Annotated in this window: 60 protein-coding genes (2 of these 60 cut by a window edge); 31 read left to right on the top strand and 29 right to left on the bottom strand. The window is 42.8% G+C overall.

What is annotated here, in order from left to right; translation table 11 throughout:
- A protein-coding gene (glmM, locus tag LZF95_RS10500) for a phosphoglucosamine mutase (RefSeq protein ID WP_233754945.1) crosses the window boundary here: on the top strand, positions 1-949 show its 3' portion. The gene continues 446 nt to the left of window position 1, outside the view; 949 of the gene's 1,395 nt are visible here — the last part of the coding sequence; the start codon falls outside the window, past its left edge; the stop codon is at positions 947-949.
- Positions 950-988: 39 nt separating this feature from the next.
- The gene (locus LZF95_RS10495; protein ID WP_233754944.1) at positions 989-2,131 is read left to right on the top strand and encodes a cysteine desulfurase family protein; all 1,143 of its coding nucleotides are present in this window, start codon (positions 989-991) and stop codon (positions 2,129-2,131) included.
- Between the two features lie 143 nt (positions 2,132-2,274).
- On the opposite strand, the gene LZF95_RS10490 is transcribed toward LZF95_RS10495, so the two are convergent.
- Both LZF95_RS10490 and LZF95_RS10485 read right to left on the bottom strand, forming a co-directional pair.
- Entirely contained in the window at positions 2,275-2,787 is a 513-nt protein-coding gene (locus tag LZF95_RS10490; RefSeq protein ID WP_233754943.1) for a hypothetical protein, read from the bottom strand.
- A gap of 192 nt (positions 2,788-2,979) precedes the next feature.
- The gene (locus LZF95_RS10485) at positions 2,980-3,720 is read right to left on the bottom strand and encodes a hypothetical protein (protein WP_233754942.1); all 741 of its coding nucleotides are present in this window, start codon (positions 3,718-3,720) and stop codon (positions 2,980-2,982) included.
- 265 nt (positions 3,721-3,985) lie between these two features.
- Here LZF95_RS10485 and LZF95_RS10480 point away from each other — a divergent pair, with 265 nt between their 5' ends.
- A complete protein-coding gene (locus tag LZF95_RS10480) occupies positions 3,986-5,251 on the top strand; it encodes an APC family permease (protein WP_233754941.1) in 1,266 nt (421 codons plus the stop codon).
- Positions 5,252-5,481: 230 nt separating this feature from the next.
- On the top strand, positions 5,482-7,599 hold the full coding sequence (locus LZF95_RS10475) for a PQQ-binding-like beta-propeller repeat protein (RefSeq protein ID WP_233754940.1): 2,118 nt from the start codon (positions 5,482-5,484) through the stop codon (positions 7,597-7,599).
- Here the strand turns inward: LZF95_RS10475 and LZF95_RS10470 are convergent.
- The 10 genes from LZF95_RS10470 to LZF95_RS10425 form a co-directional block, all read right to left on the bottom strand.
- Entirely contained in the window at positions 7,596-8,006 is a 411-nt protein-coding gene (locus tag LZF95_RS10470) for a DoxX family protein (RefSeq protein ID WP_233754939.1), read from the bottom strand. The two genes, LZF95_RS10475 and LZF95_RS10470, sit on opposite strands and share 4 nt — an antisense overlap.
- Before the next feature lie 174 nt (positions 8,007-8,180).
- On the bottom strand, positions 8,181-8,900 hold the full coding sequence (locus tag LZF95_RS10465) for a sugar transferase (RefSeq protein ID WP_233754938.1): 720 nt from the start codon (positions 8,898-8,900) through the stop codon (positions 8,181-8,183).
- Positions 8,901-9,062: 162 nt separating this feature from the next.
- Positions 9,063-9,980 (bottom strand): glycosyltransferase family 2 protein, encoded by a 918-nt coding sequence (locus LZF95_RS10460; protein ID WP_233754937.1) that lies wholly within the window; start codon positions 9,978-9,980, stop codon positions 9,063-9,065.
- A gap of 10 nt (positions 9,981-9,990) precedes the next feature.
- Positions 9,991-11,691 carry a right-handed parallel beta-helix repeat-containing protein gene (locus LZF95_RS10455; protein WP_233754936.1) on the bottom strand — a complete coding sequence of 567 codons (1,701 nt, stop codon included), beginning with the start codon at positions 11,689-11,691 and terminating at the stop codon, positions 9,991-9,993.
- An 88-nt stretch (positions 11,692-11,779) separates the two neighbouring features.
- Complete coding sequence (locus LZF95_RS10450; protein ID WP_233754935.1) at positions 11,780-12,772, bottom strand: glycosyltransferase family 1 protein; 993 nt, start codon at positions 12,770-12,772, stop codon at positions 11,780-11,782.
- Positions 12,769-13,986, bottom strand: coding sequence for an O-antigen ligase (locus tag LZF95_RS10445; RefSeq protein ID WP_233754934.1), 1,218 nt, complete (start codon positions 13,984-13,986; stop codon positions 12,769-12,771). The genes LZF95_RS10450 and LZF95_RS10445 overlap by 4 nt, the downstream gene beginning before the upstream one ends.
- A complete protein-coding gene (locus tag LZF95_RS10440; protein ID WP_233754933.1) occupies positions 13,986-15,194 on the bottom strand; it encodes a glycosyltransferase family 4 protein in 1,209 nt (402 codons plus the stop codon). Before LZF95_RS10440 ends, LZF95_RS10445 begins: the two co-directional genes overlap by 1 nt.
- 27 nt (positions 15,195-15,221) lie before the next feature.
- Positions 15,222-16,292, bottom strand: coding sequence for a glycosyltransferase (locus LZF95_RS10435; RefSeq protein ID WP_233754932.1), 1,071 nt, complete (start codon positions 16,290-16,292; stop codon positions 15,222-15,224).
- Positions 16,293-16,295: 3 nt separating this feature from the next.
- The gene (locus LZF95_RS10430) at positions 16,296-17,240 is read right to left on the bottom strand and encodes a glycosyltransferase family 2 protein (RefSeq protein ID WP_233754931.1); all 945 of its coding nucleotides are present in this window, start codon (positions 17,238-17,240) and stop codon (positions 16,296-16,298) included.
- On the bottom strand, positions 17,227-18,774 hold the full coding sequence (locus LZF95_RS10425; RefSeq protein ID WP_233754930.1) for a lipopolysaccharide biosynthesis protein: 1,548 nt from the start codon (positions 18,772-18,774) through the stop codon (positions 17,227-17,229). Before LZF95_RS10425 ends, LZF95_RS10430 begins: the two co-directional genes overlap by 14 nt.
- 228 nt (positions 18,775-19,002) lie before the next feature.
- Between LZF95_RS10425 and LZF95_RS10420 the strand changes: the two genes are divergently transcribed.
- From LZF95_RS10420 to argJ, 6 genes are all read left to right on the top strand, one after another.
- The gene (locus LZF95_RS10420) at positions 19,003-20,208 is read left to right on the top strand and encodes a polysaccharide pyruvyl transferase family protein (protein WP_233754929.1); all 1,206 of its coding nucleotides are present in this window, start codon (positions 19,003-19,005) and stop codon (positions 20,206-20,208) included.
- A 112-nt stretch (positions 20,209-20,320) separates the two neighbouring features.
- Positions 20,321-20,608: a DUF4143 domain-containing protein gene (locus tag LZF95_RS10415; protein WP_233754928.1), complete on the top strand. Its 288-nt coding sequence runs from the start codon at positions 20,321-20,323 to the stop codon at positions 20,606-20,608.
- Positions 20,609-20,901: 293 nt separating this feature from the next.
- Complete coding sequence (argB, locus tag LZF95_RS10410) at positions 20,902-21,714, top strand: acetylglutamate kinase (RefSeq protein WP_233754927.1); 813 nt, start codon at positions 20,902-20,904, stop codon at positions 21,712-21,714.
- A 4-nt stretch (positions 21,715-21,718) separates the two neighbouring features.
- A complete protein-coding gene (locus LZF95_RS10405) occupies positions 21,719-22,912 on the top strand; it encodes an aspartate aminotransferase family protein (RefSeq protein WP_233754926.1) in 1,194 nt (397 codons plus the stop codon).
- Position 22,913: 1 nt separating this feature from the next.
- Complete coding sequence (gene argC / locus LZF95_RS10400) at positions 22,914-23,957, top strand: N-acetyl-gamma-glutamyl-phosphate reductase (protein WP_233754925.1); 1,044 nt, start codon at positions 22,914-22,916, stop codon at positions 23,955-23,957.
- Between the two features lie 119 nt (positions 23,958-24,076).
- Complete coding sequence (gene argJ / locus LZF95_RS10395; RefSeq protein ID WP_233754924.1) at positions 24,077-25,288, top strand: bifunctional glutamate N-acetyltransferase/amino-acid acetyltransferase ArgJ; 1,212 nt, start codon at positions 24,077-24,079, stop codon at positions 25,286-25,288.
- A 93-nt stretch (positions 25,289-25,381) separates the two neighbouring features.
- Here argJ and LZF95_RS10390 read toward each other — a convergent pair whose 3' ends face one another.
- From LZF95_RS10390 to LZF95_RS10370, 5 genes are all read right to left on the bottom strand, one after another.
- The gene (locus LZF95_RS10390; RefSeq protein ID WP_233754923.1) at positions 25,382-25,990 is read right to left on the bottom strand and encodes a Uma2 family endonuclease; all 609 of its coding nucleotides are present in this window, start codon (positions 25,988-25,990) and stop codon (positions 25,382-25,384) included.
- Between the two features lie 71 nt (positions 25,991-26,061).
- Positions 26,062-27,309, bottom strand: a complete 1,248-nt coding sequence (locus tag LZF95_RS10385; RefSeq protein ID WP_233754922.1) for an FAD-binding oxidoreductase — start codon at positions 27,307-27,309, stop codon at positions 26,062-26,064.
- 80 nt (positions 27,310-27,389) lie between these two features.
- Positions 27,390-28,394: a 4-hydroxyproline epimerase gene (locus LZF95_RS10380; RefSeq protein ID WP_233754921.1), complete on the bottom strand. Its 1,005-nt coding sequence runs from the start codon at positions 28,392-28,394 to the stop codon at positions 27,390-27,392.
- 164 nt (positions 28,395-28,558) lie between these two features.
- On the bottom strand, positions 28,559-30,010 hold the full coding sequence (locus tag LZF95_RS10375; protein WP_233754920.1) for an aldehyde dehydrogenase (NADP(+)): 1,452 nt from the start codon (positions 30,008-30,010) through the stop codon (positions 28,559-28,561).
- Between the two features lie 74 nt (positions 30,011-30,084).
- On the bottom strand, positions 30,085-30,975 hold the full coding sequence (locus LZF95_RS10370; protein WP_233755029.1) for a dihydrodipicolinate synthase family protein: 891 nt from the start codon (positions 30,973-30,975) through the stop codon (positions 30,085-30,087).
- Positions 30,976-31,106: 131 nt separating this feature from the next.
- On the opposite strand from LZF95_RS10370, the gene LZF95_RS10365 reads away from it, so the two are divergent.
- From LZF95_RS10365 to LZF95_RS10350, 4 genes are all read left to right on the top strand, one after another.
- Positions 31,107-31,973, top strand: a complete 867-nt coding sequence (locus tag LZF95_RS10365; RefSeq protein WP_233754919.1) for an AraC family transcriptional regulator — start codon at positions 31,107-31,109, stop codon at positions 31,971-31,973.
- A gap of 210 nt (positions 31,974-32,183) precedes the next feature.
- Positions 32,184-32,723, top strand: coding sequence for a hypothetical protein (locus LZF95_RS10360; protein WP_233754918.1), 540 nt, complete (start codon positions 32,184-32,186; stop codon positions 32,721-32,723).
- Positions 32,724-32,743: 20 nt separating this feature from the next.
- Positions 32,744-32,953 (top strand): hypothetical protein, encoded by a 210-nt coding sequence (locus LZF95_RS10355; protein ID WP_233754917.1) that lies wholly within the window; start codon positions 32,744-32,746, stop codon positions 32,951-32,953.
- A gap of 170 nt (positions 32,954-33,123) precedes the next feature.
- Positions 33,124-34,806, top strand: coding sequence for a DUF885 family protein (locus LZF95_RS10350; RefSeq protein ID WP_233754916.1), 1,683 nt, complete (start codon positions 33,124-33,126; stop codon positions 34,804-34,806).
- Positions 34,807-35,100: 294 nt separating this feature from the next.
- Here LZF95_RS10350 and LZF95_RS10345 read toward each other — a convergent pair whose 3' ends face one another.
- From LZF95_RS10345 to gltX, 6 genes are all read right to left on the bottom strand, one after another.
- A complete protein-coding gene (locus tag LZF95_RS10345) occupies positions 35,101-35,853 on the bottom strand; it encodes a Spy/CpxP family protein refolding chaperone (RefSeq protein WP_233754915.1) in 753 nt (250 codons plus the stop codon).
- A gap of 13 nt (positions 35,854-35,866) precedes the next feature.
- On the bottom strand, positions 35,867-36,178 hold the full coding sequence (locus LZF95_RS10340) for a hypothetical protein (protein WP_233754914.1): 312 nt from the start codon (positions 36,176-36,178) through the stop codon (positions 35,867-35,869).
- A complete protein-coding gene (locus LZF95_RS10335) occupies positions 36,168-36,662 on the bottom strand; it encodes an RNA polymerase sigma factor (protein ID WP_233754913.1) in 495 nt (164 codons plus the stop codon). Before LZF95_RS10335 ends, LZF95_RS10340 begins: the two co-directional genes overlap by 11 nt.
- A gap of 99 nt (positions 36,663-36,761) precedes the next feature.
- Complete coding sequence (locus LZF95_RS10330; RefSeq protein ID WP_233754912.1) at positions 36,762-37,436, bottom strand: outer membrane beta-barrel protein; 675 nt, start codon at positions 37,434-37,436, stop codon at positions 36,762-36,764.
- A 137-nt stretch (positions 37,437-37,573) separates the two neighbouring features.
- A complete protein-coding gene (locus LZF95_RS10325; RefSeq protein WP_233754911.1) occupies positions 37,574-37,777 on the bottom strand; it encodes a hypothetical protein in 204 nt (67 codons plus the stop codon).
- 11 nt (positions 37,778-37,788) lie between these two features.
- Positions 37,789-39,330 carry a glutamate--tRNA ligase gene (gene gltX / locus LZF95_RS10320; protein WP_233754910.1) on the bottom strand — a complete coding sequence of 514 codons (1,542 nt, stop codon included), beginning with the start codon at positions 39,328-39,330 and terminating at the stop codon, positions 37,789-37,791.
- Positions 39,331-39,658: 328 nt separating this feature from the next.
- Between gltX and LZF95_RS10315 the strand changes: the two genes are divergently transcribed.
- From LZF95_RS10315 to gldJ, 11 genes are all read left to right on the top strand, one after another.
- Complete coding sequence (locus tag LZF95_RS10315) at positions 39,659-40,612, top strand: hypothetical protein (protein ID WP_233754909.1); 954 nt, start codon at positions 39,659-39,661, stop codon at positions 40,610-40,612.
- Entirely contained in the window at positions 40,600-41,061 is a 462-nt protein-coding gene (locus LZF95_RS10310) for a hypothetical protein (RefSeq protein ID WP_233754908.1), read from the top strand. The genes LZF95_RS10315 and LZF95_RS10310 overlap by 13 nt, the downstream gene beginning before the upstream one ends.
- Positions 41,062-41,087: 26 nt before the next feature.
- Positions 41,088-41,510, top strand: a complete 423-nt coding sequence (locus LZF95_RS10305; RefSeq protein WP_233754907.1) for a hypothetical protein — start codon at positions 41,088-41,090, stop codon at positions 41,508-41,510.
- A 24-nt stretch (positions 41,511-41,534) separates the two neighbouring features.
- Positions 41,535-41,990 (top strand): hypothetical protein, encoded by a 456-nt coding sequence (locus tag LZF95_RS10300; RefSeq protein ID WP_233754906.1) that lies wholly within the window; start codon positions 41,535-41,537, stop codon positions 41,988-41,990.
- A gap of 31 nt (positions 41,991-42,021) precedes the next feature.
- On the top strand, positions 42,022-42,453 hold the full coding sequence (locus tag LZF95_RS10295) for a hypothetical protein (protein WP_233754905.1): 432 nt from the start codon (positions 42,022-42,024) through the stop codon (positions 42,451-42,453).
- Between the two features lie 15 nt (positions 42,454-42,468).
- On the top strand, positions 42,469-42,609 hold the full coding sequence (locus LZF95_RS10290; protein ID WP_233754904.1) for a hypothetical protein: 141 nt from the start codon (positions 42,469-42,471) through the stop codon (positions 42,607-42,609).
- 34 nt (positions 42,610-42,643) lie between these two features.
- Positions 42,644-42,901, top strand: a complete 258-nt coding sequence (locus LZF95_RS10285) for a hypothetical protein (protein WP_233754903.1) — start codon at positions 42,644-42,646, stop codon at positions 42,899-42,901.
- A 24-nt stretch (positions 42,902-42,925) separates the two neighbouring features.
- Positions 42,926-43,372: a hypothetical protein gene (locus LZF95_RS10280; protein ID WP_233754902.1), complete on the top strand. Its 447-nt coding sequence runs from the start codon at positions 42,926-42,928 to the stop codon at positions 43,370-43,372.
- Positions 43,373-43,391: 19 nt separating this feature from the next.
- Positions 43,392-43,943 carry a hypothetical protein gene (locus LZF95_RS10275; RefSeq protein WP_233754901.1) on the top strand — a complete coding sequence of 184 codons (552 nt, stop codon included), beginning with the start codon at positions 43,392-43,394 and terminating at the stop codon, positions 43,941-43,943.
- A 150-nt stretch (positions 43,944-44,093) separates the two neighbouring features.
- A complete protein-coding gene (mfd, locus tag LZF95_RS10270) occupies positions 44,094-47,447 on the top strand; it encodes a transcription-repair coupling factor (RefSeq protein WP_233754900.1) in 3,354 nt (1,117 codons plus the stop codon).
- Positions 47,448-47,624: 177 nt separating this feature from the next.
- Positions 47,625-48,851, top strand: a complete 1,227-nt coding sequence (gene gldJ / locus LZF95_RS10265) for a gliding motility lipoprotein GldJ (RefSeq protein ID WP_233754899.1) — start codon at positions 47,625-47,627, stop codon at positions 48,849-48,851.
- Between the two features lie 69 nt (positions 48,852-48,920).
- On the opposite strand, the gene LZF95_RS10260 is transcribed toward gldJ, so the two are convergent.
- Complete coding sequence (locus tag LZF95_RS10260) at positions 48,921-49,274, bottom strand: hypothetical protein (protein ID WP_233754898.1); 354 nt, start codon at positions 49,272-49,274, stop codon at positions 48,921-48,923.
- A gap of 40 nt (positions 49,275-49,314) precedes the next feature.
- Here LZF95_RS10260 and LZF95_RS10255 point away from each other — a divergent pair, with 40 nt between their 5' ends.
- Positions 49,315-49,506, top strand: a complete 192-nt coding sequence (locus tag LZF95_RS10255; RefSeq protein WP_233754897.1) for a hypothetical protein — start codon at positions 49,315-49,317, stop codon at positions 49,504-49,506.
- Positions 49,507-49,653: 147 nt separating this feature from the next.
- Positions 49,654-50,097 carry a DoxX family protein gene (locus tag LZF95_RS10250; RefSeq protein WP_233754896.1) on the top strand — a complete coding sequence of 148 codons (444 nt, stop codon included), beginning with the start codon at positions 49,654-49,656 and terminating at the stop codon, positions 50,095-50,097.
- A 104-nt stretch (positions 50,098-50,201) separates the two neighbouring features.
- Here LZF95_RS10250 and LZF95_RS10245 read toward each other — a convergent pair whose 3' ends face one another.
- On the bottom strand, positions 50,202-50,804 hold the full coding sequence (locus LZF95_RS10245) for a DUF1684 domain-containing protein (RefSeq protein WP_233754895.1): 603 nt from the start codon (positions 50,802-50,804) through the stop codon (positions 50,202-50,204).
- A 193-nt stretch (positions 50,805-50,997) separates the two neighbouring features.
- Here LZF95_RS10245 and LZF95_RS10240 point away from each other — a divergent pair, with 193 nt between their 5' ends.
- Both LZF95_RS10240 and LZF95_RS10235 read left to right on the top strand, forming a co-directional pair.
- The gene (locus tag LZF95_RS10240) at positions 50,998-51,987 is read left to right on the top strand and encodes an SH3 domain-containing protein (protein ID WP_233754894.1); all 990 of its coding nucleotides are present in this window, start codon (positions 50,998-51,000) and stop codon (positions 51,985-51,987) included.
- A gap of 67 nt (positions 51,988-52,054) precedes the next feature.
- On the top strand, positions 52,055-52,762 hold the full coding sequence (locus LZF95_RS10235; RefSeq protein ID WP_306422312.1) for a type 1 glutamine amidotransferase domain-containing protein: 708 nt from the start codon (positions 52,055-52,057) through the stop codon (positions 52,760-52,762).
- A gap of 14 nt (positions 52,763-52,776) precedes the next feature.
- On the opposite strand, the gene LZF95_RS10230 is transcribed toward LZF95_RS10235, so the two are convergent.
- A complete protein-coding gene (locus tag LZF95_RS10230) occupies positions 52,777-53,298 on the bottom strand; it encodes an undecaprenyl-diphosphate phosphatase (protein WP_233754893.1) in 522 nt (173 codons plus the stop codon).
- 227 nt (positions 53,299-53,525) lie between these two features.
- Here LZF95_RS10230 and LZF95_RS10225 point away from each other — a divergent pair, with 227 nt between their 5' ends.
- Both LZF95_RS10225 and LZF95_RS10220 read left to right on the top strand, forming a co-directional pair.
- A complete protein-coding gene (locus tag LZF95_RS10225) occupies positions 53,526-55,400 on the top strand; it encodes a mucoidy inhibitor MuiA family protein (protein WP_233754892.1) in 1,875 nt (624 codons plus the stop codon).
- 135 nt (positions 55,401-55,535) lie between these two features.
- Complete coding sequence (locus tag LZF95_RS10220) at positions 55,536-56,273, top strand: DUF4328 domain-containing protein (RefSeq protein WP_233754891.1); 738 nt, start codon at positions 55,536-55,538, stop codon at positions 56,271-56,273.
- Here the strand turns inward: LZF95_RS10220 and LZF95_RS10215 are convergent.
- The 3 genes in view from LZF95_RS10215 to LZF95_RS10205 are tightly spaced (at most 43 nt apart) and all read right to left on the bottom strand, a layout consistent with a single transcriptional unit that may run on beyond the window.
- Complete coding sequence (locus LZF95_RS10215) at positions 56,270-56,779, bottom strand: hypothetical protein (protein WP_233754890.1); 510 nt, start codon at positions 56,777-56,779, stop codon at positions 56,270-56,272. The two genes, LZF95_RS10220 and LZF95_RS10215, sit on opposite strands and share 4 nt — an antisense overlap.
- 43 nt (positions 56,780-56,822) lie before the next feature.
- On the bottom strand, positions 56,823-57,110 hold the full coding sequence (locus LZF95_RS10210) for a transcriptional regulator (RefSeq protein WP_233754889.1): 288 nt from the start codon (positions 57,108-57,110) through the stop codon (positions 56,823-56,825).
- Positions 57,097-57,671 carry the 3' portion of a hypothetical protein gene (locus LZF95_RS10205; RefSeq protein WP_233754888.1) on the bottom strand. The gene runs 1 nt beyond the window's last position, so the window shows 575 of its 576 coding nt (coding positions 2-576); its start codon straddles the right edge of the window (only 2 of its three bases are visible, at positions 57,670-57,671); it ends in the stop codon at positions 57,097-57,099. Before LZF95_RS10205 ends, LZF95_RS10210 begins: the two co-directional genes overlap by 14 nt.

Below are 57,671 nucleotides of genomic sequence, written 5' to 3'. Positions count from 1 at the left end.
TTCATATACCCAAGTTGACGATTACATTGATAGGCATATACAGCATGTGCTGGATCTGGAACTGGTGGATGTGGAAGCGATCAAAGCGAGAAATTTCAAAGTTGTGGTAGATGCGGTGAATTCTACCGGAGGTATCGCTGTTCCTAAACTTCTAAGAGCTCTGGGTGTGACAGAGATAGAGGAGATGTTCTGTACACCTGACGGCCATTTTCCACATAACCCTGAGCCACTTCCTGAGAATCTAAGGGACATCTCCAGTAAACTGGAGCGGGGAAGTTTTGATCTAGGCATAGTAGTGGATCCTGATGTGGATCGTTTGGCGTTTGTCAATGAGGACGGTTCAGCATTTGGAGAGGAATATACTTTGGTGGCAGTGGCGGATTATGTGCTTTCCAAAACTCCTGGTAATACCGTCTCTAACCTTAGTTCTACGCGTGCCCTCAGAGACGTGACGGAGAAAAGAGGTGGTTCTTACCATGCTTCGGCGGTGGGAGAAGTGAATGTAGTGAATCAGATGAAAGCTGTGGATGCAGTGATCGGCGGTGAAGGAAACGGAGGCGTTATTTATCCCGCATCTCATTATGGACGTGATGCCTTGGTTGGGATTGGATTGTTTTTGACACATTTGGCTAATTTCGGGAAGTCCATTTCGAGACTTAGAGCCTCTTACCCCAATTATCATATTTCCAAGAACAAGATCGAACTCACCCCTGAGATTGATGTTGACCGTATTTTGGATGAAATTAAGAGTAAATACAAAAACCATCCTATAAACGATATTGACGGAGTCAAAATCGAGTTTGAAAAGGAATGGGTGCATTTAAGAAAGTCTAACACGGAACCTATCATCCGGATTTATTCCGAATCTGAATCAGAGGCAACAGCTGAGCATTTGGCTAAAAAACTGATCGCAGACATCAAGGAGGTGGTCAATACCTCAATGATCTGACCCCGAGCTGTCCAGAATATATAACCCAATGAGAGTACAATGAAAGTTTATTTAGATAATGCCGCCACCACTGCGATGGATGATCGGGTGATTGATGCGATGATCCCTTTTATGAGGAATCATTATGGCAATCCTTCCTCAGTCCATAGTTTTGGTCGGGAAGTGAGAACTGCTATAGAGCGATCCCGTAAGAAAGTTGCCGAGTTATTAAATGCAACTCCCTCAGAAATATTCTTTACTTCAGGTGGTACTGAAGCAGATAATACAGCCATAGTATGCGGCATAGAGAGCCATGGGATTACCTATGCGATCACTTCTCCTCTAGAACACCATGCCGTTCTCCACACACTGGAGATGTGTGAGAAAAAAGGCCTCATCAAGCTGAGTATGTTGGATGTGGATGAAAAAGGTGTACTGGACCTGATCCAGCTCGAAGGATTGTTAAAAAACAATCCCAACAGCATGGTTTCCCTGATGCATGCAAATAATGAGATTGGTAATCTAAACGATTTAACCCGCATCGGTTCACTTACTAAAGAATACGGTGCATTTTTCCACTCGGATACGGTGCAGACCATGGGGCATTATGTACATGATCTTAAATCGCTTCCGGTTGATGCTGTAGTGGCTGGTGGACATAAATTCCACGGCCCTAAGGGTTCTGGATTTCTATATGTGAAAAAAGATAAAAAAATCCATCCTTTGATCCACGGAGGAGCCCAGGAGAGAAATATGCGTGGTGGAACCGAAAATGTGATTGGAATCATCGGCATTGCCAAAGCTTTGGAAATCGCCTATGAGGATATGGCAGGGCATCAGGCACATGTAGAAGCCATCAAAAAGCACTTCATCCAAAGCCTTACCCAAGAAATCCCTGGAGTTGGTTTTAATGGACTTTCGGCGGATATGGATAACAGTCTATATACTGTTTTGAGTGTGAGTTTGCCTCCATCGGAGGCGAATAGCGGGATGTTGCTGTTTAATCTTGATCTGGAAGGTATCTCTGCTTCAGGAGGATCGGCTTGCAGCTCGGGAGCAACGGTGGGTTCACATGTGTTGAGGGCGATCAACCATACTCCGGAAAGGGATGCGGTGAGGTTTTCCTTCAGCCGTTTTAATACCATTGAGGAAGTGGATTACACCGTTGGCAAATTGAAAGAATTATATGCTGTAGAAGCATAAGAAAATAAAAGGGAGCTTAAAAGGCTCCTTTTTTTTATTTAATCAGGCAAGAATAGAACTAGAGAAAAAAAGCCATTCCACATTGCGTGAAATAACATTGCTTTAAATAGTCCTTCATGAAATCGAATAAATAAAACTTAGGACTATTCCCCTATGAATTGCGAAAAGACCAATAGTGGAGTCCAATAGAAATCGATCCACCAATCTACTCCTATATAATTGGTAAGGTGGGCCAGGGCAAAAAACCCAGAGGTAAAATATACCATTAGGGGAATTGGAATGGCTTTCTTAGAGATTTTAAAGCCTAACAAGGCAAACAAGTAGGTAACGTATAGTATAAAAGAGTGAACCTTTATAGACACCAAAGCAGCTACTATTAACGTAAATATTATTGAGAAATATTTTCTGTTTTGATGATATCTGAAAAGCACTTCTTCTAAGATTGGAGCAAGGATAGCTACCGCAAATAGCAGTAGATAAGGCTTATCTTCAAGATCATCAAAAACCATCGAGTCAAATCTATCACCTGTAAAGAAGTCAACAAATAGCAATACAGGAACTATAAGTATGAAATTTGCAAACCCAAGGAGTAGGAAGTCCTTGAACGAAGATTTTTTTGCAGGTAGGTATAACTCTGGTTTTATGAAATCAAGCATGTCGCAGGCGACACACAGAGAGATGATTATCTACTATGCGAGATTCCATGTGACCTATAAAAATCAAAAATAAACACATGAAAAAGCGAATTACATCTGCTAGATACGGTGATTTTTCAGCAATTGAATTAGCCATTAAAAATTCTGTATTGAACTTTAGGAGATTTAGCAATTTAAAAGAAGTTGACAAAATCACTTTTTATACCCAATCGCATAAGGTGTCCAGATCTCATATATTGGATCTCCCTTGGAACTCAGGCCACTATGATGCCACTCCCCATCAATTACCTCATAATTGAAATCCAGACTGGCTCCTACACGGCTATCGTCACGGGAGAAGAAGGTAATGTTCTCTATGTATTTCCCTCCTTTTGCAGTGTAAGTTCCTCCTCCCGTCCCAGAGAATTCCTTTGTTTCGGAGTTAAACGCTATCCACTGGAATCTTCCCCCGCTGAGGATTTTGACAGTTCGACGGGCTCCTGGAGTGGATCGCGAGATTTCTTCACCTCTTTTTCTTCCTGTGATAACCCAGTTTCCGGTTAGATCATCTTTTGTGTCGGCTACTTTTTCCCAGATTTCTACCAGCGTTTTTCCATTGATTTCTGAAGAGATGACCATTTTTTCATTTGCCCAATCAAGCTCATATTTATGCGTTTTACCTACCTGAAGTGGATCAAGTGTGAAGAAGTCTAGTGTTTCAGTATATTTTCCATCCTTGTAAGAGTAGGGACCACCACCCGCACCTACAAAATGATTGTCATCTACCTGTTTTGCACCAAATGCGAAATAATCATCCTGATAGATTTTAATGTATTCCATATCTTTTACCTCCTTACCATCCTTATGGGTTAGTTTCCAGGATCCTTCCGGGTTTTGTGCATTCGTAGAGAGGATGAAAAACATCGCTAAGAAGAAAAATAAAGTAGTCTTCATGATTTTTTGGGTATTGATTATCCTATTAAATTCAGGAAGATTTGTCAGAAAACCAATGCTTTCTATATGTTATGTTGATCATTTTTTTGAACTGAGGGATTTTTGATTTAGTATAATAACTGACGGGAAGCAGATTGAAAATCAAATTTTTACTGATTTAGCAAGGTTTTACCAATTATCAAATTTTAGAATGTAAAATGGAGTTTGCATATTTTGGCGAAAATATTCTGCCTACTTTAAGCTTTTATTCACCCCAATCAACACTATGTTAAAGCGAGGAATACGTCGGTGGGATCTGGTTTTTCTGATTATCAATTCTGTCATTGGAGCTGGGATTTTTGGGCTTCCAGCAAAAGCCTTCGCTCTATCCGGAGCCTATTCTTTGCTGGCTTTTGGTGTGTGTGCAGCGGTGATGCTGGTGCTGATTTTGGTGTTTATGGAGGTGAGTTCGAGATTTGACAGGACGGGTGGTCCATATCTTTACATCAAGGAAGCTTTTGGTAATGTCCCCGCTTTTGCCGTAGGCTGGGTGCTGATGCTGACCCGGCTTTTTAGCTATGCTACATTGGTTAACTTACTGGTAATTTACATGTCCTTCTTCTCTCCTGTTTTTCAGGAGGAATGGATGAGAATTGTGATGATTGTGGGCATTACCGGAGTTCTGACAGGGATTAATCTGCTGGGAATTAAAGATTCCACACGCACGACAAATCTTCTGACCATATCCAAACTGGTTCCTCTTACACTTTTTATTGTAGTTGGGCTTTTCTTCCTTAATTCTGAAGCTTTTGATTTCAGTGTCCCTCCTCCCTTGCCTGAATTTGCCAATACTGCTTTGTTGCTGATTTTTGCTTTTGGGGGCTTTGAGGCAGGACTGGTGATTTCCGGTGAGGTAGAAAACCCTCGTAAAAACCTTCCCTTTGCTCTAATGACGGGAGCATTGATCATAGCTGTTTTCTATGTGTTGATCCAAGTGGTGGCAATAGGTACGCTTCCTGATCTGGCTACTTCGGACAAACCTTTAGCTGATGCCGCAACGCGGATTCTAGGTTTTGGAGGTGGGTTCTTTATTACCATTGGGGCAATTGTCTCGATTCTGGGTACGCTCAATGTTCAGATCCTCAGCGGTTCCAGATTGCCATTTGCACTCAGTGAATCCAAGCAGTTTCCTGAGATTTTTTCCTTTGTCCATCCTCGTTTTCGCACCCCAACTGTGTCGGTTTTATTCTTTTCTTTTTTGATTGTCATCGTGGCTATTGTCTGGGATTTTATGGGTTCTCTGGCTATTTCAGTTATTGCCCGACTGCTTATTTATTTGTTGGTTTGTGGAGCTTTGATCCGCTTGCGTAAAAGCCAACCCGGTGCTGATTATTATAAATTGAGGTTTGGAATCCCATTGGCAATAGCGGGAATGGCAGCGACGATTTGGCTTTTGAGTAGCACTCAATGGGAAGAGATCAAGGATATGGCACTATGGACTGCGTTAGGCTTTGTCATCTATGGCGTTCATAAGGTTTTTTCGAAGAGATAGGATTCACTTTTGTTAAGTGGCTACTCTATAAGCGGGCTCTATGGGTTTTGAGTCAAAATTATAGGGAAATCCCCCTTGTCTTCTTTGAATAGGAGAAGCAGTTGTAAATTGAGCCTTTGGAATTTGATGTTTTACCCATCGAAGATTAAGTGTCATTGGGAAGGTACGCTGGTTTTTTCCTTCGCCGTTAATTGCCGATATTTTGCTCTTAAACCCAATCCAGCCTATTTATGAAATCTCTTTGCCCTCTCACTATTTGTCTCATTTTTCTTTTTTCATCATGCCATACCAAGACCACAAATGTTGATTATACAGACTGGTCCCACTATGGTGGGCCATCGGATGGTTCCAGATATTCCTCATTGACACAGATAAACAAAGAGAATGTATCCCGACTGGAGGTGGCATGGAGGTATAATACCGGCGATGCCAGCGCAAATTCTCAGATCCAATGCCAGCCAATTGTTGTGGATGGTTTGCTTTACGGCTCCACCCCAACATTGAACGTGTTTGCGTTGAATGCAGCTACGGGAGAGGAAGTTTGGAGATTTGATCCGTTTCAGGTACTGGGAGGGGAAAATTCTTGGGCAGGCACAAACCGTGGAGTAAGTTATTGGGAGGATGGGGATGACAAGAGGATTTTATTTGGTGCCGGAAATTGGCTGATGGCAGTGCATGCTGAAACCGGAAAGCCGATTATGGATTTTGGTGAGGAGGGGAAAGTTGACCTGCGGAAGGGATTGGATACTGAACGAGAGGACTTTATGATAGTTGCCAATGCCCCCGGTGTGGTTTACGGTGATCTATTGATCATCGGTATGAGGCTTTCTGAAGGATTGGATGCCGCTCCCGGGCATATCCGTGCTTATAATATCCGAACTGGTAAAAGAGAGTGGATTTTTCATACCATCCCTCAAGAAGGAGAGCCAGGCTTTGAGACTTGGGATCCGGCCACTATCAAGCAGGTCGGCGGTGCAAATAACTGGGCGGGAATGACTGTGGATCAGGATCGCGGAATCGTCTTTGTACCCACAGGTTCTGCGACTTATGATTTTTGGGGTGGCTATCGCAAAGGGGATAATTTGTTTGCAAATTCACTGATAGCATTGAATGCCCAGACCGGTGAGCGGATATGGCATTTTCAGGCTGTTCACCATGATGTATGGGACAGGGACTTTCCTGCCAATCCCAATCTAGTCCGAATTCACAAGGACGGGAAGTGGATTGATGCGGTGGCCCAAATTTCCAAACAGGGACTGACATATGTCTTTGAGCGGATGACCGGTAAACCGATCTGGCCAATTGTGGAAACTGCCGTGACGCAGACCGGCATGCCAGGGGAATTTACTTCAGCAACGCAGCCCATTCCGAGTTTGCCGGAGCCTTTTATGAAAATGGTATTTGACGATAGTAGTATTTTAAACCTTCGCCCGGAATGGGAGGCAGATATCCGAAGTCAACTGGCCGGGGCTATCTATGGTGATACCTGGGCTCCACCGCATCCGGAAAAACCCATTGTGCTTTTCCCGGGCATGGATGGTGGAGGAGAATGGGGAGGAGCTTCCTTTGATCCGGAGACTCAGACCTTGTATGTGAATGCCAACCAGATTCCCTGGATGATCACTATGACTCCCAATGCCGACTTTGAAAATGTGGGTAAATCAGTTTTCACTAACTACTGTGGCAATTGCCATGGGATAGACCGAAAAGGCAACCCCCCCGCTATTCCGGGGTTACTCGATGTGAAAGAAAAATTTACCTATGATTCACTGGATCTTTTGCTCCGCAAAGGAAGGGGCGCGATGCCGGCTTTTGATCACCTTTCTACTGAGAATAGAAAGGTGATTTTGGAGTATCTACTGGATAAGTCAGAAGGTGAGGGGGATAAACAGGAATTGGAGGGTGGCACCCAGCAACTTTTTCCCCGCTATTATATGGATGGGTATAAAAAACTGACGACGAAGGAAGGTATTTATGGATCTAATCCTCCTTGGGGTCTGCTGACAGCTATTGATATGAATTCAGGTAAGAAAAAATGGCAGGTGACTCTGGGAGAGATAGATTCATTGAGTGTACAGGGTTTTGCCCAGACAGGCACTGAGAATTATGGTGGGCCGGTGGTTACAGCCGGGGGAGTATTGTTCATAGCGGCTACAAAAGACGAAAAAATCAGGGCATTTGATAAAGATACCGGCGCGGTTCTCTGGGAAGCTAAACTGGCGGCTTCAGGACATGCCACACCTGCAGTCTATGAAATAGGGGGCACGCAGTATATTGTTGTCGCGTGTGGTGGGGGAAAAGGGACAAAAAGTGGTGATGAGTACGTGGCTTTTGCCCTTCCAGATTAGCTTTTATAATAGGCTGATTTGTTGTTTTTCATTCCATCAATGGAAAATTTTCCGCCACCAAAAATGAGGATAGCTACAAAGATAACACAGTAAAGAAGAGGCAATTCTTTTCTTCCGAATGGGTCTGAGGCATGGGCCACAAATGCGGCCGTAAGCATGGTGACAATCAGGGGAACAGTGGCCAATCGGGTTTTAAATCCGATGATAACAAGTATTGCACACACGAATTCGGCAAAGACAGCCAGAGCCAAGGATACCGTGGCCCCTAATCCAAGGAAATCCATGAATTTAATGGGCTCGTCACCGAAAAACCTCATTAACTTGGGATAGCCGTGGGTTAAGATCATACCTCCGGCACCTACTCTCATCAATAATATTCCTAAATCTTCTATAACCGGTTTTTTCATTTCAATTGGGGATTTATATAAACTGTTCTTTGTAATTCTAAAATAGGCACTCCTTTTAAGAAAATGAGACTTTTTACATGAGTTGTTGTATTACTTTCCCAGAGAGGCACAAAAAAATCGCCGGAATGGGTTCCGGCGATTATTGGGGTATGGCTAAATTAAATTTTTATGCCCTTATTTCCCTTTTTTGTTAAGCATGGTCATGACAGTCTGTCCGATGACTTTCAGATCAGTCAGAAGATTCACCTGGCTCAGATATTTTAAGTCCAGATACATTCTTTGGCACATTTCCTCTACTGTCTCAGCATAGCCATAATCCACCTGTCCTATGGAAGTGATTCCCGGGCGAATGGTCAGCAACTGGGTATAAACTGGCTGTCTGGCCACGATTTGCTGTATGAAATGGGCTCTTTCTGGTCTAGGCCCTACCACCGACATATCGCCCATGAGTACATTGAAGAACTGGGGAAGTTCATCCAAGTGGGTTTTTCTCATGAAGTTGCCCCATTTGGTGATTCTGGGATCATTATCCTTAGTGAGTTGTGGCCCGTTTACTTCTGAATCCACGATCATACTCCTGAACTTCAATATTTGAAATGGCTGACCGTTTCTGCCTATTCTTTCCTGCTTATAGAAAACAGGGCCTTTTGAAGTCAATTTGGTGATAACGATTAATGCTATAAAAACAGGTAAACCTGTAAGAATTGCAAAAGAAGAAAATAGAATGTCGAATGTTCTTTTTGCAAATCTTGTCGTCAATTCTATGCCCTCATTCATTCTTTGCGAAACAGAACTTCGGGAGATGTTGGTCAGCGTGAAAAGGTCAGGGATTATCCGCCCCGACTGGTAGCCTTTGAAAACAATTTCTTGTTGATGTGATGAATTACGTATCATTGGTTTAGTATTTTAAGTCTAACATTGTCGTACTAGGCATTATCCAATTGAAGTGCCAAGTTAAAACAGGGCTATTTCTGTCAGTTGAGAGGTTTTTGGTTGTTTGTTAACATATTTTATGTGGAACCCATCCCCACATTGCGAGAGTTATTGCCTGAAAATTCAGTTGTTGCTCCAGTAGCCTTTGGTCATGGAGAGTGACTTGCGGAATTTCACTGGAACAGACTGATAGTTAAGTCCCAGTTTATAGCCAACCAATTTAGCTGCCGTAGCGATCAGGCATTTTGGAATCAAAAGAGGGTTGTGTTTAAAAGTGTATTTGAGTTCAGATTTGAGATACTTGAAGCCTTCACTTTCTGCTCTGCCAAATTTTTCAAAAATCCAAGGGTTGCTGACATGGAATACCCCGATGTCAAAATACCGCTTAAATTCTTCAATGGCTGAATAGTCATGTGAGTGGTATATTTTGGAGTCCGAAAGGTACGCCATTTTCCATCCATCTAGCAACATTTTTCCCGCTATTAACACATCTTCGCCCAAAATTACTCCCTTAGGAAAGCCATTGACAGAAAAAAATGCGGTTTTTCTATAGGCAGCGAAGGAATTAGAGCAGGAAATCGTCCTAATTCCATAGCGTTCAGCATCTTCCATGCTCTTGATCTTGGACTCGGCCGGATAGTTAAAGAGCCGTGCGTGACTCTCCAATACTTTAGCGTTTTTATGCGGAAGCTGTCGGCCATATACCATTCCCAGCTCATGGTTTTCTTCCATGGCTTTTACCATCAGCTGGATTGCGTTTGGCCCAGCCAGGATCGCATCTTGGGTGAGAAAAATAAAAATATCCGCGTCGGGGTACTTCTCCGCAGCCATCTGACGGGTTCCGCCATGGTCAAAATCTTTCTTGTCAATCTGGATCAGGTCACAGTTTTCCCCATTGATCTGATCCAGGGTTCCGTCAGTGGAGCCAGAGTCAATCACAACGAGCCTGGAAATAGGGTAGTTTTGTGAAGCGATTCCTGCAAGGACCTCTTTCCAGATCGGACCGGCATTCAGGGTGGGGATAAAAAGATTGACTGTCATGGTATAAAAATTAGTTTCCGGAGATTTCAACACCACCATAATTGACGGTACCTGAAATAAGATTTTCTTTTGATATTCGTGCCTTGCCTTTTCCTACCAGGACTACGGTTTCAGTGTCTGCTATGCCGATATATTCATTTCCCTCCAGCGTCAGTTGGTTTGGATAATGGCTTCTAAACGCCTGGTTTTCGCTTCCTCCGGGGATAGATTCGATTTTGTTTTTTTTCACTACAAGTGCTGTTGAGTTGTCATCGAAAATACCTGTATTAAAGGATTTTATCTTATTGTTGAGGATCTGGACGTTTTTTGCGGTTTTCCTTAGAATTATCGCAGATGCTTTTTCACTAAGAATCTCGTTGTTTTCGATTAATGCACCGTCGGCCTTGGTGATGAGAACGGTGGGGTTTTGGGATTTGTTTTGTATCGTATTTCCGATCAGATGAACCTCTCCCTTCATATTGAAATTGAAGTTGGCATGTGAGAAATTATTATTTTCAATGGTGAATTCATCTACCTGGATATTATTGGGTAAGGAAAGTGAACCTAGCTCGTTGTCCCTTACATGAATAATCTTGGCCCTGGTGTTGGCTATCAGGTTTATGCTACTGAATCGGTTATCGGTCACATGCATTTCCTCAAGGTCAAGGGTTATCTCTACCTGATTGTCCGCCCAGTTACCATGGGCCAATATTACTCCGCAACTCTCCACATAAATTGCGGGACGGTTGTTTCTAAGTGCCTCATTTTTATGAATAAGCACATTGGAGACATTGATCAATGTGGCAATTCCTGACCCATCAGGAGTAGATTCTCCTTTTACATAGCCATTTCCACAGGCTATATTCTCTATAATAAGGCATTCTATATCCTTCGCTTTTTCTTTCGATCTATTGTTAATATCAATGGCATCAGAGGCATTCTCATCCATGATATTATGGGAAAAAATGTAGTCCTTTTCCTTTCCGGAATCTCCAAAAGCCACTTGGATGGCAGACATTCCGTTATGATGGATCACATTATGGATTACTTCCACTTTCCGGCTACCGTGGATAAATACACCGTTTTCTCCATTCCGGTAAATCTCCGAGTCGTGGATGGAAATAGTATTTGAGGACAAAATCCGGATTCCTGTTCCAGGCTGGTAGCTATGTGTCTCGGTTCTGGGCATACCAAAGTGATGGATACTTGTATTGGCGATCTCTATGCCACTGGACTCAAACGTCATTATTCCTGGATAAGCCCTGCGCTTCAGTGAATCCCCCACTAGTTCTGTGTCATAAATGCGGATTTGATGGCTCTTATAGAGATAAATACCCTCATTTTTTGATTCTCCCTTTATAGATATGCTTAGGTCATTTACCCCCTTTCCTAAAATCAAAGGATTGGGGGAATTCTGTTTTTCTATGGAAAATTCACCTGCCTTAGCAGAGGGGTGGTGCTTTATTGTTCCTACAGAGCGAATACTGACTCCGGTTCTTAATTGTAATGTCCTGACCAGATAGTGCCCTTCTGGAAAGAAAACGGTATCTCCTTCTGCTGCGTGATCGATCAGTTCTTGGATTGCCTCGGTCTGATCTGTTTCTGAATCGTGCAAGATTCCATTATCAAGAACATTAATTTCATTTCCGTTTTTGGATAATTCATCTTGGCCATAGATTATAGAAGGGAATGCGGCCAGAAGAAAAATGAAGATTGGAAAATATCGGATCATGTCTTTTATAAATGCTGTATGTTAGCCAGAAAGCTATTGTGCCCTTTAGTTACCACTGAGTCAATTGAATCAAATCGTTTTTATTCTCTTAACTGAGAATTGTTTCCCATGTTTCAGCTGCGGTCTTCTCCCAGTTGAATTCTTGGGCCCGTTGGAATCCTTTTGCTACGCAGTCCACATAGAATACTTCATCATTCACCAGCTGTTCTATTCCCAAGGCTATTGCAGTGACATTTTGCGGATCTACACACAGCGCGGCTCCACCGGCCACTTCGGGTAGAGCGCTCGTATTGGATGTCAAAACAGGGGTGCCTGAAGCCATGGACTCAATTATAGGCAATCCAAAACCTTCCATTAATGAAACAAACAAGGTAGCATGCGCACCCTTATATAGTTTAGGAAGATCCTGTTCTTCGATAAAACCCAAAAACCGAACCCTTTTCTGGATACCGAGACTTACAATTAATGCCTCAAGCTCTGGGTCTGTTTTTCCTGATAGATAAAACATGAACTCATTTGGGATTTTAGCTTTCGCAAAAGCCGTAAGCATGGCCGGGATGTTTTTGTTTTTGCGCCTGTTGCCCACATAGAGAAAATAGGGTCTTGCGCTTTCATATTCTTCCTCATTAGCCAGAAAATGGCTGTCCACGCCATTGTAGATCACCCGGATGAGATCCTCGGGGATGTGAAGCAATTCCACAAGCTGGCTTTTGCTGAAGTGGGATACTGTGATGATTTTTTTTGCTTTGGGAGCCAACCTCGCTATCACCTGTTCATAGTAGATCTTATGAAGCCTAGAATAATAAAACAAATGCATAAGGTCATGCACCGTAAAAATGAAGGGGGTTTTGGAAAAAGCCGGCGGCATAAAAGAAGGACTGTAGAAAACATCCGCAGTTGACTTCTTTATTTCCTCACCCAGCATCAAGGGGGTGAGTAAGCTGCCCAGGCCCATTTTACTCTTCACGTACGCACAGGAAGCTTCATCTGGAGCATATTTTATCACTTCCTGATATAGCCTTCCAATTCCTGTATTTCCTGCCCAGCGACTATCGATCAACACTTTTTTTTGGGGCTTCATAGGCTGAGTTTAATGTTCTGGAAGTTGATTTCCCGTAGTGAGCCAATTCCATAGATGAGGCACAAATACATCACGACATCATTGTCATAGCCCGAGTATAGTATCATCATAATGGCTAAGATAGGCAGGAAAAGGGCAAACCATAGTTTTGGGTTGTCTGCTTTACTAAGGCAATCTTTGACAAACCAGATCAAAAATGCGAGAAAGGAAAAAAATCCGACGATTCCCATTTCAAGGTAGGTAGATAGAAAAGTGTTATGGATATGGGGCTCTCCACGATAGAATTCCGCATTGTCCCGAAGAAATTCCGGTGCGCTCAGGAAACCGTTTCCAAGAGGGGAGATTTTTCCAAAATGTTCCATAAAAGCTGTCCAATAGACCAATCGAATGCCCATTCCGTCATTGGATGAAGTGATAGATTCCACGCGTATTATCTTATTTAGGATCATGGGTAGTGCGATGGCGATCAAGACCACCAGTCCTATTCTCCATCTTTTCTCCAAAGCAAACCAAAACAACAGAAATACACCGATTATCAATGCTACAATTGGCGTACGGGAAAGGCTGAAAAAAGCGACTAGAAATACGAAGAAAATTCTCCAGATCGACAGTTTGTTTTTCTGTACCACCGGGATACAAATAAAGGAAAAGCCCATCAAGGCGATTCTCGCACCGAACATGTTTTTATCCTCCAGCCCCCAGTAGTAAAGGGTGTCACGATATAGGGAACTAGCCTGTCCTGAGGAATCGCTGCCAGTGATCAGCTGGAATCCATATGCCTGATGATAAATCAGAAGTTGCACCAGCGAAAGTGACAATACCGCCAATAGAATAGTGTCAAGTCTTTTGGTCAGTGATTCATTGTCCCGTGATCCTAGCCAGTTGATCGCGAAAAAAAGAAAGCAAAAATTGATTACCAGCTTAACAATATTAATCAAGGCTAGAGGCTCTCCGGGATAGTTTATAATATAGCTTATGACGGCATATGTACTAAATACTGCCAACGCAATTGACCAGTTTTGAAATTTTATCCGGGGCGTTTCCAAGTAGAAAAAAAAGCTGCTGACCAGAAATATGACAGGATAGACCTTTACTGGAAGAAACATTGAAATCAGTGATAGCAGAAACAAAGTCTCAGCAATAGAAATAGCTTTCCATTGGTTTCCTTCAAGTGACAAAGGCTGATTCGTCAATGTAATTTCCGGTGTGCTCATTATGAGAATGCAGGTTGGGGTTTATTCATCGCTTGTTTCAATACTGCCTCATATTCCGCTATCATACGATCTGCATCCAAAATCGAAGCCACCGAATTTCTTGCAGCTTGGCTGAATTGATTGTATAGCTCAGGTTCAAAGTATAGCTGGCGCATGACCGAGCTTAGGGAATGTGGCTCGCTATCGTGGCAATAAAAACCGTTGATTCCATCTTGTACTGTTTCTTTTAATCCGCCTCTTTTATTTGCGATCACGGGGACATGGTTTGCCAATGCTTCTATTGCCACCATTCCGAGAGGCTCCTCCCATAGTGAAGGCACGACCAGCACATCAATATCAGCAAGGAATTCTGTGGAATTGACATATCCCTCAAACGAGATGGACGCACCGGAGGCCAGTTCCTTGAGGTGGTTTTCGTAGCCTGCCTCGCCTTTCCCGGCTATGCTCAAGCTTGAGTTGAAATCAAGTTTCTTAAACTGTTCGATCAGCCATTCCAGTCCTTTTACTTTTGAAAGCGTGCCCAGATAACCAAATCGCATAGCTTGCCCTGATTTTCTAAGGGGCTTGGGTGGCGGGTTTGCGATGGTACGTGTATTATATATGACGTTCTTGGAGGCATTTGTGAAATAGCCATAGTCAATGAACCGCTGCAAAATACTGTTACTGATGCCCACTACTGCCGCGACTGACTTTGATTTTTCGGCATGGTTGCTTCGCAGAAGTTTACAGCTTAAACATTGGGTTTCGCAGCTTTGCTCATTCTTAAACATATTACTGTTCGGACAAAGCAAATACAGGTCATGCAGCACCTGTACGATTGGAATACCAGCGTTATGTATGGGGATCCAGACTGCTGCTGACCAGCCGGCCAGGTTATGACATGAAACAATGTCTGGTTTCTCGGACATTAACACCTCAGCTACCACGGAGGCCATGGATTCGTTTGCCTGATCCCTATAATGCCAAGCTAGACGGGAAAGCTTGTTCTTCTTGATTTTTGAATAGGGCCAATAGCTGTTTTGCAAGCCTGCACGGTAAACTTTAACTCCATCAATTCCCTCAATTTTCAACCCTTTTTCAGGCATCAAACTCAACACCGCGACCTCATTCCCCAAAGATTTCATTCCTTCTACGATCAGTTTCAGAGAAATCTCCGCACCTCCTTCGATCAGTGGACTATAGAGTGTATTGATGTATAAAATTTTCATGGGTCGTTGGTAGCTGAAAAAGAATTTTTAATTTATCAAGCTTTCATATAGTTCTATCAGACTATCGCTCACCTTGTTTTTATTGTTCTGCTTTTGAATCAGCTCTCGCATAAATAGCCCTTTATCCAATAATGAGTTTGGGTTGCTTTTCCATAATTTTAATGCCTTTAGCACCTGGTGTTGCAAGGCGTCGGCATGTTCACTTTCAGAATTATACCTGTAATCCAATACATTGTCCCCAGCTCTTAAGTCATCAATGGTGCCAATTTTTGGACAAATCACCGTCCGCCCATAAGAGAAAGCAAGGATGACTGTGCCGGAGTTAAGGCTGCTTTCAAGAGAATAAGGAAGGATCAGCAAATCCGATTGGTGGATGTAACCGGGTAATTCCTCATCAGGAATGAATGTAAGGTCAAGAGTAATATTACGAGTATCCTGAGCTAAAGCCTGTAATTCATTTCGGTATTGGTCAGAATTCGGGTTTCCTGCTATCGTCAAATGAATATCCGAAGGGAATTTCTTTGCCAAATCAATGAGCAATTCGATGTTTTTATAAGGTTTGATGGCACCTATGAATAGCAACCTTAACTTGGGATTTTTCTCTTCTACTTTATTTGGGATCATTGGCCCGTAAACATCCACAAAATCAGGATGGGGTATATGGACTATTTCCGCTTGGATTCCAGGGTATTGACTTGCCAATATACTTCTGGATACAGCTGTGTGAATCACAATGGCATCAGTCTGAGCTATCACTTTTCGGGTTAAAACCTGGCTCAACTTCCCGGATTTTTTCTCATGGGAAACACGGTTATGCATGGTCCACACCAGCTTTTTCTTCCCAAACTTCACAGCTGCCAGTACCACCAGTTTTCTGAAATAGCTCTTCCACATACTTGCGGCACTACTATCGTCCAGATTTTCAAACCAATTTAAATGAACTAACTCAATGGATTTAAAATGTTTCCATGAAGAAAGGAAATCATCCAGACGGTTCACCTCAAATCCATGCTTTTCCAATCCATCCACTATAATATTGATGTATTTGTTTTCCTTGTTTTCACTGGGATTAAAGATGATTCTGCTGGGTGAATTCATTGATTAAGAGTGGTTTGAATTCATGCTTTTGGCAAGTGACACGGTGATGTCCTTGATCGAAAGGCCAAATTTATCCCTAGTATTTATCCACGTTTTAGCCTTCTTGAGCGGATTACTTCGCATAGACAGCATCATGGTGTAGAGTTTCTTCTGATGCATGTACTTGTCCTTATGCTTCAGTAAGTGCTGGTAGATGACTTTTTCAGATGGATGTGGAGGGTTTTTTTCTAGAAAATCGCCCAGCCATTCCGCATAGCTTATGTCAGCCATCATTTTGTGCAGGTCATTTCCGGTCGAGGTGATGGAAAGCTGGTTGCTTCTATATTCAAACACTGGTTTATTGGAATGCGCAATTCCGTTTGTCGCTGAAGCAATAAAAGCGGTAATGTCATCCGATCCCCATGCAAGTGGGAGCTTGTAGAAACCTCCCTGAGCCTTTAAGGCTGCTGTGCGATAGACATAGTCAGAGATATAATTTGACCTCAACTGTCGAAGACGATGCCAGATGGAATCATACACATATTCGAAAGCTGGCAAAGCCGGGGTGAGCAGTACATCATTCCCGTCATCGTCTATGATTTTGCTGCGGCAGTGATAGACATTTAAAGTTTCATAACTCTGAATCAGCTTTTCGAATTCCTCCAGATAATCTGGTGCTAGACGGTCATCATCACCCATAATGACGACAAATTCCCCAGTGGCCAGTTCCAGGCATTTATTCCAATTATCCACCAGATCATAGGCCCCCACATTTTTTTCATTCTTAAAATATCGGATTCTGGGATCTTGGTTTTTCTGGGAGATTTCCTCCACAGGCTCGGGCGAGCAATCGTTCAGAATGATCAATTCAAATTCACTGAAGGTCTGCTGGAGAATACTGTCTATGCATTCCTGCAGGTATTTGCTCTTGTAAGCAGGAATACAGATCGAAAATTTATTCTTGCTCATCGGACGGTTTTCTTTTCAATAATTTGGTGCGTATAAACTCAATATCCGCGGACTTGATAATAAAGAGAAAATGGACAGCGGCAAAAATCGTAGTGAAAATCGCGGTGCTAATGATCATTCCCAAGATTCCTTCAGCTAATTCTACCCACATTCCTAGTCCATAAGCTATGGAGATGGCAACAATAGCACCTAAAACAGAGGGTGAAAAAGCACCGAAAAAGATTTTTTTACTGTCTAGATTCAGCACTTTTGGAATATAATAAATATAAAAGAAACCGATCTGTATCAGCATGTAGGCCAAATAACCGATAACCGCCGCGCCTACATTCCAGGTAGGAGCGAGAACTACGGTAATGGGTAAGGACAGAATGCAGGCTGTTGCCGAGGAATAGATAAGAAACCGTGTTTTGCCTGAGGAAAGCACCAAGCTTGCGACAGGCGTATTGTGCATATTAAGCAATACAGTAAGAAGCCAAAGATTCATCCACACACTCAAATGGAGGTAATCTTTCCCCATGTAAAGGAGCAGAATTGATTCAGAATTCAACACCAACACAAAAACTATAAAGCTTAAGAAAATAGAAATATAGCGTGTGGCGATAAATACCATTTTCTCCATTTTAGCATGATTTCCCTCTTGATAGACTTTGGAGGCGGATGGTAAAAGCACTTGGAGAAAGATCGTCCCAAAAGATATAATGAGCATGGCAATCGTCTGGATCACACGGTAATCGGTAAGGACATCGATCCCGGAAGCGAATTTGGCGAGCAAAATAGGACGAAGTTCATTGGCCGTTAACTGAAAAAGCCCCATCAAGAATATAGCTGAACTATATCCTATAATTTCTCTGAAAATCTTCCCGTCCCACTTAGGCATAAGAAGTTGACCTATCGGAATTGGATACACACCTAAGCGAAAAATATTGAGGGGAATAGGAATCAGCGTGGAGATGGTATAGAAAAGAAAATAGAGAGGCAACGACCACTGAAAATGAATCGCTAGGATCGCCACTGCAAAGTTCAACACGCTGCTCACTACCGTTACACGATTGACATACCCTAATTCATCTTTTGCACTGAGCAGCTGAATGATGACATTCGACAGCCAGTTTAGAACAGTACTTGCCGATAGGATATACATCATGATCCGGTAGGTAGGGATCTGATCTGGCTTGAGGTTGAAAAAAAGCTGGCCGTAATTGGCCATAAACATAAATATCAATGCGTTAATTAAGCCGATCGTCCCATAAAAGATTACACTGGATCGTGAGGCTTTGCCTATGTTTTCCCAGTCTGACTTCGCTTCCCACCTGGAGAAAAAACGAACAGAACCCACGTTCATTCCCAGGTCCATAAGACGGAGATAAGCGTTGAGGGAAAAAGCCAAGGCAATTAATCCATAGTCAGCTTTCCCGTAGTAACCTACCAAAAGTGGAATGGTCACAAATTTGGCAGCTGCGTCAAGGATTTTGGCTAGAATCCCCCAGACTGACCCTGAAAAAATACGATGGACTGCAACTGGTTTGGCGCTCAAAATAGTCTTTTGATGAAGTTTTACTGAATTTACGACCTACTTACCAAAAATAGTTCCTGAGCGTAATATCTCTTGAATTAAAATCAAGTATCTTTTTTGCAGGTGTATCTTTGACTTGGCCTAAATTAAGTTCCTCGAACATTACTGAGGTGAAATCAGGAGACTTTTTAGGTTCAGTATGTTGGGCTGTGGGCGTTTGTCCATGGTCTGTAGTCTAAAAGCAAACAAATGACAAAAGTCTTAATAATAGGTGCCTTCGACCGATACAATTACGGAGATTTGCTTTTCCCTTTAGTAATCGAGAGGCAATTGAGTACTTACGGACGGGATTTTGAATTTGAATACTATGGATTGGTTCAGAGTGATCTTTCCGCTGTCGGTGGACTACCCACTAAGGGCTTGCAGGATTTTTATAAAGCCTGCAGCGATCCCAGTAATCCTGTACATGTGATAATCGCCGGTGGGGAAGCATTAGGGGTAACCTGGAATTCACTGTTTGCGGCATTGAACCCGCTTTTCCAGCGGATCAATAAAAGGCATGTGAAAGTCAATAAATTGTTGGACTTGAATGCCTGGACGAAAAAAATCCTGAAAGGTAAGACAACCTTGCCATTTGTGTTTGACAAGTCTGATTTTGCTGGAGTCCAGTCGGTGATTTTGAATTCGCTTGGTGGGTCTGGATTGGGTTCAGCTGTTTTTGCAAAGTTTGAATTTTTGAAAGGTAAACTTCAAAATGCGGACTATTTTGCCGTGCGAGATCAGTTGACAGTGGATAATTTGAAGGAGAACGGAGTAGATGCTGACCTGTTTCCGGATTCAGCCATCTTAATGTCAGAGTTTTATCCGTTGAATTATCTGCATAAAATGGTAACCCAGGATGTGGCCGGATATGTAGCTGAGCATGCTGGAAAGTATGTTTTTGCACAGATCAACAAGAAAACCACCCGTGGGCATGAGCAGACTATTGCGGATGGCCTGGACGAGATTTATCAAAAAGGGAATACTGAACTTTGCCTTTGTCCCATTGGCAAAGCTCTGGATCATGACGACCATGAGGCCTTGCAGGAGATAGGGACGTTATTGAAAAGCCCTTACACCTATTTTGATGCGGACAATATCTGGGATATCATGTACCTGATCGCCAATTCAAAGTGCTATGTAGGTACCAGTCTTCATGGAGCTATTACGGCCTTGAGCTATGCGGTGCCTCATGTAGGACTAAAGGTGGAAAAACTTGGTGCATACTTAGCGACCTGGGGACTGGAAGGGAATCAGCGTTCAGTCGAGTTTACAGAAATTTTTGAGCAGTTCAAGGTTGCAACTGCCGCATCTCCGAGTGATTTAGAGGCTTCTAGAGATAGGCAAGTTGTAGAGATCAAGAAGGGATTTGATAAGATGGTGAAGGTGCTGAGTGGAGATGAATTCCATTTGTAAGGGTTTATTCTCTATTGAAAACTAAAATACATCCGTGATTTTTGTGATTACAATCACTAAATTCATATAATTTTTGTGATTACAGCATCAGCTCATGTCCAAAGCTTCAGTAATGAAATATTCTCCCTTCCATTCGAGAGTGTTTGTTCCGAAACAAGAGTGGATAAAATATCTATCATATACAAATAGAACGGTTAAGTTTTATTTCTGGCGAACGACTGCCCAACAGGAAATTGATTTTATAGCGGAGTCAGACGAGGGAATGCAGGCCCTTGAGTGCAAGTGGAATGAAAAAACCAAAGTAAAGTTTCCGACTACCTTTACCACGGCGTATCCCGACGCCTCACTTGCTATTATTACACCTAAGAATTTTGAGGGGCTGTTGGGATTTGATAGGTAGCTTGTACTTAGAGGCTGTCACCTTGTCACCTTCCTTCGCCAAATAATTAATTGCTATTTGGCTTTTAAGGCTTTATTGTTTCACTATTCCAATAACATTGCTTCAATCAGCCAAATATCCTCTTTCGGTACGAAGGTTGTTTAATTGGTGTCAGGTTAAATAAGTTAAACCTGTATTTATCAAGTTTTCCACATTTAAAAACTTTAATTCAATTCTGATTTGTTTTCGATTCTGATAGCCCATAAGGGGAAGTCAGGTTTGGAAAAAATCAATTTATTATAAAAAAAACAAAAATGCCTAAGCAAAGAATTCTCATCAAATATGGTGGGAATGCGATGATCAGTCCCCAGCTGCAGCAGGAAATAGCAGCGCAGATTTTTAAACTTCAAGAAGCAGGGAATGAAGTTATCATGGTACACGGAGGTGGGCCATTTATCAATAAAGCACTCGAAAAAGCGTCCATCAAATCACAATTTATAGATGGTCTCAGAGTCACGGAAGCCACTGCATTCGCGGAAATCCAAAAAGCGCTGATCGGAGAAGTCAATGCGGATCTGATCTCCACACTAAATCGGAACAATATAAAAGCTGTAGGCCTTTCCGGAAAAGACGGAGGGATGGTACAGGCTAAAAAGTATCAGCATCAATCTGCTGATGGGAGTATGGTCGATCTAGGTTTGGTAGGGGAAATTTCCGAAATCAATGACTCTTTGATCAATTTACTATGTGTGGCAGGCTACGTCCCAGTGGTAGCTTGTTTGGCGGATGGTACTGACGGAGCTTCCTATAACATCAACGCGGATACTTTTGCCGGTAAACTAGCCGCAGCCGTTCGTGCTGATCAACTGATCGTCCTGACGGACGTGGATGGGCTTTTTCTGAGATTCCCTGATCCTGAATCCATTATTCATGAACTCGATCAATCATCCGTGAAAGAGCATATGGGGACGACCATACAGGGAGGCATGATCCCAAAAATCCAAGCCTGTATGCTGGCCTTGAATGAAGGAGTGTCAAAAGCCATCATACTGAATGGGACAAAGCCTGCACAGATTTCCGAATATGTGATTGAAAACAAGAAAATAGGAACCACTTTGACTTTATAAAACCATGACAAATCAAGATTTACATACCAAGGACAAAGAGAATTATTTACCAACGTTCAACCGCTTTCCCTTGGCTTTTATCAAAGGAAAAGGAAGTAGGCTCTGGGATGCAGATGGCAAGGAATATATAGATCTACTGGCTGGAATCGCCGTCAATAATGTAGGGCATTGCCATCCAAAAGTTGTGAAAGCGATTCAGGAGCAGGCGGCGGAATTGATGCATATTTCCAATTTTTTCGTAAGCCCACAGCAAGTCGCTTTAAGTGAACTGTTGGTGAAAATATCCGGATTGGACCGGGTGTTTCTGACCAACAGCGGAGCCGAATCTGTGGAGGGAGCGATCAAGATCGCCCGAAGATATGCACATAAGCATGGTCAGGGTGGTAAAATCATTTCCATGCAAAATTCTTTTCATGGAAGGACTTTGGCCACTATAGCCACTGGTCAGGAAAAATACCAGCAAGGTTTTGGCCCCATCCCCACAGGGTTTGTCCAAGTGCCATTTAATGACCTCGTAGCCGTGGAAGCGGCAATGGATCAGGATACAGCTGCGGTGATCGTAGAGCCGATTCAGGGTGAAGGGGGAGTTGTCCCTGCGGAAAAAGTGTATCTGAAAGGGTTAAGAAAGTTATGTGATGAAAAAGGCATTTTGTTGATTTTTGACGAAATCCAATGTGGCATAGGCAGAACCGGTAAGTGGTTTGCCAAAGATCATTTTGGAGTGCAGCCAGATATCATGACCCTGGCCAAGGGGCTCGGAGGTGGAGCACCGATCGGAGCTTTGCTTTGTACGGAAAAGGTAGCAAGTGCCATAGAGTACGGAGATCATGGAACTACCTTCGGAGGCAATCCGCTGGTGGCCGCTTCGGCAATAGCGACCATCGAAGCGATCAATGAGGAACAGCTGTGTGCCAGAGCAATGGAAACCAGCGAATGGCTAAGAGGAAAGCTGGATGAATTGATAGCGAAGCATGATGAACTGGAGTCTGTCAGAGGAATGGGGCTGATGCTGGGAATCAAAATGAAATCCGAAGCCAAGTCCTTTGTACTGCGTCTGCTGGAAGAGGGGATTGTGGCAAATGCCACAGCAGGAAATATTCTAAGATTGGTTCCAGCACTGAATATCAGCAGAGATGAGCTGAATATTTTCCTCAGGAAGTTTGATGAGATCCTTTCCGAAACCAAAATCCCCGCTTAAGATGAAAATACAGAAATTAAAAGTAGCCATAGTAGGAGCTTCTGGGTTTACAGGTTCAGAATTGGCAAGATTACTTCTGGGTCATGAGGGAGTAAGTATAGAAATGATCACTTCAGAAACGCATATAGGGAAGCCTTTTTCAGACTTACACCCGCAGTTTTTCGATAGATTGGACATTCCACTGGTAAGTGCGGAAGAAGTTGGAGGTAAGAAGTTGAACGTGATTTTCCTTGCATTACCTCATGGTGTTTCCATGGATTTTGTGGCTAAATGGAAAGACAGTGGAGCGAAAATAATCGACCTTTCAGGGGATTTTAGACTTTCTTCCAAGGAAGTTTATGAAGAGTGGTATGACAAAAAACATTCGTACCCAGAGGGATTTGAAACGGCTGTTTACGGTTTACCCGAGCTTTTTGCAGAGATGATAAAAGATGCAAGTCTGGTCGCAAATCCGGGGTGCTACCCGACAGCCTCTATCCTAAGCATGGCTCCACTTTTTGCAAAGCAATTGGTGGAAAAGAACTCACTGATCATAGACGCCAAGTCAGGTCTCACGGGAGCCGGTATCAAGGCTAACGCCACCACGCATTTTTCCAATGTAAATGAGAATTTCAAAGCGTATGGGATCGCAGGTCACCGACATACGATTGAGATAGAGGAGCAGCTGGGGGTTTTGGCAGGAGACCAAACAGCAATTCAGTTTACTCCTCACCTGCTTCCAGTGGACAGAGGGATATTGGTGACTGCTTATGCCAAGGTCACCCAAGACATGAATCAAGAGAAGTTGACGAACATCTACCGGGATTTTTATGAGGATAAACCTTTTGTTCGATTGAGAAATCAGGTTCCCGGCATCAAAGATGTTCGTGGAAGTCATTTTTGCGATGTTTTCCCCGTTTGGGATGAGAGAACGCAACGGGTGATCGTGATCTCTGTGATCGACAACCTGCTAAAAGGTGCTGCCAGTCAGGCAGTCCACAATATGAATTTGATGTTTGGGCTAAATGAATCGCAAGGCTTGAACCAAGTGCCATTAAAACCCTAAGAAGTCAGAAGATCGAAGACGGGTGACCGAAGTCGCCTACATGCTAGAGTTGAGCTGATTCTATGAATAGTTAGTTTTTTGGCAAAAAAGAGGATTTATAAAATCATAATTTAAAAAAGATGATACAAAATATTACTAACGTACGCGGCATCAAATGCTGGGGTGCGCATACTGGTGTGAAATCCATGAAAAGGGATTTGGCCATTATCTATTCGGAAGTTCCTGCTGCTGCTGCCGGAACCCTGACCCAGAATAAAGTGCGCGCCGAGCCTATCAAAATCACTGAAAAGAACCTGGCAAATAACAGAGCCCAAGTCATCATCTGTAATGCTGGAAATGCAAATGCCTGTACCGGTGACCAGGGTAAAGAGGGTGCCGAAGCGATGGTGCGTACCACAGCTGAGATGCTGGGGATTTCTGAAGAGGATGTGATCGTGGCTTCTACCGGTATTATTGGGGTGGAGTTTCCTACTGATGACGTAGTGGAGGGGCTCAAAGTGAACATCCCTAAGTTAAGTGATGAACTCAAAGCTGGCTCTTTTGTGGCCAATGCTATCTTGACGACAGATACTTTTGCCAAGGAAGGATTTGTGGAATTTGAGCACGATGGTGCGAAAATAAATATGGGTGGAGTAGCGAAAGGTTCGGGAATGATCCATCCCAATATGGCAACCATGCTGGCATTTGTGGTGACGGATTTTAATATAGACGAGAAACTCCTGCAGGAAGCGGTGAGTTACTGTGTAGATCGCTCATTTAATATGATCACGGTGGATGGTGATACCTCTACCAATGACATGGTGGCCGTGTTGGCAAATGGCCTTGCCGGTAATAGAAAAGTGAACAGCAAGGAAGATCCGGGCTATGCCGTGTTTCAGGAAAAATTATTGCAAATCCTCACCCACTTGGCCAAACTGATCGTTTCCGACGGTGAAGGTGCTTCTAAATTCATAGAATATAAAGTTACAAAAGCCAGAACAGAGGCTATTGCCCGGACTTTCGTACGTGCCATCTCGGATTCTACTTTGGTGAAAACTGCCATGTTCGGACGTGATCCCAACTGGGGAAGAATCATTGCGGCGGCGGGAAATGCCGGAGTGCCATTTAATTATAGGAAGGTGAATTTATACATAGGCGATCAAAATCACCTGGTTCAGGTGCTGGACAAAGGCAATCCCTTGGATTTTGAAAAATCTTATATGAAAAAACTCCTTCGCGAATCCCATATCAAGGTGCTGCTGGAATTGAACACCGGAGAGGAAGAAGGCGTAGGTTGGGGATCGGACCTGACCACGGATTACGTGATGTTCAATTCTGTTTATACGACTTGATTGAGATTGTTTTCCATTGTTAACAAAGTATCCTGCTTCTCCGGAAGCAGGATTTTTTTATGTCTTTAAATACAAATAAGCCATTGCATGAAATCAGTCTATCTTCCCAAAAAACTCCTCAAGATCCAGTTTAAAACCGGGGATACATTCTGATGTAATGATATCACCATGGGAAAAAAGCCGGGAAGGCTGATACTTACCATCGATCAGACGATAGATAATCAAGGTTTCCTCAGAAGGATGAATGATCCAATACTCTTGTACTCCGGATTCCTCATATACTTCATATTTGTTCCTTAGCTCTTTCTTGTTGTTTCCCGGAGAAAGCACCTCTACGATCAAATCCGGTGCTCCCACACATCCAGCATCATCCAGTTTTGACAGATCACAAACCATACAGATATCCGGCTGAACCACCGTGAAAATATCCTCGTTCCTTTTGGAGTTAACAGGCAGTCGTACGTCAAATGGAGCGATATATACTTTACATTTTTTTCCTTCCCAATGAACCAAAAGCCGTGAATGCAGCAACCCTGCCACTTCCTGATGCTTTCTTCTAGGAGTCGCGGCGGCAGACCGAAACACTTTTCCTTTGATGAGCTCGACCATTTCGTCGATCTCCCAGGTCAGATAATCCGCATAGGAATACGTGCCATATTCAGTAAACGGCTCTTTTACAAGGTTTTTATCTTCGGATTCCATAACAGCAATTTACAGAAATTGCCGAAAAAAATTCGATAAAGCGCATCGAGGTCTTACAAACCTCAACTGACCTACATGTACCGGCCAACTTCAAAACCTTTCAGCTCCAAAGTAGTGTCCTTTTGCTGATGCAGTTCACTGATGATTTTACCTGATGCAGGTGCCAGGCTGATGCCCATCATGGAATGTCCACTGTTGACCAGGACATTAGAATATCCCGGAGCAAAGCCAATATAGGGAAGACCGTCCGGTGAACAGGGCCTGAGGCCTTTCCAGATTTTATTTTCCTCCGGGAATTTTGCTTCAAATGAGGGATAGTATCGATTAATGGATTCAAAAATTCCCTTTACCCGATTGAGGTTGATTTTTTGATTGGTGCCGGCGATTTCCATTGTTCCTCCAAAGCGGACTTGCTCGCCATAAGGACTCACAGCCACTTTCATTTCGGTCAAGATCGAAGCTTGTGCTATTTCAGGTTTGTTTTCCTGCAAAAATGAATACCCTTTACCACCCATCATTGGGAGTTTAAAGTTGAGCATGTTAGTGAGTTCACCTGTCCAAGATCCTCCACATAGGATGATTTTTTCCGCTTCGATTTTACCCTTGTCGGTCACTATTGCTTTTACCGATAAACCTGATTTTTCAAATCCGAGAACTTCTGTTTTAGAAAGAAATTTCACTCCTTTTTCTAGTAAGTAGCTTTTCAAGAATCCATATAATTTGCCAGGATCCAGGTGGGCATCGCCGGGAAAACGGACTGCACCCCGGGCTTTTACTTCCAGATTCGGCTCGAATTTGCGTATGTCTTCGGGAGTCAAAATATCTGCCTGTAAGCCATTTGCATTGGCAAGATGTGCAAATTCGACTTCTTCTTTTTCTATGGCTTCAGTCTGATAAATCATCATCAATCCCTTCTCCTGCAGGCCTATCCTAGAATCAGGATGCTCGTCGCGGAATTCCTGATATAGTGTCTTGCTCATCAAGCTCAGGTTTTTCAATACCGGAACGCTTCGTTCTACATGTGCAGGATTGGCAGATTTGTAAAATTGATAACACCATTTCAAAAGCTTGGCATCCAGCCGAGGATGTATGTAGAAGGGGCTTTTGGAAGAAAACATCCAAGAGATTCCCTTACTGATCATGCCTGGCGCAGCCAGCGGGATGATATGACTTGGGACGATCATACCGGCATTGCCAGTAGAGCAGTTTACCTGCATATCTCCCTGATCGATTATGTGAACTTCAATTCCTTCTTTTTGAAGGAAATAGGCAGTGAATAGCCCTACGATGCCTCCGCCGATGATGATTGTTGGTTTCATATTTAGAATCAAGATATTAGAATCAAGAACCAAGACTTGAGCACAACCAATCTTGGTTCCTGGCTCTCTTCTCTTGGATCTTATATTACTTGGAATCCATGTACATAGGGATCATCGTCATCTAGGATAATTGTATTATATCCATATACTTTTGCCCAGCCTTCTATGCTGGGGATAATGGCCGGTTTTCCGGCGATTTCTGTTTCTTCTTCTATTCTCCCTATGAATTTGGAGCCTATAAAACTTTCATGGATGAAATCTTCTCCAGGTTTCAAAAGCCCTTTGGCGTACCATTGAGCCAATCTTGCAGATGTACCTGTGCCACACGGAGAGCGGTCAATAGCTTTATCACCATAGAAAACGGCATTGCGCGCAGTGCTCATAGGATCAAGTGTTTTTCCCGTCCAGAGTATGTGGGATAAGCCTTTGATCTCCGGGTGCTCTGGATGGACAAAGTCATACTTCTCATTCATTTTCTTCCGAAGTGAGCGAGCCATAGAAATCAATTGCTCGGCTTTATAATTTTCCAATCCCGGGAAATTGTCCTGTGGGTCTATGATGCAATAAAAATTACCACCATAAGCTACGTCCACCCTCAATTTTCCCAAATCATCCGACTCAATTTCTAATCCTTCAGCCGCCAAAAAGCTTTTCACATTTGTCAGTTTGACGGATTTCACTTTTTTGCCTTCCTGCTCGTATTCTACCAGTACCAATCCTGCAGGCGTTTCCAGTCGAAGTTGCCCGGGAGTTTTCGGATAGATCAGTCCTTCCTCGATGGCGATGGTCACCGTGCCGATCGTACCGTGACCGCACATGGCAAGGCATCCGCTAGTCTCAATAAAGAGTACAGCTACATCATTCTCAGGATTGTGTGGAGGGAACAGCATGGAACCGGACATCATATCGTGGCCTCGCGGCTCAAACATCAACCCGGTGCGGATCCAGTCATAATTCTCCAAGAAATATTGTCGCTTTTCCAGCATATTGGCTCCTCGCAAAAAAGGAACCCCGCCAGAAACTACCCGCACCGGATTGCCACAGGTGTGGGCATCGATGCAGGAGAAAGTGTGTCGTGTTGACATGAACTAATTTAGAATTGGAATTACCTGTCCGCCGTGGCGGATTGAAATATTGGAAAATTAAGTTCAGTTTAGTAAACCTTATAAGGTGTATATACCCGTGACCAATGCTTGACTAAGGAGGATTGAAGTCCCTCAAATCCTCGTAATTCGAAATTCGTCAATTACTAAATCTTCTCTGTTGTGTATTTTCCATTCACCTGTCGCACTATTCCGAGTGGGTTTTCATCCTTTAATTCGTCAGGAAGTAAATCTGCCGGCATATCCTGAAAGGCAATCGGACGGGCAAAGCGTTTGATAGCTGATGCGCCGACGGAGGTGCTTCTAGAATCGGTTGTAGATGGGTATGGTCCTCCGTGCTGCATGGCATACCCTACTTCTACTCCGGTAGGGACTCCGGCAAATAGTAATCTGCCGCACTTTTCTTCCAGGAGGCTAATCAAAGCAGTATTTTGCTTTAACTCAGGAATATTTCCCCAAACGGTGATGGTCAGTTGACCATGAAGTTTCTGAGCTACTTCTAGGAGTTGTTCCTGCGAATCATATACTACCATCAGAGCAAATGCCCCAAAAACTTCTTGTTGGAACACATCGTCTGCAAGCCAATCAGATGCTTTGATTTCTGCCAAAGCCGGGCTTCCGTTGATCAGGTGCTTAGGCTCTGCTACCTTGATCCATTTGAGCTCATTACGGGATTGGTAATATTCTATGGCTTCATAGTAAGCCTTTGCGATACCTGGGTGAAGCATGGGCGAGCCCGCGATGTCTTTCACTGTATCAGCAATGGCCGTTTCAAAGGCTGCCGCATGCTCTTTGGGAACGAATATCAAACCTGGATTCGTGCAGAACTGCCCGGAACCAAGCGTGAGTGAGTTGACATACGACTGGGCCAGAGGAATAAGTTCGCTTTCCAATTTATCGGGAAAAGTGAAAACAGGATTTACAGAACCCATTTCAGCATATACAGGTATAGGCTCTTCTCTTTTACTGGCTAAATCAAATAAAGCTTTGCCACCATTGAATGAACCCGTAAATGCCACGGCTTTTGCCGCAGGATGCTGTACGAGTGCCTGTCCGACTTCTATACCGCCTTCTACATGAATAAAAACACCATCCGGTAATTGGGAACTGATAACGGCTTTATGGATACAATCTGCTACTAACTTGGAGGTTAATGGATGTGCTGGATGACCTTTATACACTACGGGACAACCTGCTGCAAGGGCTGAAATAGTATCGCCACCGGCAGTGGAAAAGGCAAGCGGGAAATTACTTGCGCCAAATACCACTACAGGGCCGATAGGAGTCAGCATTCTGCGGATGTCAGGTTTAGGCAATGGCTCGCGATTCCGATCTCCTGGATCTATTGTAGCTTCCAGCCAGCTTCCTTCTCTCACCATGTTTGCGAAAAGTTTGATTTGCCCGGTAGTTCTTCCAAGTTCACCATTGATTCTGCCTTCTGGAAGATTGGATTCTTCCACTGCGACAGGTACAATTTGGGCTCGACTTGCCTCCAGTATCTCAGCTATTTTTTCCAAGAAGTCTGCTTTCAGATCTGAAGGATAATTTTTGTACTGGATGAACGCCTTCGAGGCTGCATCGAATAGTTGATCGATCATAGGTATTATGAGTTTAAAAGGTTTGACTTGAAGATAGGAAAAAGGCACAAGACCGATGCCATTTTCACCATACTTTATAGCTGTGGCCTCTTGGAAATCCCCTCTGTAATGATTTTTTCAATACGCTCACGCTCTTCTCCGACCAAGGTAAGTCTTGGGGCTCTTACGTGTTCGCTACCTATGCCGCAGTGCTGTTCGGCAAGTTTGATGTATTGGACTAGCTTAGGATGTATATCCAGTTCCAAGAGAGGGAGGAACCAACGATAGATTTTTCTGGCTTCTTCATATTTCCCTTCATTCACCAGGTTGAAGATTGTAACCGTTTCCTTGGGAAAAGCGCAGACCAATCCGGCTACCCAGCCATCAGCGCCCATCACCAACTCCTCCATCGCCAGAGTATCTACCCCACATAGCAATTTAAAGCGGTCTCCGAACCTGTTTCTCATCCTCGTCACATTGGAAATGTCACGGGTAGATTCCTTGATCGCCTGGATATTCTTACATTCAGCCAACTCAGCAAACATATCAATAGTCACCAGGGTTTTATAGTCAACCGGATTATTATAGATCATAATCGGAAGATCAGTGCTGTTTGCTACAGTTTTGAAATATGTCACCACCTCTCTGGCGTCTGCGGCATATCGCATGGGAGGTAGGATCATCAAGCCTGAAGCTCCAAGCTCTTTGGCTTTTGCTGCCCAGAAAAGAGCGTCTTGGGTAGCACCCTCGGCAATATTTAGAATCACCGGGATTTTCCCATTCAGGTACTTAACGGTTTCTCTCGTAAGTTTGATTTTTTCTTCCTGAGATAGTACAGAGCTTTCGCCTAGCGTGCCGCCAAGGATAATCCCATGTACTCCGGATTCCAGTTGGAAGTCAATGTTTTTGAAAAACAGTTCCATGTCCAAACTTCCGTCAGCATGGAATTTAGTCGTTACAGCAGGGAATACACCTTTCCAGTTCATAGCGATTTTTTTCTTCAAAATTAGTTGATGCTTCATCAGTATTAAAGTTGTTCTTTAGTAAATAATGACTCTATTTTGATCAAAAAATCAATGGAATTCATTTATTTTAACAATTCAAGCCAATTGCATCTATGAGTAAAGTAATTGCATTTCAAATTCCAAAGTCTGAGAAATCGTTCATTCAATTTCAAGAGGATCGAGGAAAGCACTTTTATGACAGCCTCCATCAGCATCCGCAGGCTCAACTGACGCTTATTTTGGAAGGAAGGGGGCAACTTCTGGTAGGGGACTATGTGGGGCGGTTTGATGCGGGAGACCTGTATTTATTGCCAGAGAGTATTCCGCATGTGTTCCGCAGTGACGTGGATTATTATCAGGAAGAAAGTGAGCTTAGAATCGCCGGAAACACGATTTTTTTCGATTTTAAGGCAATGAGGAAGGCTTTTTTGGAAGTTGAAGACTTTCAGGAACTTGCCCAATTAAAAGATAAAATCATAGGTTGCTATGAAATTACGGGGCGAGTAAGGAAAGAAATTGCAAGGGTAATGTCGTGTTTCGGAGAATTTTCCGGTATCGCCCGACTGCGGGAATGCTTTCATATTTTGTCTCTTTTGGATTTCAATTCCGCAGATATAACCCTGTTGAACAAGGTTCCTGTACCGCGTATGATGACTGAGCGGGATGGGCGGAGAATGGATCAGGTAATGAGATTTATCTTAGAAAACAGTGGAAGGCAAATTACATTGGAGGAAGTTGCAGATCAGGCCAACATGAGTAAAGAGGCTTTCTGTAGGTTTTTTAAATTACGCACACGGAAGACCTTGACACAATACGTCCAGCAGCTTAGGGTCACTGAGGCTAAAAAATTGCTCTTAGAGACGGATTTGAGTATAGCTCAGGTTTCTTATCAGGTAGGATTTCAGACGCTTTCTCATTTCAACAAAACATTTAAAAATCTTACGGATATGACCCCTAAAGATTGGCGAAGGTTAGAATAGTTAATGTTTCATAAGCTAACTGGGCATATATATCCCCGAAATCGGGTGTTTCCCGCTTAAAGTCTATCTGAATTTGTATCTCAACTTAGGGTTGGAATATCCCTAAACTAAATGCATACAGGCATCTAAGTGAGTTATTATATAGGTTCAACATGGGTGATTTGTATTCAGGCATCGGGTTTGGGCTCATAGCCGGAAAACAAATCAGCTATGAAAAAATTACTAGCATCACTTATTTTAATGGCATTTGCTTGTGCGGCTTATGCACAGACACAGCCTACCCGTAATTTAGAAGAAATCAGTGAAGATAATTCCTGGCTGAAGCTAGGTCTGAACTTGGGAGTGCCCGTAGGGGATATAGGTGATTATTCTTCATTTGCTTTGGGGTTGGACGTTGCAGGCCAATTCATGAGAACAGACAATTTCGGGCTTGGTGTGGTATCTGGATATACCAACTATTTTAAAAAATCAGATATGCCAGGAACTCAGAATTTTGGGGCAATACCTTTAGGGCTTATGTTTAGATACTATCCGCAGCCCTCAGGAATCTTCGTGGGAACTGATGTCGGATACACGTTTTTGACGGGTGATGTAGGTGGTGATGGAGGATTATATATCCGTCCGCAAGTTGGATATCACAATTATGACTGGAATATTTTCGCTTTTTACAATCAAGTGTTTGGCTCAGACAATGCCATGGATATCCAGTCAATTGGAGTTGCTGCGACTTATAATATTAGGTTCAAATAAAAATCATAAACGATAGGATCATGAAAAATCAATTGAGAAAGTACTCGGAGCGAGTAGTGTTAGTGTTATTATCGCTGATTTCCACAGTAGGGGTTTATGCTCAGGATGGAGGTTTGGATATCGACATTGACCTTGGAAAACCTGAATGGTATGAGCAACCTTGGGTATGGGTTGTAGGGGGAGCTGTATTTATTTTGATTTTAGTTGCGCTGTTGAGGAAGAAAAGATAAAATATGGGGTTTTGTTATGAGAAAAGGCCACTTCCTATGAGGTGGCCTTTTTCTATGTGGTGCTGAAACCATACACAATAAATTTGCACTGCTTCATAGATATCTTAGTGAAAGTTTTCCAGAGAATGGCTATTATGGCTTAAGTTCCACGTTCAGACCCACGCCGTTTTATGAAAAGACCATTCCTTTTGTTTTTGATTCTTTTTACCGTCCAGCAGCTTTTTGCCACAGAGCTAGTTCAGACTATCCAGACCTATCAGGCCGATTTCGGTGCTTTGAGAAGACTATATTCCAATCCATATTCTGAGGAGTATTTTTCGAGAATTGAAAGGTTAAACCGAGGATACCTGACCAGTCTGGATAAGCTTGATTACGATTTTCTCTCCGAGGATGGCAAAATAGACTATGTGCTTTTCCGGAATTACTTGGAAAAAGGACTGGCTGAGTTGGATATAGAAAAGGCTTCCTTTGATGAAATAGCTGGTGTACTGGCTTTTGCAAAACCTCTGGAGGAGTTTTATCAAGGTAGGCGCAGAGCTAGAAAGCCAGATCCTCAGCAGCTGGCTGCTTTATGGAATGAAGTGGCAAAGCAGGTAAATGCTCAACTTAAAAATCTGTCTTCCACTCCAAAATACAACAGTTGGCAGAAAGCTGATCTTGCCGCTCGTGCAGTGGAATCCATGTCCAAGGTCACTGGGGAAGCTTATGGCTATTATTTCGACTATGACCCCATGTTTACCTGGTGGATGCCCGAGCCTTGGAAAAAGCTTGACGAAAGCATGATGTCTTATGCCAAAGCTTTGCGGGAGCATTATACCAATTCAGTGAAAGATGACGGCAGCGGGATTATTGGAAGGCCTATAGGTAGGGGAGCATTGGAGAAGCAGTTAGCCTTCGAAATGATCGCCTACAGTCCAGAGGAACTGATCGCTGAGGCGGAGAAGCAATTTGCCTGGTGCGAGAAGGAGATGCTCAAAGCATCCAATGAATTGGGGTTTGGGGACGATTGGAAAGCGGCTTTGGAAATGGTAAAAGAATCCTATCTCCCGGCGGGCGAGTGGCCTGCAGAAGTGATCCGGTTGGCGGAAGAGGCTACTGACTATGTAGAATCAAATGATCTGATCACGGTACCTCATCTGGCAAAAGAGTCCTGGCGGACGGTCATGATCTCGGCTGAACGCCAGCGGGTAAGTCCATTTTTCTTGGGTGGAGAATCCATACAGATTTCTTACCCCACCTCCGAAATGAGCCATGAGGATAAGATGATGAGTATGCGTGGAAACAATCCGCATTTTTCACGGGCGACTGTTCACCATGAGCTGATACCGGGGCATCATCTACAGCAGTTCATGAACCAGCGAAACATGACTCACAGACGTATGTTTGGAACTCCCTTTTGGACAGAGGGCTGGGCGCTGTACTGGGAGTTTATACTTTGGGACAAGGATTTTCCAAGAGATGCAAAAGACAAGGTGGGGATGCTGTTCTGGAGGATGCACCGCTGTGCACGCATCATCTTCTCTCTTAATTACCATTTGGAAAAGATGACACCACAAGAATGTATTGATCTATTGGTGGATAAGGTAGGTCACGAACGTGCCAATGCTGAAGCTGAGGTGCGGAGGTCTTTTGAGGGCGGATATGGGCCTCTGTATCAAATAGCCTATATGATCGGTGCCTTGGAATTCTATGCGTTAAGGGATGAGGTGGTGAATTCTGGAAAGATGTCCGAGAAAGAATATCACGATCTGGTCATGAGTCAGAACGCTATGCCTGTGGAAATACTTAGGGCAAAGGTCACAGGTCAGGCATTGAAAAAAGACCATAAGGCAAGTTGGCGGTTTTTGGATTAGATAACTTTCTAGCAAGCAGGGAGTTTAGAATAATTACTAAAAGACATATTGCAAAAATCATTAAAAAAGCAGAGCAACTCTAAGTTCAGCCCTTACCTTGCAGGGGTGTTCTGAATTCTCAGATCAATCCATTCGTGAGTTGCCTGAAGGAAATTGTAGAATCGTTTATAGTGTTGAGAAGGAAGTTGTCTTTATTGAAGGTACTCATCATTCAGCCAAGTTACTGAACCGGATATAAACATCAAAAGGAGTCCGAAAACCAGACTCCTTTTTTCATATATAAAACCATTGCTGTTACTTTTTAGCCCCTTTGAGCTTGACGATAATTACGCCATTTTTGCCTTTTTCTCCATATTTTTTGACAGCAGAATCGTCTTTCAACACATTGATACTTTCGATGTCATCTGGGTTAATGTCCTGTAATCCCTCCACTTGTTTGATGCCATCTGTGCTTTCAATCATATATAATGGAGCATTTTCTTGACCTGTACCGACTACTTGCACAGCTACTTTCGTATTAGGAAAGGAGCCTCCTTTTGCTACCCGTACATTCGGATAGCCTGTCACAGTCCCTGTAGGGCTCAGTGATTTTACTCCATAGCCGGAAATATTTACACCATTTACCGTTTGCACCCGTTGAGCTTGCAGAATCTCCTGCTGCTCCGTATTAAGTTCATTTTTGATGGACACCATGGTGCTCAGCTGTTGTTTTTTCAGGGAGTTCTCCAGTGCCAGCACTTTGTCCATTTGCTTTTGAACTGCCACCTCATCAATTTTTGATTGATCCAGCAGTGCTTTAAGCTTTTTGGTCTCATCATCCAGGTCCCACTTCATGGTACTGAATTTACCTGCGTTTTCACTGTGGATTTTCTTGATTTTAGTGGCTTGAGCCTCACTGAGATCAAGTTCGTTTCTGAGTTCCATTACCCTATCTGCGGAATAGAGGTTCTTTTGGAAAAGATCTTGATTCTGGCCCACAGTAGTTACCAGTTGTCCGTTGGCAACGGTGGCGCTGAGAGCCAAAAAGAGAATAAGGATGTATTTCATGATGAATTTCGGTTTAATATTCTGTCAATAAAGAAGCAGTGGGCGACTCCCATGTATCAAGGAATGTGCTCTCTTCAATGGTGAAATGTTGATTATGGTTCTCATCTTCATGAAGGGTAATAATCACAACTTCAGGGGCAGGTCTTTCGACAGGTGTTGCCTTTTGGATAAATAGAAATGCAAAGATCATGGATGCAGCAATCCCTGCTGGAATCCAAAATCCAAACTTCCGTGTTTTGACTTCAGGAAAAGCTGGGATTTCTAGGTGCTCATCCTGCTTTTTCATCTGGTCAAAAAACCGCTCTAATTGTTCGTTATTTTCCATATTCCTCTTGGATTTGAACCTTCGTGATTAGTTCTTTGAGTTTCTTTTTCCCGCGACCATAATGTGTTCTTGCGGTCCCTAGGCCGATCTGAAGGATTTCGGCACTTTGGGCTATGGTCATCTGGTGATAAAACACCATTAGGATCACTTCCCGTTGCATCTCTGGAAGACGCTTGATCAACCCCTCATAGTCCGTCGCATCAATTTCTTCATGAATCTCTTCAGGATCATAGGATTCAGTCAGCGGTACCGTTTTCCCTGATCTTCGCAGTTCGTCGATCGCCGTATATCTGATGATAGAGAAGAGCCAGGTTTTCGCCTTCGTCGCATCTTTGAGTCTGGCCTGACCTTCCAATATCTTCAGGTACACTTGCTGCAGCACATCCTTTGCCAGTTCATCCTCAAAAGAGCAACATTGCCTGGCCCAGAGGTATGCATCCCGGTGGTGGGCTTTAAGGATATGGTCAAGCTGGCTGCGATTCATTTACATCCTTTAGTCGGAGAATGAATCCAATATATGACAAAGGAGTTTAAAAAGTTTTAAAGTGGTAAGGTTGGAAAGTTTACAAACCTTACCACTTCTTTACTTTACAACTTTTGAACTCTTGGATTCTTTAATTCTAAAAAGATATGCTAAGGTGAATTCTAAATTAGTCGAGCTCATGTCAAAAATGCGTTCTTGCCCTTCTGGATTGGTGAAGTCATATGAGAACCGCACTTCTCCGGCTACCGTGCTTTTGCCGAAAAGTTTTGAGATTCCCGCTCCTGCGGTGAGACCATACATGATTTTTCGTGGCTTGTCCTCAGAGCCGCCATAGGTAGGGATTTCCGGTGGTGTGGTATCTGAGTATTCACGCGTAATATCCTTGGCTTGGAGTAGATAACCCAGATGAGGGCCTAGTTTGATCTGGAATCTTCCAGATCTCCCCAAGAAAAAGCTGGATAGCATGGGGATTTTCAGGTAGTCAAACTGGGTCTCGTTGGTTCTGAGAGGTTCGGAGCCCTCTTCACTCTGGGCAAAACCCATTCTGAGCAATTGTAGGTTGACCTCTATTCCGGCATTTTTAGCATTGAAATGCTCAAAAACCAGAGCGAAAGTCGTAGCGTCTATGCCATCAACAGAAGTGGCCCGGGTGCTGGGGGTAGGACGGTAAGAATAGGTAGAAGTGGAATAGCCGCCTCTGATCCCCACACTGGTCTGAGCAAGTGCGGACAGAGACACCAAAATGAAAATGCCCGAAAGCAAAATTCTGTTCATATCCAAAAGTAAGTATTTATCGATTTTGTCAGGTGATATTTGATAATTTCTCAGAAGCTTTGCCGGCCAATTGGGGCTGTGTAATGATTAAGAGCTCCACTTGGGAGCTCTTAGGCGAGTTAGTAAAACTTTCAGGGTTAGGACTTTTTGCCTTTATCTTCAGGTTTGAGATCATCCCTGTCCTTGAGTTTTTTATCTTCTACATTTTTATTGAGAAACTCGTTGATTTTATCAATAGAAAAGGAAGAAGAGATCTCGCCAAAGGAATTGATGTCCATTTTGAATCCACTAAGATCTTCGTGGACTTTAGGGTCTTCGTTTTTCTTTTTCTTTTTAGTCATAGCGTAAGTTATTAGCCTATTACTTCCAACGTTGCTAACGCAAAACGGATGCGTTTGGCTACTTCTTCCGAACCTAAAATAGCAAAAATCCGCATCAAATCCGGTCCGGCACCTACACCGGTTACCGCCAGGCGAACTGCCTGCATGGCTTTGCCCAACTTGATTTCTTTTGCCTCTGCGGCTTCTCCTAGCATATTCTTGGCAGTATCTGCGTCAAATAAGGTTCCATTGAATGCTTCCAGGTTTTCCGCATAAGCAGTCAGGAGGGTTACTGCATCAGGGTTCCATTTTTTGGAGGCTATATCCTGATCAAATTCTTTAGGAGCAATGACCATAAACTTGGCACCCTGCCATATTTCGGCCGGGAAAATGACCCGATCTTTCATTAAGGCAGCAATAGCCTCCGCTGTTTCAGGTAAGATAGTTACATTTTCTGCAGCTGCATCAGCGATCACATAGGTAGCAAGTTCAGCAGTTGATTTTCTACGCAGGTATTGCTCATTGAACCATTTCGCTTTTGCAATATCAAACTTGGTTCCTGCTTTTCCGATCCGCTCTACAGAGAAGGCTTGGATCAATTCCTCCAAAGAGAATATCTCCCGGTCATCTCCAGGGTTCCAACCCAGGAATGCCAAGAAATTCAAAAATGCATCCGGTAAATAGCCTTGCTCACGGAATCCGGCCGCTGTTTCGCCATTTTCAGCATTTGCCCAGTCCAACGGGAATACCGGAAATCCCAATTTGTCACCGTCACGCTTGGAAAGCTTTCCGTTTCCGTCTGGTTTAAGCAATAGAGGTAAATGCGCAAATTCAGGCATGGTATCTTCCCAGCCAAAGAACTTGTATAGCAATACATGTAAAGGTGCCGAAGGAAGCCATTCCTCTCCACGGATCACGTGGGTGATGTTCATCAAGTGGTCATCTACGATATTTGCCAAGTGATAGGTAGGCATGCCATCGGACTTCATCAGTACCTTATCATCCAGTGTAGAGGAGTGGACCATCACCCAGCCACGGATCATGTCATTGAGACGAACCTCTTCCTTGCGCGGAATCTTCACCCGGATCACATAGGGCTCACCAGATTCCAGTCTTGCCTTCACTTCATCTTCTGGAAGGGTCAGCGAGTTTTTCATCTGCGTTCTGGTGATACTATTGTATTGTGGCTGGACTACACGTGCTGCCGTCAGCCGCACACGCATGGCTTCCAGTTCCTCAGAAGTATCAAAAGCATAATAAGCATGCCCGGCTTCCACCAGATCCAGTGCATACTGCATGTAGCTGGCCTTGCGCTCAGACTGTCTGTAAGGGGCACAATCACCCGGGTTCCAGGGGCTCTCGTCCGGAGAAATACCCAGCCACTCCAAGGATTCCTTAATATACTCCTCTGCGCCCGGCACAAAACGGGTTTGATCCGTATCCTCTATTCTTAAAAGGAATTTTCCGCCCATTTTTCGGGCAAAAAGGTAATTGTAAAGCGCTGTGCGTACACCGCCTATATGTAAAGGCCCCGTGGGTGACGGAGCGAATCTTACTCGAACTTCTCTACTCATGGATTTCTATGTCAACACCCTCTTCAGTATCGGGGAGGGATTGTTTTGATTTAATGATCGGGGGTCAAAGATAAGGAAATGTGGTGGAAGGAGATGGGTGAAGAAAACAAGAAGTTGGTTTACTTCATAATTTTTACAGATGAGTTAAAAAACATAAATTTTATTCGAAAATATTGGATTTTAACCATTCAATTCAGAAATTAATAGAGGTTTTAACAAGTCAACTTCCGAACCGAATCCCAGGAATTGATCCTACCATTTTTCGAAAAGGAACCTGATAGGATTCCGTATTGATCAGGGGGTGAGGGTATCCACCAGAGAATTTTCTATGCCGGTCGCAGGTGCAAAGACTAGGGGAAGTGAAGGTTTTGCCTATGCATTTGTCTGTACCGAGACCATCTACGATTGGTATCAAGTCACATCAGCCGGAGGACAGACATCTGTGACTAAGCTAAGTTCCACTATGTCCAGGGATTGTGGCTGGCAGGATGTAGGCGGCGGAGGCAGTGGAGGGTATTATGGTGGAGGAACCAGTGGTGGTGGAGGGGGTGGATCTGGCCCAGGGGGCACACCTTATACTCCACCTGCCGTTCCGGCTCCAAACCTTAAAATAGAGATTGATTTCACCGTTCAAAAACATCCTAGGGTAAACTGCATAATGGGAAAACTTCAAATGTCGGATTTTGTACGGGGTATTGCTACTTTTGTGAAGACAGGGGATTTGACAAGAAATTCTGTGTTGAAGCTGGGGACCTTGCCTGTGAATATCAATGGACAAGCACAGAAGTCAGGTTCAATAATAACAATTACAATTAATAGAAATAATTTATTAGGACGAAGTGATCTTATGGTAGCAAAGACTGTTATTCATGAACTAGTTCACGCCGAGATCATGGCTGCACTTTCTTCTAAGGGCATTACGAATTTGGATAAGGACTTTGGAAAGAATTTTGACTTGTACGTTAAGACTTTCATAGGAGAGAATAATTCCCACCATAATTATATGGCAGATAATCTTTCATCTTTAATGGGTAAAGCTCTTATGGATCTTCATAAGGACCAATTTGTAGAAGATTATAATAAATTTAAAAAGTACCTTAATAAGTCTGAAATCCCTCAATCGTTTTATAATAACTTATTTTGGGAAGGATTAAAGGAAACACGAGCATACGCAATAAAAAAAGCAGCTTCAAACGGTATAATTGGAGGTTCCCCAATAGAAAATATTGATAGAGATATAAAAAATGCAATTGAATTAATGACAAAGCCATGTGGACAATAGTTTTTGTTTTAATGCAATTTTCGGTTAGTCTTAGTAAGGTAGATACAAGTGTTTATATCATTATTGATGACTACACAAATTGGGAAGAAAATAGTGATCCAAAATTGGATTCGGATTTTTTTTACCTTTCAAACGAAAAGGTTTGCTGTGTACCTCCTTACTATTTCTCGCCTTATGATAGCGATACACTGGCAAAAGTGAGTTTATTCCATGGCAGCTTAGATCCAGACGTGATTTTATCAAAAACTGTCACGTGGGGAAGTGTTATAAACTCTTCACCTTTGTATTCTTCCAAATTAAATTATCAGGATTGGGTTAGGATAGAATCTTCTAGAGAAGATGTTTATATCATACATCCTAAGGATATATGTAGAAACAAAGGGTTTTCTGATAGAAGCAAAGTTGAAGTTTATGGCGTGAATATCCATGCAATACAAATTATAGAGTAATCTCGTGTCAAGAACACTACAAAACCATGTGGAAATTAATTTTATTCATGCCGCTATGGTTTCTACCTCAATTACCTACTTCTGATTATGTAGTGTTGATTATAAATGATTGCCAGCTTGCCGAAGCAGTAGAGAGAGGTGAAAATTCAAAAAGATTCTTTATTGCGCTGCATTATAAAGATGATAGAGGTTTGGTTACTCTTGGTCATAACTATATATATCCTGAAGATAAGCCGTCCACCATGACTATGAGCTATCCCGAAATACTGCAGAGTAATCCGATATTTACTTCAGATGTCAATGATCTATTATCATGGGCAAAACTGTCAATAAATAAAAGAAAGATATTTATTCTTCTCTCAAGTGACTATTGCTCCGGAAAGCGTTTTGTGTCAAATCAATCATTTATGCTATATGAAGTAAAGATTGGACTAGAGCTTAAAGAGTAATGTTTGGAAAATATCAAATAAGTTGTGACTCGAATTTCCATATTATTGCTTGCCTTACTCATTTCCTCATGTAGTTTCAGTAGAAACAAGAAAGTGGGTGAAAGTGTGAAAGTATCAGATCATCGATTAAACGAAGTTTATATTGTATTTAACCGATTTCAAGAGGATACGGAGTTCATTGATAGATCTACCCCCGAAAAGGAAAGTTTTCAATATTTAAGGGAGGGCTTTGATGATCTTAATTTGTATATCAGTGTGTTCCATAGTTTAGATCAAACGAGGAATAAAATTAGTAGGAGAAACTTAGATAAGGATACAGTGTGGTTTGATTCCGAGATGGAATACGCCGATTGGTTTAACCTAAACTTTGAAAACTATTATATAATTTTTCAAGATGAGTACTTAGTGAAAGGTTCATTGGATCCAGACCATGAGTTTGATGTTTATGAGGTGGGAATAAGTACTGGTGGGATAGAATGATCTTGCGATATAGGTGTAAAGCTGTGCAGATATGATATGCAAATTAATTTTATTCATGCCGCTCTGGTTTCTACCTCAATTACCTACTTCTGATTATTTAGTATTGATCGTAGATGATTGTCAACTTGCTAGGCATATGGAGACAGGGAATATTCCCGAGCAGGTTCTTATTGCTTTAAATTATAATGATAATAGGAAAATAGTTTCCCTCAGTAATACCTATGTATATCCTGAAGACAGACTCTCCACCATGAGCATGAAGTTTTCTGAAATATTAGAAAGCAACCCCAGCTATACATCTGATTTAAAAAGTTTTGATGCTTGGGTGGATTTTGCATATAGAAGAGATAAGAAAAAGATATTTATTCTTATTCCAAGAGATTACTGCTCAGGAAAGCGCTTTGTGTCTGACCAATCATTTACATTATATGAAGTGCGTGTGGCATTGACCCATGATGAATAATCTAGTGAAATAACCATGTGGAAATTAATATTGCTTATACCACTGTGGTTTCTACCTCAATCACCTACTTCTGATTATGTAGTGTTGATCGTGGATGATTGTCAGCTTGCCAAGTATGTAGAGAGGGGTGAGAATCCAGAGCGGTTTTTTTATTAGGCTAGATTATAAAGATAATAGGCGATTGATTTTGGTGGGACATGATTATATAGATCCGAATGATAAGTCATCCACGATGATTATGGGTTTTGCTGAAATACAGCAAAGAGACCCCTTATATACCTCTGACCTAAAGACTTTCGAAGCTTTGGTAGATCAGATAGCCTATAAAAAAGATGAAAATAAGATTTTTATCCTCCTTTCCAAAGACTATTGCTCTGGAAATCGGTTTCTATCAAATCAGCAATTTACACTTTATGAAGTAAATGTTCTTTTACAAAATGATGAGTGATATATCTAAAACCCTTACTAACCTATGATTCGATTCTATTTAGTATTGCTTGTTTCATTTCTCTATTGTAGTAATGACGTAATAATTAATGTCAATGAGGAGGTGTCAGGTCAATTAACGGAAGAGCTTTACGTGATCTATAATCGTAATCATATAGATACTGAATTTGTAGATCGTTCAACAGATTCAATAGAAAGCTTTATTTATAAAAGAGAGGGTTTTTACGATCCAAATCTTTTTATTAATATATATCATGACTTGGATGAAATTAAGTTTAAAATTAATCAAAAGGAATTAGCGAAAAAGGAGGTTTGGTTTGATTCAGAGATGGAATATGGAGATTGGTTTGAACTTAATTTTGACAAGTATTATGTTATTTTTGAAGATGAGTATTTGGTGAAAGGGTCTCTTGATCCAGAACATGAATTTGAAGTATATGAGGTTGGGATAAGAACAGGTGGAATAGAATGATTACGAATAAGTTGATTATATGTCTAATGTTTCAGCGATAAGTGCAGTGGTTTTTCTTCTTGTTTCTACCTTGTTTTCGAGAGTAGAAAAAGAGAAGGTTTTCGTTGTCATCGATGATTGTCAACAGTGGGAGAAGCATAGGCCTATCGACGAGCAGTACTTCTCCATAACTACTAATAAAGTATGTTGTGTTCCACCATTTTATTCTCATGAGGGCAAGGATTCGTTGGCTTCAGTTCATCTCTTTAATGGCGATATAGATTTAAATCCCCCTGATAAATTAGAAATCATATACGCTGAACTTTTGAATTCAGGGGTTAGGTTCTCATCTGAAATGAGTTTTGAAGAATGGGGGGCACTTAACTTAGCTGAGAAGGATGTATATATTTTGCTTCCGGATGATTTTTGCTCAACAAAACGATTTATCTATGATGTAGTGTTCACTGTCTATAGAGCGAAGCTTCGGACGGAAAGTTATTATACTCATCAAGATCTACTTCCACCCGAAGGGGATCCTATGCGTTTTTTCCCTAAAGATACAATTCGGAGAAATAGGACCTCCGACAATTGAGGGGGTACCTTTTCTGATATCAAGACATTCATCCTGAACTCTTACCCCTCTCCCGTGTTTATTAGCAGGGAAAAGCCGCAGGAACCAGGATTTGGAATTCATAAAGCGTTAACTTTGCCCCACCAACCTAAGTACTAAAACCACACGCTTTTGGATCGCAAGGACTTTCTTTCCATTTATCAATCAGACGCCATTTTTCAGACTTTTGCACATGATATCTCTCATGGCGAAAAGCTCACTTACCAGCTGAGGGGGCTCTCAGGGAGTTTGGATATGGTCTTGTTTTCAGCTTTTTTTGAGGCTAAGGGTGGATTTCACCTCATCGTGGCCCAGGACAAAGAGGAGGCTGCTTACCTTAATTCTGATCTTCAAAACCTGCTGGACACAGCCGATCACATGGTCTTCCCATCCAGCTTCAAGCGGGCCTATCAGTATGAGGAGATCGACAACGCCAATGTCCTGATGAGATCGGAAATCCTCAATCTTGTGCTGGAGGAGAAAGGCAAATCCCGCATAATCATTACCTATCCTGAGGCCATTTACGAGCGGGTGATCAATAAGCGATCCCTGCAGGAAAACACTTTTTCGGCCAAAGTAGGGGAGCAGGTGGACATGGAGTTTGTATCCGAAGTATTGGCCAGCTATGATTTTGAGCGGACAGAGTTTGTCTATGAACCTGGTCAGTTTGCCATCCGTGGTGGGATATTGGACGTTTTTTCTTTCTCAAATGAGCATCCTTACAGACTTGAGCTTTTTGGAAAAGAAATAGAAAGCATTCGGACGTTTGACCCGGAAACACAACTTTCCATAGCCAGCGTAGATCAAATAGCCTTGATTCCCAATGTGCAGACCAAGCTTTTGCAAGAGGTTCGGCAGTCATTTTTGGGATTTTTGCCTTCACAGACTATCGTGTGGATCAAAGATTATCAGCTGACGTTGGATGTAATGGATGAGTGCTTCCACAAGGCTTCTCTGGCCTTTGATCAGATCGTCCAAAAGACCAATAACACCAAGACAGTCCTCAGTCCAGGGGATTTATTTGACAAAGGAGCTGACTTTGCCTCACTTTCTTCCAGCTTTAGCAGAGTGGAATTTGGAAAGCAGTTCTACCTGAAAAATGCCAAACAGTCGACATGGGAATCCCAGCCCCAGGCTTCTTTCAATAAGAATTTTGATTTATTAGTTACGCAGCTTTCTGAGAATGAAAAGAAAGGATTTGTGAATATACTGACTGCGGAAAATGACAAGCAAATTGACAGGTTGCTGGGGATATTCAGAGAATTGGATCCTACACTTCAGGTTCAATCCATGCTATTGGGTCTGCGGGAAGGTTTTGAAGACAGGCAATCCAAAATCGCCTGCTTTACTGATCATCAGCTATTTGAGCGTTTCCATCGCTACAAGACCCGGGATAAGGCCAGTAAATCCAAAGCACTGACAATAAAAGAACTGAAAGCACTTCATCCGGGGGATTACATAGTCCATGTGGATTATGGGGTAGGGCGCTTTGCGGGTTTGGAAAAAGTAGATGTGGCCGGCAAAATGCAGGAGGCTGTTCGTCTGATTTTCAGGGATGATGATTTGCTCTACGTGAATATTCACTCGCTGCACAAAATCTCCAAGTTTTCGGGACAAGAAGGTACTGTGCCTTCCATGTCCAAGCTGGGTTCTCCTGATTGGGAAAACAAGAAGTCCCGGGCAAAGAAGCAGGTTAAGGACATTGCCAAAGATTTGATTGCACTCTATGCCAAGCGAAGATCGGCCAAGGGTTTTGCCTTCAATCCAGATTCTGTTTTGCAGATTGAGCTGGAGTCATCTTTTATCTATGAAGATACGCCGGATCAGGCCGTTGCTACGCAGGACGTGAAGTCCGATATGGAGAAGTCCTATCCCATGGACAGGCTGGTGTGTGGAGATGTTGGGTTTGGCAAGACAGAAGTGGCTATCCGGGCGGCGTTTAAAGCGGTAAATGATAGGAAACAGGTTGCCATTTTGGTTCCGACGACCATACTGGCCATGCAGCACTACCAGACCTTCAGTGAGCGGCTGGAAAATTTTCCCGTAAAAATCGAGTACATCAACCGCTTCCGTACTGCCAAAGAGATCAAGGAAATCATCTCTCAGGTGAAAACCGGAGAGATAGATATACTCGTAGGTACTCATAGAATCGTTAATAAGGATATTGAGTTTAAGGATTTGGGGCTGTTGGTGATAGATGAGGAGCAGAAGTTTGGTGTAAAGGTGAAGGATCAGCTAAAGAATCTGCGTTTGAACGTGGATGTGTTGACTTTAACAGCAACACCGATTCCCAGAACTTTGCACTTTTCCCTCATGGGGGCGAGGGATTTGTCTGTGATCGCCACTCCTCCGCCAAACCGGCAACCGGTGACCACTGAGGTGCAGACCTTCCAGGAAGAGGTGATCCGGGATGCGGTTTCCTACGAATTGAGAAGAGGTGGACAGGTGTTTTTCGTTCATAACCGGGTAGGTGAGATAGATTCCATTGCCAATTTGATCATGAAATTGGTTCCTGATGCCCGGGTAGTGGGTGCCCATGGTCAGATGGATGGAAAAAAACTGGAAAAAGTCATGGTGGATTTTATCCACCACGAATACGACGTGCTCGTTTCCACTAATATCATAGAGTCTGGGCTTGATATTCCAAATGCCAATACGATTATCATCAACCGGGCCCACATGTTTGGCATGAGTGATCTGCACCAGATGCGCGGACGGGTGGGGAGAAGCAACAAGAAGGCCTTTTGCTACTTGCTGACCCAGCCTATGTCAGGGTTGACAGCAGAAGCAAGAAAGCGCATGCAGACCCTTGAAGAGTTCTCTGACCTGGGAGACGGGTTCAAAGTGGCCATGAAAGATCTGGATATCCGCGGGGCAGGCAATCTTCTGGGAGCCGAACAGAGTGGTTTCATCAGTGATTTGGGATTTGAGATGTATCACAAAATATTGGATGAGGCTGTTCAGGAATTGAAGGAAAATGAGTTTGCGGCTTTATTTGAGACAGACTTGGCAGAGAAGGTCAAAGTTTTGGTTCAGGATTGCACCATTGAGACTGATCTGGAGCTACTTATTCCGGAGGAATATGTCGCCAATATCTCCGAACGGTTGGGGCTTTATTCCAAGCTGGATGCCATCAAGGACGAGGAGGAACTGACAAAGTTTTCAATAAGTCTCAAAGATCGCTTTGGGCCACTTCCAGAGACGGTAATAGATTTAATGGAAACAGTGCGTTTGCGATGGAAAGCCGAAAAGCTTGGAATAGAGAAGCTTGTGCTGAAAGGTGGAGCCATGAAGTGCCATTTATTGCCCTCGACGCGGGATGATTATTATTCCTCGGATATTTTCCAAAAAATTATGCGTTTTGCACAGATGAACAGTAAGCTTTGCAAAATAAAAGAGTACAAGAATCGTTTGATTCTTACATTATCCAATGTTTCTACCATTTCCAAGGCGCAGGTAAAGCTAAAAGAGATGTCAGAGTCATAATTATGTAATAATTTAATGGCATTAAAATTGCAGATTTGCCTACCGATTTTGTTGATTTTCTGGGATTTTGAACGTTTTTTGTCAAATGGATTCCGAGGACTTCATCATAAATCATTGCAAGTGCTCTACATTGCATTTATATTAGCACACTGAAAAAGACCTAAAACAATTAGAAATATGCGTCTGAGTAATAAGTCATGGGGAATATGGATAGCGGCTTTTGCGATAGTGGGGAGCTCTATTTTAACCTCCTGTAATAAAACTCCTGGGTATGGCAGAAGAACTGCAAACAAGCCAGGCAAAAAAAGTGCTACCACCGGAGCGGAATTTAGTTTTGATGAAAATGATTCTACCCAATTTTTTGTGGCAAAAAAAGCTGAACAGATTCCCGGGCCGAATTTGAAATTTATCCAGGGAGGAAGAGCAGTGCTGGGTTCTCAAGAAGAGGATGTGATGGCATTCAGGGACAACCAGGAAAGAACAGTGACCCTGGCAAACTTTTACCTGGATGAAACGGAGGTGACCAATAACGATTACCGGGAGTTTCTTTTCAATATGAGTAAGAATGTGAGCGCGGATTCATTGCTTAAGCTGGAGCCAAAGGATAATGTATGGGCTGGTGGTGAGATGACATTCAACGACATGTACCAGTCGTATTATTTCAGGTTTCCTGGGTTCAATTTTTATCCAGTGGCAGGAGTGTCTTGGGTTCAGGCAAATGCCTACTCTAAGTGGAGAACGGAGTATGTGCAGGAAATCCTCAGAGAACAGCGAGGTATAGATTCTTCCTTTACTAAAAATCAACTGATCGAAAGAGGTGTAGCCCTTGCGGACTACAGGCTTCCTACTGAGGCAGAATGGGAATATGCAGCAAAAGCCATGATCGGTACACAATACATGGACGAAAACCAGGAGTATGGTAGAATCTATCCATGGGATGGCAGAGGTGTAAGAAATCCTTACAATGTAAAGAGAAAAGGTAAGCAAGGCGATATGCTGGCTAACTTCAAAAGAGGCCGGGGTGATTATGGCGGAATTGCAGGGACCCAGTCAAATGATGGTGACATCATCCCTACTAATGTTTACGACTTTGCACCGAACGATTTTGGTCTTTACAATATGGCAGGTAACATGAACGAATGGGTTCAGGATATCTACCGTCCGCTTTCCTATCAGGATATGGATGATCTCAACCCGGTCAGGAATACGGGGGTAGGTGATGAGGAGGATACCTATGTGACCTCTATGCTCACAGATGAATTGAGGGTTTACAAAGGAGGGTCATGGAGAGATGTGGCCTACTGGCTAGCTCCAGGTACCAGGAGATTTATGCATCAGGACTCTGCGACAAACCATATTGGTTTCAGATGTGCGATGATCTCTATCGGAGAGAAAGGCAAGTAAAAGTCAAAGCATAAAAAAGGCCCCTACAATAACAGTTGTAGGGGCTTTTTTTATGTTCATTTTGTTTGCTCAGTTTTTTTCAAGGAACAGACTAGGAAATCCGAGTGTATTTTTTCGGATCAGTCCAAAAAGTTGGGGATTCATCCGACAGCGTGCTGTGAAAATTTGTATGGATAAGCTTTTGATTTCCCCAATACCCTGTTTCATTTCCCTGGAATGAAGAACCTGTTTTTTGTGCAATGTCCTTGTGCTCCCTGTATAACCCATACGATAGCCAACTGCCCTATGGCCAATACATGTCACCGGACTGATCACAAATACCTCTACACTACTGATCGTGCCGTTGGCACTCTGAAAATCATATAAACTATATCCTTGACCCAGAATTGCATTCTGGTCATTTACAGGCCTTGCCTTTGGCAAGGGAAATTATTTTGCGGGAAATGAGTTGATTTAAGCGTTTGTGCCAAAGGCACAACAGGTAACCGCCCTGAACGCAGCAAAGAGAAATTCAGGGTTGGGAAATCCGAATGAATTCGCCAAGAGTGCCAACGGCACGATCGGTAAATCCTGGGGCGCTCCTGCAGGTGGGGATTGCTATAGCTCTCGTAAAAACTATGTTGGCTTGGTGGCTATGGAGTCCAACACAAGTTAACTGCCTAGCATCACGATCCCACCCCAGATATTCAGACTGATCTATTTTTCCTTGGGAGGTGTTTTTATGTGCGTCGCCGTAACTGTCTAAAATACAGTGTTGTTATGTTTTTTTTGTAACTTAATACTGCACTAAACCCAAAATGACATGAATGCTATAACTAAAATCGAATCCTGGGCTGATAGGCATCATCCCCAGTGGATAGACTTTCTCCGAATTTTGCTTGGCTTGTTTATTCTGTACAAAGGTATCCTGTTCATTTCCAATACGGAAGCCTTGATGGATCTGATGGCAAATAAGGACCTGCAGTTTTTCAACCTAGGGATGGCCCATTATGTGGCCTTTGCACACTTGGTAGGAGGCTGTCTGATCGCTTTAGGCTTGGTGACCAGGTTTGCTATTCTCTTCCAGCTTCCCATTCTATTTATTGCTGTGTTCTTTGTGAATATAGAGGCGGGATTCTTTTCTGTATCCAACAACCTGGAATTTGAGATGTCCCTGCTTGTTTTGATCCTTCTACTCGTTTTCCTTGTTTATGGATCAGGCAAGTTCTCGCTGGACAATTATATGAAGGAGCACCCAAAATGGTAAGAGGCACTACATTCTTTGCAAAAGACTGCCAGGATACTCCCATCTTGGGCAGTCTTTTGTCTTGGCAAATTTGTTAGTGAGTTTGTAGTCGGGCTTAAAGGATGCTACTTGGGTGATTTAACCCCAGCTTTAATAGCTATTTTCAAATCGTTTTCCTTTGGGGGTATGGGGCAAGCATAGTTGGATGCATAGGCACAATACGGATTGTAAGCCTTATTGAAATCCAGTTCTATGGTGCCATTATCCGGAATACTCAGCCCCATGTATCTTCCTCCTCCATAAGTCTCTTTACCGTTGGTTTGATCCGTAAATGGCAGGAATAAATAATCCTTGTATTTTTCCTGTGTCCTTAACCGATGACTTTGATATATGGTCAATCGGTATTCTTTATCTTCAAGAGTGAACGTGGCAATTCCATACACATCATAATCACTCAGTGTATTTGCCGTAGTTTTCATTTGGAATAAGCTTGGTGAAGGGAGCTTTTCGAACTTGGCAATGATACGGTACTTCTCGTCAATTGGGTAAAAATCATGACCGCTAAACTTCTTGATTTCGCTGGCGGATAAGGGGGATTTCTCTGGGTTTTTATATTCCTCATTCAGTTCTTGTTGGAATTGGATCACTGAGGATTTGTAATCATCCTGTGCGAATAGGGAGAGAGGAGCCCAGGCGAGAATAAGAGTAGCTAGAAGAACGTTTTTCATTCGGTGCAGGGTGTGGAGTTTTAAGAGCTTGGGCAAAGTGTAAATCAGTTCTGAAAATAACCTGAATTTATGTTCCCTTTTTATACCCATAGAAGATATTTTGAAATAAAATTATAAGTTATTCATATTCAATGAATAAGTGTTTTTTGTTAAATTCAGGTTCTTAATTTTTCACTTTTAATCAAACATCCCTATGGAAAGCAAAAATGGGTTTTTGAAAATGGACATCGATGAATTCACATCCTGGATCCAGTCCCAGCGAATCGCCAGAACCATACTTACTGTGCAGCAGCATCACACCTGGAGCCCCAATTACACCCACTTCAATGGCAGTAATCATTTTGAAAGACAATTGGCGATGAAAAACCACCATGTGAGAAACAACGGCTGGAGTGATATTGGGCAGCATTTCACCAGTTTTCCAGATGGGACTATAGTCACTGGGAGATCATTGGAAGCTACACCCGCATGTATTTTCGGAGCAAATCGGGATTCTATCTGCATAGAGCATCTTGGAAACTTCGACAGCAATGGAGATACCATGACCAATGAGCACAGGTTAGCTATTGTTCAGATGACCGCGGCTCTGTGTGATAAGTTCAGGCTACCCGTGAATACCTTTAGCATCATTTACCATCATTGGTATGATCTGGGTACGGGGAAAAGAAATAATGGAACAGGTGGCAACAAATCCTGCCCAGGTACCAATTTCTTCGGAGGGAATAAAGTGGAAGATTGCGCTTCAAATTTCCTTCCCCTGGTAGAGCAGCATCTTCAGCGGGAGGTTTTGCCCCCTATTCCAGCTGGAATAGGGAAATACGTTGTAGTTACGGCTAATTCCCTTAATATCAGAACTGGCCCACAAGGCACAGCACCCAAAGCATCCGATAGAGAAGCTGCCCAATTAGGAGCTGTCCTGAGAATCTACGAGGAGTCCAATGGATGGCTGAAAATATCAAACAGCCATTCACATTGGGTATATGGCAAATACACCACAGAAGTGAAAAGAGCTACAGTCAATGCCAATGTACTTCGTGTAAGAAGTGGCCCAGGTACCGAGTACAGCGTGGTGGATAACCTGATGAAATCCGAAGAAGTCTTTATATCCAAAGAGAGGAATGGTTGGTGCAAACTGAGTCTGGAAGAAAAATGGGTAAGCAAAAGTTACTTGGATTTCAGATAAAGGAATGGTTGAACAATAGTTTTTTCTCCCCGATAGGAGCAGGTAATTCTCATATTGTGGAATAACCATGACATCCAAAAGCAAGAATCCTGACTTTAAATCCGGTGAGCAAGGATTCTGCGATGTGGAATGGAGTTGGCGGATGTTATATTGCTTCCAAAGCGGAGCTGCTTTCGATTGGTTGAAAGTAATTGCCAACTTAACCACAACTATTATGAGTTTATTAAAAGATGTAAGAGTAGCCATCTTGGCTACCAATGGATTTGAAGAATCAGAGCTTTTAGAGCCTAAGCGTGCGCTGGAAAAGGAAGAAGCGGAAGTGCTTCTGATATCTCCTGAGAACGATGAGATCAAGGGCTGGAAGGATAAAAATTGGAGTGATAAGATAAAAGTTGATGCCCGTGTGGATCAAGTAAGTGCTTCCGACTTTGACGCGCTTCTGATTCCCGGAGGAGTGATCAATCCGGATCTGCTGAGAAGAGATCAGGCATCCGTGGATTTTGTGAAGAGTTTTTTTGAAGATCACAAACCCGTGGCGGCAATCTGTCATGGACCACAAATGCTCATCGAGGCAGAAGTGGTCAAGGACAGGACCCTGACTTCATTTTCTTCAATAAGAAAGGATCTGGAAAATGCAGGGGCAATATGGGTCGATGAAGAAGTAGTCGTGGATAATGGCTTGGTCACTTCCCGTAGCCCTAAAGATTTGCCTGCCTTCAATAATAAAATGGTGGAGGAATTCCGGGAAGGCAAGCATGCCGGGCAAACGGCCTAACCAAAAAAGCCCGATTAAAATGATTTATCGGGCTTTTTTACTTTTTTATCAATGAAAATCAGGACAAACCCACCTATAATCAGGGATACCGATACCACGATAGGATTGAACAAATAAGCTTTGATATAATCGTATGCCAATAAGCCTATGATAGCAGTGGGGATGAAGGCTGCAAGTAACTTGATATAAATAGTGACACCCTGTACAAACCTATTGATGTACATAAGGGCAATGGCGAGGATCGCTCCCGACTGGATGAAAATTTCAAAGGTTTTTACAAATTCCTCTTCATGTATATTCATGGCTGCCGATGCCAATATCATGTGCCCGGTAGAGGATACAGGCAAGAATTCAGTCAGGCCTTCAATGATGGCAATGATTATACTCTGTGTGATGGTCATGAAAAGGAAGGTGGTTGGAGGATAAATTATTAAGGGTGTAAAGTTATTGATCTTGCGTAGTCCTAGGTAGCATATATCATAGCAATCAGATCTTTTTTGGATTCTTGGCCTATCTGGTTCAATGTTTAATTTCATCTGTTTATATTTTGATTTTTAATGGTCAGATGGAATCTCGCCAGGCGAATAATCATCCCTCTGTGTGTCGCTTGCGTCATGCTCGATTTCATGTGTTTATAATTGTTTTTCAATGGTCACATGGAATCTCGCACGGGGAATAATCATCCCTTTGTGTGTCACCTTCGACATGCTCGATTTCATAAAGTGTGAAAATTTCACTTCATTAATAGTTCAATACACTTAGCATGAAAAAACACTTCTTTTTGCTCGCGTTCACTTTTCTCCCTGTTTTGGGTTTTTGCCAAGAAATCAAAGAATCTACCTTCAAATCTGAAATTCAGGAAGTGACGGTATTTCTCTCTGGTGCACAAATTTTCGAAACAGCTTCCGGACAGCTCCCCGCAGGAGAATCCTACATTGTGGTCAAAGGGCTTTCCCCTTATGTGGATGAAAAAAGCATCCAGGTAAAAGGTTCAGGGAAATTCATAATCCAGGGAGTGGGTAAGCGCTTGGATTACCTTTCAGAGCAAAGATTTACTGAGAAAGTGAAAGCCTTGCAGGATTCCGTTTTAGTAATACAAGGAAACAAGGATAAAGAGCGGGCACGACTGGACGTGCTGAAGGAGAAAGCCAGCTTATTGAATGCAAATAAAAACATTGGTGGATCACAGAATGGATCCAGCCTTACGGAATTGAAGCAGGCCATGGATTTTTACGATGCGGAGTTGATGAAAATCAAGTCAGAAGAACTAAATATCCAGGCTAATCTTCAGAAAGAAGAGGAAGATATCTCCAAGCTCTTGAACCAGATCTCGGCGATGCAGCTGTCATCCAATGAAGCTACTTCTGAAATAAGAATACGGGTTAAATCCGAGGCTGCCGGGAATGCTGACCTAGAAATAAACTATTTGGTAGCGAATGCAGGCTGGTATCCAAAATATGATGTGCGTGTAGAGAATGTCAGTTCCCCGCTTTCACTCACCTATAAGGCAGAAGTGTATCAGAACACAGGAGTGGATTGGAAAGATGTCAAACTCAGATTTTCCAATGGCAATCCCAATCAAGGGGGCCAAATCCCCGAATTGCAAAAGTGGGAACTGAATTTTGCCCGCTTGACTACCTTCAATCCTAGAACTCAAAGCTTCGGATCTGTATCCGGACGGATTATCAGTGCCAATGATGGTAGTCCTATTCCAGGGGCAAGTATTGCAGTCAATGGAACTTCTCTAGGTACGGTTTCTGATTCAGAAGGTATGTACTCCCTTACTTTGCCATCCGGGGCTAGCCGGTTGACGGTTAGTTTTATCGGGTATCAGTCCAGGGATGTCCTGATCAACTCCTCTAACCTAAATATTTCGCTGCAAGAGGATGCCCAGGCTTTAGAAGAGGTGGTGGTTGGTTATGGAGCCCAGGAAAAGAAAACAATGACTGGGACAACTGTTCGTATAAGAGGCGCAAACTCTTTGGATGCTGCACCAGCTCCTGCTTTACAAACATCTGTTGTAGAAAACCAGACCACTGTGGAAATCGAGGTTGCTGAGCCTTACTCTATCAGGTCCAATGGGGAGAAGAATTTGGTTGATCTTAAAAACTACCAGGTGGACGCATCTTATCGTTATTCCGTGGTTCCAAAGCTGGACAACGACGCATTTCTGATCGCCGAGATCGCGGATTGGAGCAAATACAGTCTGCTCGAAGGGGAAAGTAACCTGTACTTCGAAGATGGATTTGTAGGGAGGTCGATTTTAAACGGTTCTTCGCTCCAGGATACCTTGGAAATCTCCATGGGTAGGGACAGAAGTATAGTCATTCAGCGTGAGAAAAATGACGCGTACTCTAAAAGAAGAGCAATCGGCTCAACCATTACTGAAAGCAGAGAATACAAGATTATCGTCAAAAACAACAAATCTCAGGCAGTGACAATAGATGTGGCAGACCAACTGCCTGTCTCTGTCAATTCAGATATTTCTGTCCAGGCTTTAGCGCTTTCGGGAGGGGATTTGGATACCCAAACCGGAAAAGTAACCTGGAGCATAATGCTACCACCGGGCGCCCAGCAAGAGCTCAAACTCCAGTATGAGGTAAAATATCCCAAGCGGGAAAAAGTCATTTTGGATTAAGGAATGTTTCGATGACATATTGTTTTAATGGGTCTCAACTTGTTTTCTGGATTGATTAGTTTAGGAGAGTTCGGCCAATGCCCGATTAGTTAAAACTGTTTAAGAAATAATGAAATACATCGTTCGGTTACTTTTATGAAGTCATTTAAAAATAATGAGGAGAGGGCAAAGTGGGCTAAAATAGGCCTTACACTCATAATAATAATCACAGTGATTCTCACTGTTTCCAATGCTTTTCAGCTGGAACTACTACTAGGGTGGAACAACGGCGCAGAGGTAGATATGAATGAGGCAGAAATAAATGATACCAGACAGGAGATCGTCGTGATGGCATATTATATTTTTAGGTGTTTGGGCGCTGTTGCTTTCTTATTGTGGTTTCGTCGGGCCTATTTCAATTTACACCAGAAATCGAAAGCTTTAAACTATGATGAGGGATGGGCGGTAGGCGCTTGGTTTGTCCCTATTCTTAATCTCTTCAGGCCTTATAAGATCATGAAAGAATTATATGCTGAGAGCTCTTTTTGGCTGAAAACAAATGGAATAAAGGTAAATGGGGAGGCAGGACAATATGTCCTGCCTTGGTGGTTACTTTGGGTGCTTACTACGTTTTTGGGAAGAATAGTCAATAAGCTGCCGGAAGAGACAGTAAGCGAACTTGTAGAGCTCACCCAAGTGGCTATAGCTGCTGGAATCATTGAGGTCATAGCTGCCTTAATAGCTTTAAAAGTTGTCCATAACTACAGCAATCGTGAAAAACTGATGATGGATCTGGAGAAACAGTTGGAACTGCGGAATGATAGGAGCACTGCCCCATTGGATTCTGCGGAGGGGCAGGATGCAGATCAGCTTATTTCTCCACTATCACCTTAATTGGAAACTTTGTCCAAGGTCATTTCCATAAATTGATACCAAGTTCCCCCAGCATTTGCTTCTCCGATTTCATACCATTGTCCCTTTTCATTGATCTTGATCACGTATCTGACGTTATTTGTAGGATACCAGTAGAATACTTCCCCGACCAATTCAGACTCATAGGTTCCATGTTGGTTACTTTGAAGGTAGGAGTGGAAGTCGTACTTGCCATTTTCTTTTCCCATTTTGACAATAGCCAGGGCATTATGGACATTCTGACCGTTTGCCTCACCCTGCCCTTCTATCAGTAATGCTGTTCCTCCCAGTTTCAAAGTGACCTTTTCTGTCTGGTCAAAGGACATTTTTTCCCTGCTCTGGTTCATCATCCAGCCTTTTCCTTTCCATTCGCCAATTAAGAATTCCAGTTTTTTTAGTTCCTGTTTCGCTTCTTTATTGAGTTCGAAATTTTGTGAAGATGCCACTAATGGTAAGCAGATCAAGACAATTAGAAGTAGATTTTTCATTTTTTAAAATGGTTTATATTGTAAACTTAAAATTTAAATTTTTTTAACTGATGTAGTTTTTCAAAGCATTCACATAGGCCTCAAATGCCCTGATTCCATGTGATGTTATTTTGGCGGTGGTCAAAGGGCGTTTTCCACGAAAAGACTTTTCTATTTCCAGATAACCTGCTTTCTCAAGTTTGTCCAGTTGCACACTGAGATTGCCGGCCGTCGATTCGGTTTTTTCCTTAAGAAATGTAAACTCCGCCTGTTCCACGCTGATCAAAAGGGACATCACGGCAAGACGAAGTTGGGAATGTAAAAGAGGATCTAGAGGTTTAAACTCGCGCACGGTATTTGTTTTTCAGATAATATCCAGGTATCAGATAGCCTAGGATTATGGCCACCGCAGCCGCAAGGTTTTGATCGACTACCGGTAACCGGAATGCAATAATAGCCCCAATTGCCAGAATACCCGCACCATATTTGAATACATTGACACGGATGATGGATCCCGTGGCAAACATGCCCACAGCCACCAAAAGTAGGATTACAGGATTGTGATTATAGCCTAATATAGGCATTGCGCCCAAGACCACGACTATTGCTACAAACACAGCAATCCAAATCTGATTGACCATCATTCCCAAATGCGACTTTACAGGGCTGTTCTTCGCTTTTAGATAGCCCCATCTCACACTCAGGAGCACCGCTGGGATTATTAAGAGCCAAACCATGTAAGGTTTCTGGAAGCCCTGTTTTTGAAGCACATACTGTCCGAGATTGCAGAGCGATACTGCCCATCCCCAGAGCAGTAGCTGGTAGCTCCCGTCTCCGGAGGTTTCCTTTTTTGCTTTTGCGATCATCTCCGTGATTATCGCCAGCGATTCTGAACTGCTTAGACTTTTTTCCA

This window comes from Algoriphagus sp. AGSA1, from assembly GCF_021390545.1.
Classification (GTDB): Bacteria; Bacteroidota; Bacteroidia; order Cytophagales; family Cyclobacteriaceae; genus Algoriphagus.
This window is presented reverse-complemented; position numbering and strand designations above follow the sequence as displayed.

Coding starts and splice junctions, on each gene's coding strand:
- argC (WP_233754925.1), top strand. CDS start 22,914: ATGAAAATACAGAAATTAAAAGTAGCCATAGTAGGAGCTTCTGGGTTT.
- LZF95_RS10450 (WP_233754935.1), bottom strand. CDS start 12,772: ATGAAGCCCCAAAAAAAAGTGTTGATCGATAGTCGCTGGGCAGGAAAT.
- LZF95_RS10440 (WP_233754933.1), bottom strand. CDS start 15,194: ATGAAAATTTTATACATCAATACACTCTATAGTCCACTGATCGAAGGA.
- LZF95_RS10390 (WP_233754923.1), bottom strand. CDS start 25,990: ATGGAATCCGAAGATAAAAACCTTGTAAAAGAGCCGTTTACTGAATAT.
- LZF95_RS10240 (WP_233754894.1), top strand. CDS start 50,998: ATGGAAAGCAAAAATGGGTTTTTGAAAATGGACATCGATGAATTCACA.
- LZF95_RS10295 (WP_233754905.1), top strand. CDS start 42,022: ATGATATGCAAATTAATTTTATTCATGCCGCTCTGGTTTCTACCTCAA.
- LZF95_RS10250 (WP_233754896.1), top strand. CDS start 49,654: ATGAATGCTATAACTAAAATCGAATCCTGGGCTGATAGGCATCATCCC.
- LZF95_RS10275 (WP_233754901.1), top strand. CDS start 43,392: ATGTCTAATGTTTCAGCGATAAGTGCAGTGGTTTTTCTTCTTGTTTCT.
- LZF95_RS10475 (WP_233754940.1), top strand. CDS start 5,482: ATGAAATCTCTTTGCCCTCTCACTATTTGTCTCATTTTTCTTTTTTCA.
- LZF95_RS10335 (WP_233754913.1), bottom strand. CDS start 36,662: ATGAATCGCAGCCAGCTTGACCATATCCTTAAAGCCCACCACCGGGAT.
- LZF95_RS10330 (WP_233754912.1), bottom strand. CDS start 37,436: ATGAACAGAATTTTGCTTTCGGGCATTTTCATTTTGGTGTCTCTGTCC.
- LZF95_RS10420 (WP_233754929.1), top strand. CDS start 19,003: ATGACAAAAGTCTTAATAATAGGTGCCTTCGACCGATACAATTACGGA.
- LZF95_RS10345 (WP_233754915.1), bottom strand. CDS start 35,853: ATGAAATACATCCTTATTCTCTTTTTGGCTCTCAGCGCCACCGTTGCC.
- LZF95_RS10315 (WP_233754909.1), top strand. CDS start 39,659: ATGCCGGTCGCAGGTGCAAAGACTAGGGGAAGTGAAGGTTTTGCCTAT.
- argJ (WP_233754924.1), top strand. CDS start 24,077: ATGATACAAAATATTACTAACGTACGCGGCATCAAATGCTGGGGTGCG.
- LZF95_RS10310 (WP_233754908.1), top strand. CDS start 40,600: ATGTGGACAATAGTTTTTGTTTTAATGCAATTTTCGGTTAGTCTTAGT.
- LZF95_RS10485 (WP_233754942.1), bottom strand. CDS start 3,720: ATGAAGACTACTTTATTTTTCTTCTTAGCGATGTTTTTCATCCTCTCT.
- LZF95_RS10230 (WP_233754893.1), bottom strand. CDS start 53,298: ATGAAATTAAACATTGAACCAGATAGGCCAAGAATCCAAAAAAGATCT.
- LZF95_RS10445 (WP_233754934.1), bottom strand. CDS start 13,986: ATGAGCACACCGGAAATTACATTGACGAATCAGCCTTTGTCACTTGAA.
- LZF95_RS10360 (WP_233754918.1), top strand. CDS start 32,184: ATGAAAAAATTACTAGCATCACTTATTTTAATGGCATTTGCTTGTGCG.
- LZF95_RS10355 (WP_233754917.1), top strand. CDS start 32,744: ATGAAAAATCAATTGAGAAAGTACTCGGAGCGAGTAGTGTTAGTGTTA.
- LZF95_RS10430 (WP_233754931.1), bottom strand. CDS start 17,240: ATGAGCAAGAATAAATTTTCGATCTGTATTCCTGCTTACAAGAGCAAA.
- LZF95_RS10370 (WP_233755029.1), bottom strand. CDS start 30,975: ATGAACTGGAAAGGTGTATTCCCTGCTGTAACGACTAAATTCCATGCT.
- LZF95_RS10380 (WP_233754921.1), bottom strand. CDS start 28,394: ATGTCAACACGACACACTTTCTCCTGCATCGATGCCCACACCTGTGGC.
- LZF95_RS10365 (WP_233754919.1), top strand. CDS start 31,107: ATGAGTAAAGTAATTGCATTTCAAATTCCAAAGTCTGAGAAATCGTTC.
- LZF95_RS10385 (WP_233754922.1), bottom strand. CDS start 27,309: ATGAAACCAACAATCATCATCGGCGGAGGCATCGTAGGGCTATTCACT.
- LZF95_RS10225 (WP_233754892.1), top strand. CDS start 53,526: ATGAAAAAACACTTCTTTTTGCTCGCGTTCACTTTTCTCCCTGTTTTG.
- LZF95_RS10405 (WP_233754926.1), top strand. CDS start 21,719: ATGACAAATCAAGATTTACATACCAAGGACAAAGAGAATTATTTACCA.
- LZF95_RS10375 (WP_233754920.1), bottom strand. CDS start 30,010: ATGATCGATCAACTATTCGATGCAGCCTCGAAGGCGTTCATCCAGTAC.
- LZF95_RS10290 (WP_233754904.1), top strand. CDS start 42,469: ATGTGGAAATTAATATTGCTTATACCACTGTGGTTTCTACCTCAATCA.
- LZF95_RS10465 (WP_233754938.1), bottom strand. CDS start 8,900: ATGATACGTAATTCATCACATCAACAAGAAATTGTTTTCAAAGGCTAC.
- argB (WP_233754927.1), top strand. CDS start 20,902: ATGCCTAAGCAAAGAATTCTCATCAAATATGGTGGGAATGCGATGATC.
- LZF95_RS10455 (WP_233754936.1), bottom strand. CDS start 11,691: ATGATCCGATATTTTCCAATCTTCATTTTTCTTCTGGCCGCATTCCCT.
- LZF95_RS10470 (WP_233754939.1), bottom strand. CDS start 8,006: ATGAAAAAACCGGTTATAGAAGATTTAGGAATATTATTGATGAGAGTA.
- LZF95_RS10480 (WP_233754941.1), top strand. CDS start 3,986: ATGTTAAAGCGAGGAATACGTCGGTGGGATCTGGTTTTTCTGATTATC.
- LZF95_RS10305 (WP_233754907.1), top strand. CDS start 41,088: ATGTGGAAATTAATTTTATTCATGCCGCTATGGTTTCTACCTCAATTA.
- gldJ (WP_233754899.1), top strand. CDS start 47,625: ATGCGTCTGAGTAATAAGTCATGGGGAATATGGATAGCGGCTTTTGCG.
- LZF95_RS10235 (WP_306422312.1), top strand. CDS start 52,055: ATGACATCCAAAAGCAAGAATCCTGACTTTAAATCCGGTGAGCAAGGA.
- LZF95_RS10280 (WP_233754902.1), top strand. CDS start 42,926: ATGATTCGATTCTATTTAGTATTGCTTGTTTCATTTCTCTATTGTAGT.
- LZF95_RS10415 (WP_233754928.1), top strand. CDS start 20,321: ATGAAATATTCTCCCTTCCATTCGAGAGTGTTTGTTCCGAAACAAGAG.
- LZF95_RS10215 (WP_233754890.1), bottom strand. CDS start 56,779: ATGAAAAATCTACTTCTAATTGTCTTGATCTGCTTACCATTAGTGGCA.
- LZF95_RS10490 (WP_233754943.1), bottom strand. CDS start 2,787: ATGCTTGATTTCATAAAACCAGAGTTATACCTACCTGCAAAAAAATCT.
- LZF95_RS10245 (WP_233754895.1), bottom strand. CDS start 50,804: ATGAAAAACGTTCTTCTAGCTACTCTTATTCTCGCCTGGGCTCCTCTC.
- LZF95_RS10350 (WP_233754916.1), top strand. CDS start 33,124: ATGAAAAGACCATTCCTTTTGTTTTTGATTCTTTTTACCGTCCAGCAG.
- LZF95_RS10495 (WP_233754944.1), top strand. CDS start 989: ATGAAAGTTTATTTAGATAATGCCGCCACCACTGCGATGGATGATCGG.
- LZF95_RS10340 (WP_233754914.1), bottom strand. CDS start 36,178: ATGGAAAATAACGAACAATTAGAGCGGTTTTTTGACCAGATGAAAAAG.
- LZF95_RS10220 (WP_233754891.1), top strand. CDS start 55,536: ATGAAGTCATTTAAAAATAATGAGGAGAGGGCAAAGTGGGCTAAAATA.
- LZF95_RS10325 (WP_233754911.1), bottom strand. CDS start 37,777: ATGACTAAAAAGAAAAAGAAAAACGAAGACCCTAAAGTCCACGAAGAT.
- gltX (WP_233754910.1), bottom strand. CDS start 39,330: ATGAGTAGAGAAGTTCGAGTAAGATTCGCTCCGTCACCCACGGGGCCT.
- LZF95_RS10435 (WP_233754932.1), bottom strand. CDS start 16,292: ATGAATTCACCCAGCAGAATCATCTTTAATCCCAGTGAAAACAAGGAA.
- LZF95_RS10460 (WP_233754937.1), bottom strand. CDS start 9,980: ATGACAGTCAATCTTTTTATCCCCACCCTGAATGCCGGTCCGATCTGG.